This is a genomic window from Micromonospora sp. NPDC050417 (assembly GCF_044458865.1).
Lineage (GTDB): Bacteria > Actinomycetota > Actinomycetes > Mycobacteriales > Micromonosporaceae > Micromonospora_G.
Genome location: NZ_JBITIH010000019.1, coordinates 113,056 through 162,970 on the forward strand (window position 1 = coordinate 113,056; position 49,915 = coordinate 162,970).

The 49,915-nt window shown below is 70.6% G+C and carries 43 protein-coding genes and 1 pseudogene (1 of these 44 cut by a window edge); 18 read left to right on the plus strand and 26 right to left on the minus strand.

The features are described 5' to 3' along the window. Positions 1 to 1,441, plus strand: the 3' portion of a protein-coding gene (locus ACIBF5_RS23850; protein ID WP_396815074.1) for an FtsX-like permease family protein. It extends 926 nt beyond the left edge of the window; 1,441 of the gene's 2,367 nt are visible here — the last part of the coding sequence; its start codon lies off the left edge, out of view; it ends in the stop codon at positions 1,439 to 1,441. A gap of 76 nt (positions 1,442 to 1,517) precedes the next feature. Here ACIBF5_RS23850 and ACIBF5_RS23855 read toward each other — a convergent pair whose 3' ends face one another. The 3 genes from ACIBF5_RS23855 to ACIBF5_RS23865 form a co-directional block, all read right to left on the minus strand. Beyond that, complete coding sequence (locus tag ACIBF5_RS23855; RefSeq protein ID WP_396815075.1) at positions 1,518 to 2,462, minus strand: acyl-ACP desaturase; 945 nt, start codon at positions 2,460 to 2,462, stop codon at positions 1,518 to 1,520. A 170-nt stretch (positions 2,463 to 2,632) separates the two neighbouring features. After that, on the minus strand, positions 2,633 to 3,961 hold the full coding sequence (gene hisS, locus ACIBF5_RS23860; protein WP_396815076.1) for a histidine--tRNA ligase: 1,329 nt from the start codon (positions 3,959 to 3,961) through the stop codon (positions 2,633 to 2,635). 65 nt (positions 3,962 to 4,026) lie between these two features. Next, positions 4,027 to 4,746 carry an MBL fold metallo-hydrolase gene (locus tag ACIBF5_RS23865; RefSeq protein WP_396815077.1) on the minus strand — a complete coding sequence of 240 codons (720 nt, stop codon included), beginning with the start codon at positions 4,744 to 4,746 and terminating at the stop codon, positions 4,027 to 4,029. A 368-nt stretch (positions 4,747 to 5,114) separates the two neighbouring features. Between ACIBF5_RS23865 and ACIBF5_RS23870 the strand changes: the two genes are divergently transcribed. Beyond that, a complete protein-coding gene (locus ACIBF5_RS23870) occupies positions 5,115 to 6,008 on the plus strand; it encodes a peptidylprolyl isomerase (protein ID WP_396815078.1) in 894 nt (297 codons plus the stop codon). Positions 6,009 to 6,072: 64 nt separating this feature from the next. Beyond that, positions 6,073 to 6,912, plus strand: coding sequence for a peptidylprolyl isomerase (locus tag ACIBF5_RS23875; protein ID WP_396815079.1), 840 nt, complete (start codon positions 6,073 to 6,075; stop codon positions 6,910 to 6,912). 145 nt (positions 6,913 to 7,057) lie between these two features. On the opposite strand, the gene ACIBF5_RS23880 is transcribed toward ACIBF5_RS23875, so the two are convergent. The 8 genes from ACIBF5_RS23880 to ruvC form a co-directional block, all read right to left on the minus strand. Further along, the gene (locus tag ACIBF5_RS23880; protein ID WP_396815127.1) at positions 7,058 to 9,484 is read right to left on the minus strand and encodes a RelA/SpoT family protein; all 2,427 of its coding nucleotides are present in this window, start codon (positions 9,482 to 9,484) and stop codon (positions 7,058 to 7,060) included. 720 nt (positions 9,485 to 10,204) lie between these two features. Next, on the minus strand, positions 10,205 to 10,768 hold the full coding sequence (locus ACIBF5_RS23885) for an adenine phosphoribosyltransferase (protein WP_396815080.1): 564 nt from the start codon (positions 10,766 to 10,768) through the stop codon (positions 10,205 to 10,207). A 105-nt stretch (positions 10,769 to 10,873) separates the two neighbouring features. Further along, positions 10,874 to 12,085, minus strand: a complete 1,212-nt coding sequence (gene secF, locus ACIBF5_RS23890) for a protein translocase subunit SecF (RefSeq protein WP_396815081.1) — start codon at positions 12,083 to 12,085, stop codon at positions 10,874 to 10,876. Between the two features lie 72 nt (positions 12,086 to 12,157). Then, complete coding sequence (secD, locus tag ACIBF5_RS23895) at positions 12,158 to 14,047, minus strand: protein translocase subunit SecD (protein WP_396815082.1); 1,890 nt, start codon at positions 14,045 to 14,047, stop codon at positions 12,158 to 12,160. Between the two features lie 160 nt (positions 14,048 to 14,207). Further along, on the minus strand, positions 14,208 to 14,546 hold the full coding sequence (yajC, locus tag ACIBF5_RS23900; RefSeq protein ID WP_396815083.1) for a preprotein translocase subunit YajC: 339 nt from the start codon (positions 14,544 to 14,546) through the stop codon (positions 14,208 to 14,210). 146 nt (positions 14,547 to 14,692) lie between these two features. Then, positions 14,693 to 15,751, minus strand: a complete 1,059-nt coding sequence (gene ruvB / locus ACIBF5_RS23905; protein WP_396815084.1) for a Holliday junction branch migration DNA helicase RuvB — start codon at positions 15,749 to 15,751, stop codon at positions 14,693 to 14,695. After that, the gene (gene ruvA, locus ACIBF5_RS23910; RefSeq protein WP_396815085.1) at positions 15,748 to 16,350 is read right to left on the minus strand and encodes a Holliday junction branch migration protein RuvA; all 603 of its coding nucleotides are present in this window, start codon (positions 16,348 to 16,350) and stop codon (positions 15,748 to 15,750) included. Before ruvA ends, ruvB begins: the two co-directional genes overlap by 4 nt. Then, entirely contained in the window at positions 16,347 to 16,901 is a 555-nt protein-coding gene (gene ruvC, locus ACIBF5_RS23915; RefSeq protein WP_396815086.1) for a crossover junction endodeoxyribonuclease RuvC, read from the minus strand. The genes ruvA and ruvC overlap by 4 nt, the downstream gene beginning before the upstream one ends. 181 nt (positions 16,902 to 17,082) lie before the next feature. Here ruvC and ACIBF5_RS23920 point away from each other — a divergent pair, with 181 nt between their 5' ends. Then, positions 17,083 to 17,865: a 3-hydroxybutyrate dehydrogenase gene (locus ACIBF5_RS23920; protein WP_396815087.1), complete on the plus strand. Its 783-nt coding sequence runs from the start codon at positions 17,083 to 17,085 to the stop codon at positions 17,863 to 17,865. Positions 17,866 to 17,882: 17 nt separating this feature from the next. Beyond that, complete coding sequence (locus ACIBF5_RS23925) at positions 17,883 to 19,802, plus strand: helix-turn-helix domain-containing protein (protein ID WP_396815088.1); 1,920 nt, start codon at positions 17,883 to 17,885, stop codon at positions 19,800 to 19,802. A 44-nt stretch (positions 19,803 to 19,846) separates the two neighbouring features. Here the strand turns inward: ACIBF5_RS23925 and ACIBF5_RS23930 are convergent, their stop codons facing one another. From ACIBF5_RS23930 to ACIBF5_RS23940, 3 genes are all read right to left on the minus strand, one after another. Next, positions 19,847 to 20,419, minus strand: a complete 573-nt coding sequence (locus ACIBF5_RS23930) for a TetR/AcrR family transcriptional regulator (RefSeq protein WP_396815089.1) — start codon at positions 20,417 to 20,419, stop codon at positions 19,847 to 19,849. Positions 20,420 to 20,507: 88 nt separating this feature from the next. After that, positions 20,508 to 22,088: an MFS transporter gene (locus tag ACIBF5_RS23935; protein ID WP_396815090.1), complete on the minus strand. Its 1,581-nt coding sequence runs from the start codon at positions 22,086 to 22,088 to the stop codon at positions 20,508 to 20,510. Positions 22,089 to 22,232: 144 nt separating this feature from the next. Further along, positions 22,233 to 23,267 carry an aminotransferase class V-fold PLP-dependent enzyme gene (locus ACIBF5_RS23940; RefSeq protein ID WP_396815091.1) on the minus strand — a complete coding sequence of 345 codons (1,035 nt, stop codon included), beginning with the start codon at positions 23,265 to 23,267 and terminating at the stop codon, positions 22,233 to 22,235. Between ACIBF5_RS23940 and ACIBF5_RS23945 the strand changes: the two genes are divergently transcribed. From ACIBF5_RS23945 to ACIBF5_RS23965, 5 genes are all read left to right on the plus strand, one after another. Beyond that, on the plus strand, positions 23,266 to 23,484 hold the full coding sequence (locus tag ACIBF5_RS23945; protein WP_396815092.1) for a hypothetical protein: 219 nt from the start codon (positions 23,266 to 23,268) through the stop codon (positions 23,482 to 23,484). The two genes, ACIBF5_RS23940 and ACIBF5_RS23945, sit on opposite strands and share 2 nt — an antisense overlap. Positions 23,485 to 23,605: 121 nt before the next feature. Next, positions 23,606 to 24,370, plus strand: a complete 765-nt coding sequence (locus tag ACIBF5_RS23950) for a phosphatase PAP2 family protein (RefSeq protein ID WP_396815093.1) — start codon at positions 23,606 to 23,608, stop codon at positions 24,368 to 24,370. A gap of 51 nt (positions 24,371 to 24,421) precedes the next feature. Continuing rightward, on the plus strand, positions 24,422 to 25,117 hold the full coding sequence (locus ACIBF5_RS23955) for a response regulator (RefSeq protein ID WP_396815094.1): 696 nt from the start codon (positions 24,422 to 24,424) through the stop codon (positions 25,115 to 25,117). Beyond that, positions 25,114 to 26,580, plus strand: coding sequence for an ATP-binding protein (locus tag ACIBF5_RS23960; protein WP_396815095.1), 1,467 nt, complete (start codon positions 25,114 to 25,116; stop codon positions 26,578 to 26,580). The genes ACIBF5_RS23955 and ACIBF5_RS23960 overlap by 4 nt, the downstream gene beginning before the upstream one ends. After that, entirely contained in the window at positions 26,577 to 27,077 is a 501-nt protein-coding gene (locus ACIBF5_RS23965) for a hypothetical protein (protein ID WP_396815096.1), read from the plus strand. Before ACIBF5_RS23960 ends, ACIBF5_RS23965 begins: the two co-directional genes overlap by 4 nt. On the opposite strand, the gene ACIBF5_RS23970 is transcribed toward ACIBF5_RS23965, so the two are convergent. From ACIBF5_RS23970 to ACIBF5_RS23980, 3 genes are all read right to left on the minus strand, one after another. Beyond that, positions 27,074 to 28,201, minus strand: coding sequence for an acyltransferase family protein (locus ACIBF5_RS23970; protein WP_396815097.1), 1,128 nt, complete (start codon positions 28,199 to 28,201; stop codon positions 27,074 to 27,076). The genes ACIBF5_RS23965 and ACIBF5_RS23970 overlap by 4 nt on opposite strands. Positions 28,202 to 28,364: 163 nt before the next feature. Next, positions 28,365 to 29,552, minus strand: a complete 1,188-nt coding sequence (locus tag ACIBF5_RS23975; protein WP_396815098.1) for a YncE family protein — start codon at positions 29,550 to 29,552, stop codon at positions 28,365 to 28,367. Between the two features lie 105 nt (positions 29,553 to 29,657). Continuing rightward, a complete protein-coding gene (locus ACIBF5_RS23980; protein ID WP_396815099.1) occupies positions 29,658 to 31,070 on the minus strand; it encodes a cation:dicarboxylate symporter family transporter in 1,413 nt (470 codons plus the stop codon). Between the two features lie 140 nt (positions 31,071 to 31,210). Here ACIBF5_RS23980 and ACIBF5_RS23985 point away from each other — a divergent pair, with 140 nt between their 5' ends. The 5 genes from ACIBF5_RS23985 to ACIBF5_RS24005 all read left to right on the plus strand — a co-directional run bounded on the left by ACIBF5_RS23985 (position 31,211) and on the right by ACIBF5_RS24005 (position 37,885). Then, positions 31,211 to 32,818 carry an ATP-binding protein gene (locus ACIBF5_RS23985; RefSeq protein ID WP_396815100.1) on the plus strand — a complete coding sequence of 536 codons (1,608 nt, stop codon included), beginning with the start codon at positions 31,211 to 31,213 and terminating at the stop codon, positions 32,816 to 32,818. Continuing rightward, positions 32,815 to 33,498: a response regulator gene (locus ACIBF5_RS23990; protein WP_396815101.1), complete on the plus strand. Its 684-nt coding sequence runs from the start codon at positions 32,815 to 32,817 to the stop codon at positions 33,496 to 33,498. The genes ACIBF5_RS23985 and ACIBF5_RS23990 overlap by 4 nt, the downstream gene beginning before the upstream one ends. Positions 33,499 to 33,609: 111 nt before the next feature. Continuing rightward, on the plus strand, positions 33,610 to 34,452 hold the full coding sequence (locus tag ACIBF5_RS23995) for a TrmH family RNA methyltransferase (RefSeq protein WP_396815102.1): 843 nt from the start codon (positions 33,610 to 33,612) through the stop codon (positions 34,450 to 34,452). A 146-nt stretch (positions 34,453 to 34,598) separates the two neighbouring features. Then, entirely contained in the window at positions 34,599 to 36,491 is a 1,893-nt protein-coding gene (locus ACIBF5_RS24000) for a LamG-like jellyroll fold domain-containing protein (RefSeq protein ID WP_396815103.1), read from the plus strand. Between the two features lie 185 nt (positions 36,492 to 36,676). Then, positions 36,677 to 37,885, plus strand: a complete 1,209-nt coding sequence (locus ACIBF5_RS24005) for a low temperature requirement protein A (protein WP_396815104.1) — start codon at positions 36,677 to 36,679, stop codon at positions 37,883 to 37,885. A 111-nt stretch (positions 37,886 to 37,996) separates the two neighbouring features. On the opposite strand, the gene ACIBF5_RS24010 is transcribed toward ACIBF5_RS24005, so the two are convergent. The 7 genes from ACIBF5_RS24010 to pgsA form a co-directional block, all read right to left on the minus strand. Then, positions 37,997 to 38,746, minus strand: coding sequence for a YebC/PmpR family DNA-binding transcriptional regulator (locus tag ACIBF5_RS24010; protein WP_396815105.1), 750 nt, complete (start codon positions 38,744 to 38,746; stop codon positions 37,997 to 37,999). Positions 38,747 to 38,981: 235 nt separating this feature from the next. Beyond that, positions 38,982 to 39,584 carry a pyridoxal 5'-phosphate synthase glutaminase subunit PdxT gene (gene pdxT, locus ACIBF5_RS24015; protein ID WP_396815106.1) on the minus strand — a complete coding sequence of 201 codons (603 nt, stop codon included), beginning with the start codon at positions 39,582 to 39,584 and terminating at the stop codon, positions 38,982 to 38,984. Between the two features lie 25 nt (positions 39,585 to 39,609). Then, positions 39,610 to 40,527 (minus strand): pyridoxal 5'-phosphate synthase lyase subunit PdxS, encoded by a 918-nt coding sequence (pdxS, locus tag ACIBF5_RS24020; RefSeq protein ID WP_396815107.1) that lies wholly within the window; start codon positions 40,525 to 40,527, stop codon positions 39,610 to 39,612. A 120-nt stretch (positions 40,528 to 40,647) separates the two neighbouring features. Next, positions 40,648 to 41,208 carry a hypothetical protein gene (locus ACIBF5_RS24025; RefSeq protein WP_396815108.1) on the minus strand — a complete coding sequence of 187 codons (561 nt, stop codon included), beginning with the start codon at positions 41,206 to 41,208 and terminating at the stop codon, positions 40,648 to 40,650. An 81-nt stretch (positions 41,209 to 41,289) separates the two neighbouring features. Then, positions 41,290 to 42,450: a glycosyltransferase family 4 protein gene (locus tag ACIBF5_RS24030; protein ID WP_396815109.1), complete on the minus strand. Its 1,161-nt coding sequence runs from the start codon at positions 42,448 to 42,450 to the stop codon at positions 41,290 to 41,292. A 13-nt stretch (positions 42,451 to 42,463) separates the two neighbouring features. Continuing rightward, entirely contained in the window at positions 42,464 to 43,396 is a 933-nt protein-coding gene (locus ACIBF5_RS24035) for a phosphatidylinositol mannoside acyltransferase (protein ID WP_396815110.1), read from the minus strand. A gap of 79 nt (positions 43,397 to 43,475) precedes the next feature. After that, positions 43,476 to 44,105: a phosphatidylinositol phosphate synthase gene (gene pgsA, locus ACIBF5_RS24040; protein ID WP_396815111.1), complete on the minus strand. Its 630-nt coding sequence runs from the start codon at positions 44,103 to 44,105 to the stop codon at positions 43,476 to 43,478. 295 nt (positions 44,106 to 44,400) lie between these two features. Here pgsA and ACIBF5_RS24045 point away from each other — a divergent pair. Then, positions 44,401 to 45,654, plus strand: a pseudogene (locus tag ACIBF5_RS24045) (GTP-binding protein); the annotation flags it as partial. Positions 45,655 to 45,720: 66 nt separating this feature from the next. Here the strand turns inward: ACIBF5_RS24045 and ACIBF5_RS24050 are convergent. After that, positions 45,721 to 46,731 (minus strand): aldo/keto reductase, encoded by a 1,011-nt coding sequence (locus ACIBF5_RS24050; protein WP_396815112.1) that lies wholly within the window; start codon positions 46,729 to 46,731, stop codon positions 45,721 to 45,723. A 132-nt stretch (positions 46,732 to 46,863) separates the two neighbouring features. Between ACIBF5_RS24050 and ACIBF5_RS24055 the strand changes: the two genes are divergently transcribed. Both ACIBF5_RS24055 and ACIBF5_RS24060 read left to right on the plus strand, forming a co-directional pair. Continuing rightward, positions 46,864 to 48,408 (plus strand): MFS transporter, encoded by a 1,545-nt coding sequence (locus ACIBF5_RS24055; protein WP_396815113.1) that lies wholly within the window; start codon positions 46,864 to 46,866, stop codon positions 48,406 to 48,408. 8 nt (positions 48,409 to 48,416) lie between these two features. Then, complete coding sequence (locus tag ACIBF5_RS24060; protein WP_396815114.1) at positions 48,417 to 49,154, plus strand: TetR/AcrR family transcriptional regulator; 738 nt, start codon at positions 48,417 to 48,419, stop codon at positions 49,152 to 49,154. Between the two features lie 43 nt (positions 49,155 to 49,197). Here the strand turns inward: ACIBF5_RS24060 and ACIBF5_RS24065 are convergent, their stop codons facing one another. Then, positions 49,198 to 49,761: an HIT family protein gene (locus tag ACIBF5_RS24065; protein ID WP_396815115.1), complete on the minus strand. Its 564-nt coding sequence runs from the start codon at positions 49,759 to 49,761 to the stop codon at positions 49,198 to 49,200. Positions 49,762 to 49,915 lie beyond the last annotated feature (154 nt).

Here is a 49,915-nt window from a genome sequence, read left to right on the forward strand (position 1 = left end):
CGGGGTGCCGGTCACGGCGGTCGCCGTGGCACTGCTCGCCCTGCGGCGGGTGGTGATCGAGCCACTCGGGGTGGTCCGCCGGTCCGCCGGCGCACGGCGGCGGCTCTGGTGGCGGCTGATCCTGCCGGTCATCGGCGTCGCGCTGCTGCTGCCGCTCTTCGGCCAGGTGTACCAGAGCGGGAAGCCGGCCAACCAGGCACAGGTCACCGTCGGTGTGGTGCTCCTGCTCGCCGGGGTGACCGCCGTGCTGCCCTGGCTGGTCGAAACGGTGGTACGGCGGCTACGTGGCGGCGCCGTCTCCTGGCAGCTCGCCACCCGGCGACTACAGCTCGACAGTGCCGCGTCCGCCCGCATGGTCAACGGAGTCGCGGTCGCCATCGCCGGCGGCATCGCGCTCCAGATGCTCTTCTCCGGCGTCGCCCCCGACTATCAGCTTCGCACCGGACAGGACCCGGCCCGAGCCACCATGTACGGCGCCCTCCCCCTCGACAGCACCGGAGGCGCCAGCACCACGACGATCACCGAACGACTCCGCGCCACCAGCGGCGTGCGATCCGTGACCCACCTCGTACGCACCGGGGCGACCCTGGCCGAGGGGCCGGCCTTGCCGGATGGCGAACGCCCGAGCTGGCCGCTGCTGGTCGGTGACTGTGCCGCCCTGGCCGAACTGGCCACCCTGGACCACTGCGTTGACGGCGACAGCTTCGCCGTCAACGACAGCGAGTGGCTCGCCGCCCCACTGCCCTCCGCCGGGCAACGGCTCAAGATCGGCGCGCCGCACGACGACACGCCCGAACAGCCGTGGACCGTGCCCGCCGGAATACGACCCGCACCGCCTCGGACCGCTCCCGAGGGCGGCAGACACCCCGGCCTGTTGGTCACCCCTGGGGCGGTGGATCTGGACGCCGTCTCCGACCGGACCATGCTCGTCTACCTGACGCTCGACCCGACCGAGCCAGCCGCCGAGGAACAGGTACGCAACACCGTCGCCGACATCAGCCCACTGGTCGAGGTCTACTCGTTGGCCCCCTCCGAGGAGGACAGCACGTTCCGCGACATCCGCCGGGGGCTCTTCATCGGGGTGGTCGCGGTGATGCTGCTGCTCGGCGCCAGCCTGCTGGTCACCACCCTGGAACAGCTACGGGAGCGGCGCCGGCTGCTCGCCGTACTGGTGGCCTTCGGCACCCGGCGCAGCACCATGAGCTGGTCGGTGCTCTTCCAGACCGCCGTGCCGGTGCTGCTCGGAATGGCTCTGGCCACCGTTCTCGGCACCGCGCTGGGCGCGGTGCTGCAACGGGTGGTGCGGGAACCCGTACGCCTGGACTGGTCCAGCCTGGCCCAGCTCGCCGGGGTCGGCGGTGGCGTGGTGCTGCTGGTGACCGTACTCAGCCTGCCGGCGCTCTGGCGTCTGATGCGCCCGGACGGCCTCCGTAGCGAATGACCCTGCCGCCCCCGCCCGGGGCGTTAGGAAGGGCCCCTTCCTCTACCGAAAACGATAAGAAGGGGCCCTTCCTTCGTCAGCGGGCGAGGCGGGCGAGCCGGGCGTCGCGCTTCTCCTCGAAGCGGGAGGCGGCCTTGTCCAACTCGTCCAGGTGCGCGGCCAACTGCTCGCGGGCCGCCTCGCCGTCGGCGTCCAGGCCGGTGACGTTCCAGACGTCCCACTGGCGCAGCACCGGCACCAGCACCTCGTCCCGGTGCTGCCGCAGGTCGTAGATGCCGGCCAGGGCGATCGCCACCGACTTGCGGGCGAAACCGTCGATGCCGTTGCCCGGCATCTGGAAGTCCGCGGCCACGTCCGCCACCGCGCGCATCGCCTGGCTCGGGGCCAGCTCGAACGCGGCGGCGAGCAGGTTGCGATAGAAGATCATGTGCAGGTTCTCGTCGGCGGCGACCCGGGCCAACAACTGCTCGCAGAGCGGGTCACCGGTCACCCGGCCGGTGTTGCGGTGCGAGATCCGGGTGGCGAGTTCCTGGAAGGAGACGTACGCCAACGAGTGCAGCACCTCGTCGGAGTGCTCGTTGACGTACCCGGTGGACATGTGGACCATCCGCGCTCGCTCCAGCGCCACCGGGTCGACCGCCCGGGTGACGGTCAGGTAGTCACGGATCGCCGTCCCGTGCCGACCCTCCTCGGCGGTCCACCGGTGCACCCAGGTCCCCCAGGCGCCGTCCCGGCCGAACTGCGTCGCGATCTCGTGGTGGTACGACGGCAGGTTGTCCTCGGTGAGCAGGTTGACCACCAGGGCCGTCCGGGCCACCTCGGGGAGGGAGGTGTCCTCCGGCGACCATGCCTCGCCACCCAGCACCCCGTCGAACGTCCGCCCGTCGCTCCACGGCACGTACTCGTGCGGGAACCACTCCTTCGCGACCGCGAGGTGCCGGTCGAGGTTCTGGGCGACGATGGGGTCCAGCTCGGTCAGCAACTCGGTCTGGCTGAGCGGACGGGTGATGGCGGCGGTCACAGGCTCTCCCTACGGTGGCGTAAGTTACGCAACCGTAGGTCAAGTCCATCGCCAACGCCAGTCCGACCGCTCAGCCATTCCGGACGAGTCCCCCGTTCGGCTCAGCCGCGCACGCGACCTCGACTCAGCCGGGCACGCGACCTCGACTCAGCCGGGCACGCGACCTCGGCTCAGCTGACCAGGGGACGGAGGTCCTCGACGGGCGGCGTCCAGTCGTCCGGGGTGGCCGGCGTCTGCTCACCGGAACGGATGTCCTTGACCTCGTCCACCGCCCCGTCGGCACCTGGGAACCAGACGTACGGGATGCCGCGCCGCTCGGCGAAGCGGATCTGCCGGCCGTACTTCGCCGCCGACGGCGAGACCTCGGTGGCGATCCCGCGCCGCCGCAGCGCCGCCGCGATCCGGTCACTGGCCGGTCGGTGCTCCTCGTCGGCGAGCGCCACCAGCACGCAGGTCGGCACCGACCGGGAGACGTTCAGCTCACCGGCGCCGAAGAGCAGGCCGAGCAGCCGGGTCACACCGATCGAGATGCCGACGCCGGGGAAGGTGGCCGAGCCGGCGGTGGCGAGGTTGTCGTACCGGCCACCGGAGCAGATCGAGCCGAACCGCTCGTAGCCGCGCATCTGGGTCTCGTAGACCGTACCGGTGTAGTAGTCCAGGCCACGCGCGATGCGCAGGTCGGCGACGCAGAGCCCGGGCGAGTGCGCGGCGGCGGTCTCCACCACCGTGACCAACTCGGCCAGCCCCTCGTCGAGCAGCGGGTGCTCCACCCCGAGCGCCCGGACCGCGTCGGCGAACGAGCCGTCCGGCGCACTGATCTCGGCCAGGGCCAGACACGCCTTGGCCTGGGACTCGGTGGCCCCGGCGGTCTCGACCAACAGCGCCGCGACCCGTTCCGGCCCGATCTTGTCCAGCTTGTCCACCGCGCGCAGCGCGGCGTCCGGGTCGGTCAGCCCGATGCCCCGGTAGAAGCCCTCGCTGACCTTGCGGTTGTTCACCTGGATCACGATCGGCGGGATCGGCAGGCTGCTGAGGGCGTCGCCGATGACCAGCGGCAACTCGGCCTCGTAGTGCGCCGGAAGGGTGTCCCGGTCGACGATGTCGATGTCGGCCTGGAGGAACTCCCGGTAGCGCCCCTCCTGTGGCCGCTCACCCCGCCACACCTTCTGGATCTGGTAGCGCCGGAACGGGAACTGCAGCTTGCCGGCGTTCTCCAGCACGTACCGGGCGAACGGCACGGTCAGGTCGAAGTGCAGGCCGAGCGCGTCGTCGCCGGTCGGGCCGCCCGGATCCTCCTGCAACCGGCGTACGAGGTAGACCTCCTTGGAGGTCTCACCCTTGCGGAGTAGCTGGTCCAACGGCTCGACCGACCGGGTCTCCAGCGGCGCGAAGCCGTACAGCTCGAATGTCCGCTGGATCTGGCCGATCACGTACTGCTCGATCATCCGCTGCGGCGGGGCCCACTCGGGAAAGCCGGAGATGGGGGACGGCTTGCTCATCATGCTCCTTGGACTTCCGCGCGGACGCGCGGATTCGGTGACGCGAGGCGGCGCGAGTGGGCGGGCTACCAGTTGGGACGGGCAGCGGCGGGCCGCACGTCGTCCGGCATACCCGCCTGACGCAGGTACGGGTTGCTCGCGCGCTCTCGGCCGATGGTGGTGTCGGGGCCGTGGCCGGGCAGGACGACGGTGTCGTCGGCGAGCGGGAGGATCTTCTCCCGCAGGCTGCTCAGCATGGTGGGCATGCTGCCGCCCGGCAGGTCGGTGCGTCCGATCGAGCCGGCGAAGAGGACGTCCCCGGTGAGGCAGATCTGGTCCGCGTCCCAGGGAGAGCCGGCTGCCGGCAGACGGAAGAGCACCGACCCGCCGGTATGGCCCGGGGCGTGGTCGACGGTGATCTCCAGGCCGGCCAGGCTCATGGTCGCGCCGTCGGTCAGCTCGGCCACGTCCTCCGGCTCGGAGTACTCCAGCCTCCCGCCGAGCATCTGGGTGATGTCCACGGAGAACCCCTTGGACGGGTTGGCGAGCATCTCCCGGTCGCCCGGGTGCACGTAAGCCGTGATCCCCCGGGCGCCGCAGACCGGCGCGACCGAGAAGGTGTGGTCCAGATGGCCGTGGGTCAGCAGTACGGCGACAGGCTGTAAACGGTGCTCGGCGAGCAGATCGTCGAGCTGGTCGACGACCCCGATACCCGGGTCGACCACGACACACTGCTCTCCGGGCGCGGGCGCGACCACGTAGCAGTTGGTGCCGAAGGTGTCCGCGGGAAACCCGGCGACGAACACGGCTGCCCCCTCCCGTCGACGTCTGAAGTCATCCGCAGCCTAGCCCGCCGGTCAGGGCGAGCGGCGCGGCACACGTACGGTCCCATCCGTGGGGCCGACCACACCACCGGATGGGGGACTTCGTACGACGTACGTAACATTTGAGCCGAGTCGGGGTCGAACGACGTGGGGGAAATATCCGAAAGGCCGGTCTACCGCCTCGGGGTGAGACCGCCCGGGGCACCGGATTCTCCCACCGGCCACCTCGTACACCACATTCTCAGCGGATGGCCGTACACTCTGGCGGGCGTGTGGCGTGGCGCACTTGACGTCCGACGGCGAGTAGGTGGCCGTCCGCCACAACCAGGGTAGAGGGAAAAGGAGCGCGGGTGGCTTCCAGCAGGGACCGGCAGCGCAAGTTGGCGCGCGCCAAGCTCGACCGGCAGATGGCTCGGCGAGCCGCCTCCGTCCGGCGGCGGCGACAGATCCAGGCCGGGGTCGGCGCGGCTCTCGCGCTGGCGCTGATCGTGGTCGGCTCGGTCTGGGCGCTCGGCGGTTTCGACCGCGAGCCAAGCCCGGCGGCAGCACCGGAGATCTGCGCCTGGACCCCGCAGGAGGCGAGTTCGAACGCCAACCTCAAGGACGTCGGCGTACCGGCAACCACCGGGCTGGCGACCGCCGGAACCCGCCCGATGACCATCACCACGAACCAGGGCAACCCGGTCACGGTCGATCTCGACCTGACCAACGCGCCCTGCGCCGGGGCGAGCTTCGCCCACCTGGCCAGCCGGTCGTTCTACGACAACACCAACTGCCACGAGATCACCGCCGAAGGCGCACTGCGCTGCGGCGACCCGAGCGGCACCGGGCTGGGCGGCCCGACGTACACGTTCACCAGCGAGAACGTACCGACGGCGCCGGCACCCAGCCCGTCGGCGAGCCCCTCGCCCAGCACCTCGCCGCTCTACCCCGCCGGGACCGTCGCCCTGATCGGCAGCGCTCCCGGTGCCAACGGCAGCCAGTTCCTGATCTTCTACAAGGACTTCAGCCCGGCCACGCCGAGCTACCCGATCGTCGGCAAGGTCAACTCCGGCCTCGACGTGATCCAGAAGATCGGCACCATGGAACGGGTGGACAATGGCAGCGGTGAGCAGGTGAAACCGAAGACCGACGTGGTGATCCAGAGCCTCACCGTCGGCGAGGTCTCCCCTGACGCGCCGCCCGCCGCACCGCCGGCGGCGACCCCGACCGCCACCTCCACGGCGGCGGCCGGGCAGTCCTGAGCAGAGCCCCAGACACCAGCCGCGGACGCAGCACCGCAGCGTAGATAGCCCAGGAGGAGTCACCGTGACGTCCACGAGAGAGCGGCAGCGCGCCGCGGCGCGGGCACGGCTCGAACGGGAGATGGCCCAGCGGGCCACCGCCGCCCGCAAGCGCCGCCAGCTCCAGACGACCGTCGGCGCCGGACTGGCCCTGCTGCTGGTCATCGCCGGCACCGTCTGGCTGGTCGCCAGCCTCGGCGACGACGACAAGTCGACCGACACCGCCACCCCCGCCGCCGGCACCACCCAGTGCGTCTGGACCGACCTGCCGGCGGAACAGCGCTCGCCCACGACCAAGGACGTCGGACTGCCGCCGGCCACCGCGCCGAACGCCGGCTCGCAGACGATGACCATCGACACCGGGCTCGGGCCGATCACCGCGAAGCTGGACCTGAGCAAGGTGCCGTGCACCGCAGCGAGCTTCACCCACCTGGCGGAGAAGAACTTCTTCGACAACACCAAGTGCCACCGGCTTGTCACCGAGGGCCTCAAGGTGCTGCAGTGCGGCGACCCGAGCGCCACCGGAGCGGGCTGGCGCGACAGTGACGGCACCGGCGGTCCGAGCTACCGGATGGCCGAGGAGAACCTGCCGACCGAGCAGCGCCCGCCGTACCCGGCCGGGGTCATCGCGATGGCCAACTCCGGCCAGCCCGGCACCAGCGGAAGCCAGTTCTTCATCGTCTACGGCGACTCGGAGCTTGACGCGACCTACACGGTCCTGGGCACGGTCACCGGCGGAATGGACCTGGTCAACCAGGTCGGCGCGGCCGGCGACGACGGCGCTTTCGCCCAGCAGGCCGGCGGCGGCCACCCGAAGAAGGAAGTTCTGATCAACAAGATCACGATGAGCCCGGTGGCGAGCTGAGTTTCCGGACACCTTCCGCCACCACGGACGAAAAGGGGCGGCCCGCTTCGGCGGGCCGCCCCTTTGGTTCGTACGTCCTACGTTTCCTGCGCGCTTCCCGGCGCCCCCACCGGGGCGCCGGGCCGGGTCACACCGCCGACGCTGGTCAGGCGCCCGAGGTGACCCGGTAGGCGTCGAAGACACCGTCGACCTTGCGCACCGCCGCCAGCAGGTGACCCAGGTGCTTCGGGTCGGCCATCTCGAAGCTGAACCTGCTCACCGCCACCCGGTCCCGCGTGGTCGTGACGGTTGCGGAGAGGATGTTGACCCGCTCGTCGGAGAGCACCCGGGTGACGTCGGCGAGCAGCTTGTGCCGGTCCAGCGCCTCCACCTGGATCGCCACCAGGAAGGTCGAGGCGCTGGTGAGCTTCCAGCTCACCTCGACGATCCGCTCCCCCTGCACCCGCAGGTCCTCGGCGTTGGCGCAGTCGTCCCGGTGCACACTCACGCCACCGGAACGGGTCACAAAGCCGAACACCGAGTCCGGCGGCACCGGGGTACAGCACCGGGCGAGCTTGATCCAGACGTCACTGACGCCCCGGACCACCACGCCCGGATCGTGGCTGGAGGTGCGACTACGCGGTGGCCGGGTGGCGACCGCGGTCTCGGCGATGTCCTCGGCCGCGCCCTCCTCGCCGCCGTACCCGGCCATCAGGCGTTGTACGACGGACTGGGCGGAGACCTGACTGTCGCCGACCGCCGCGTAGAGCGACGCCACGTCGGCCAGGTGCAGGTCCCGGGCGATCGCCATCAGGTTGTCCGAGCTGAGCATCCGCTGCAACGGCATGCCCTGCTTGCGCATCTGCTTGACGATCGCGTCCTTGCCGGCCTCGATCGCCTCCTCGCGCCGCTCCTTGTTGAAGTACTGACGGATCTTCGTCCGCGCCCTCGGGCTCTTGACGAAGCCCAGCCAGTCCTGGGTCGGGCCGGCGGTGTCGGACTTCGACGTGAAGATCTCGATCACGTCGCCGTTGGAGAGCGTCGACTCCAGCGGCACCAGCTTGCCGTTGACCCGCGCGCCGATGCACTTGTGCCCGACCTCGGTGTGCACCGCGTACGCGAAGTCGACCGGGGTCGACCCGGTCGGCAGCGGGATCACGTCGCCCTTCGGCGTGAAGACGTACACCTCCTGGCTGGAGAGGTCGAAGCGGAGCGCGTCCAGGAACTCGCTCGGGTCGCTCGCCTCCCGCTGCCAGTCGAGCAACTGCCGCAGCCAGGTCATCTCGTCGATGTTGGCCGGTGGGCCGACGACCGTCGCGCCCTTCTGCTCCTTGTACTTCCAGTGCGCGGCGATGCCGAACTCCGCGGTGCGGTGCATCGCGTACGTCCGGATCTGCATCTCCACCGGCTTGCCGCTGGGCCCGATCACGGTGGTGTGCAGCGACTGGTACATGTTGAACTTCGGCATCGCGATGTAGTCCTTGAACCGGCCCGGTACGGGCTGCCAGTTCGCGTGGATCACACCGAGGGCCGCGTAGCAGTCGCGCACCGTCTCGACCAGGATGCGGACGCCGACCAGGTCGTAGATGTCGTTGAAGTCCCGACCCCGGACGATCATCTTCTGGTAGATCGAGTAGAGGTGCTTGGGGCGCCCGGTCGTCTCCGCCTTGATCTTGGCGGACTTGAGGTCGACCTGCACCTTCTGCGTCACCTGGCGCAGCAGCGCCTCACGCTGCGGCTGGTGCTCGCCGATCAGCCGGTTGATCTCCTCGAAGCGCTTGGGGAACAGGGTGCCGAAGGCGAGATCCTCCAGCTCCCACTTGATCGTGTTCATACCCAGGCGGTGCGCCAGCGGAGCCAGGATCTCCAGCGTCTCCTTGGCCTTCTGCTCCTGCTTGGCGCGGGGCAGGAAGGTCAGCGTACGCATGTTGTGCAGCCGGTCTGCGAGCTTGATCACCAGGACCCGGGGGTCCTTCGCCATCGCCACGACCATCTTGCGGATCGTCTCGGCCTTCGCCGCGTCGCCGAGCTTGACCTTGTCGAGCTTGGTGACGCCGTCGACCAGCAGGGCGACCTCGGCACCGAAGTCGATCCGCATCTGGTCGAGGCCGTAGTTCGTGTCCTCGATGGTGTCGTGCAGCAGCGCCGCCACCAGGGTGGTGGTGTCCATGCCGAGGTTGGCCAGGATGGTGGCGACCGCGAGCGGGTGGGTGATGTACGGGTCGCCGGACTTGCGGTACTGCCCGGAGTGCCAGCGGGCGGCCATGTCGAACGCGCGCTGGAGCAGCCGGGCGTCCATCTTCGGATGGGCCGCCCGGTGCGTGGCGATCAGCGGTTCCAGCACCTCGCTCACCTGCGGCGTCTGCCACGGGGCGTTGAACCGGGCCAGTCGGGCGCGGACCCGCCGGCCGGTCGGTGCACTGGCCAGACCGAAACTCGACGTCGGCGAACCGGGTTCGTCGGCGGCGACGAGTCGACCCGCCGCGCCGACCGGCACCACCACGCCGCCGGCCGGTCCGGGCAACGCCACACCGGCGGAGCCGCCCGGACCGTTCGCCGATCCGGTGGGCGGGGTGACGGCGACCGGGGCCACCGTCGCGAGACTGTCCCCGGACACCGCTGGTGACGCGGGGGCGTGCGGGGCGGAGCCGTTGGTCGTCTGAGGGGTACGGGTGGCGCCGGGCGCGGTCGCGTTGCCGGCACTGACAGAAGTCGATCTGCTGGAACCGGCCGCACCCGGCTTACCGGGACCGGCCGCAGTCGCCCTGCCGGGGCTGGCCGCGCTGGCCTTGCCGGAGCCGCTCGATGTGGTGGCGCCAGGTGGGTCTGTGTCCGCTTTGCTGGCTGCCGCGCCGTCTGCGCCACCGGAGGGGGCGGCGACTCTGGCACCACTGGCACCATTGGTGGTGGTGCCGGTCGGGGCCGGGCGGGAATCGCCGCCACGGGCGGCGGAACCACCGTCCTGGGCGGCCTGACCGGCTACGGGTTCAGCCTCGTCGGCCGGACCGTTCGCCACTGAGCTGGCACCGGCGGTTGTCGGGACCGGCCCGCTGGCGGACGTCGTCACCGGCTTGGTGACATCGTCGGCCTCGCTGGTCGATTGCACCGTGCCCTCCGCCGGAGGGGCGACATCGTGGGACACCGGCCTCCTCACACCTCGCTTGGGACGAGCCGACCGTAACCGGTCGACCAGGTCCGACGCCAGCCCGGTAGAACGGCCTCCACCTGGTCAGCGAAAGGCAATGCTACCCGTCCCGACGGCCGGATGCCGCTCCCCCGCACGCACCGGATCGGTCCTGAACGACAAGACCCGCTAAACGGTTAGAAGGGCATGAACGGGACGCGGAGCCAGTCGATCGCGGCCCCCGAGGAAGGAGAGTTCGAGCAGTACGGAGAAGCCCGCGACCGTCCCGCCTGCCTGCTCCACCAGCCCCAGCGTCGCCTCCGCCGTCCCCCCGGTGGCGAGCACGTCGTCCACGACGAGCACCCGGTGACCAGCGGTGAAGGCATCCTGGTGCACCTCCAGGGTGGCCTCGCCGTACTCCAGGGCGTAGGAGGCGGCGTACGCCGCGCGGGGCAGCTTGCCGGCCTTGCGTACGGGCACCACACCGACCCCGGTCGCGTACGCGATCGCGGCGGCGAGCACGAAGCCACGGGCCTCGATCCCGGCCACCACGTCGAAGGAGTCCCGCCCGTGGTGCGCGATGATCCCGTCGATCACCTGCCGGAAGACCTCACCGTCGCCGAAGAGCGGCATCAGGTCCTTGAACACCACCCCGGGCTGGGGAAAGTCCGGTACGTCCAGCACCCGACTGGCCACGAGTTCCGCGGTGGCCGGGCCGCTGTCGCCCCGTACCCCGGTCTGGGTCTCCGTCACGCTGCTCCTCTCACCGGAGGTGGGCCGGTCGCGCCACAACAAAGGGCGCCCGGCACGCCGTGTGACTCAGCATGCCGGACGCCCTTGTCGCCTCTTCCGCCAGGGTCAGCGGCGCTTGGCCCCACTTGGCCGGTTTCCGCTGCCGCCCGCGGGGCGGCCACCGCGTGCCCCGGCGGAGCGCTTGCCCGCCGGGCGGGCGCCGACCTTCGGTGCCGCACCGGAGAGCGCGGCGGCCTCGTCGACGTCCTGGCCGTCCGTCGTCTCGTCGGCCGGTTCGCTGCCGCTCTGCGCGACCGGACGGGCCGGCCGGGCGGTGGCACCGCTGGAGCGCCGGGCCAGGACCCGCTTGGTGTGGGTCTGGATCCGCGGCTCGTAGTCCTTGAGCAGGGTCAGCACCGGGGTCGCGAAGAAGATCGAGGAGTAGACCGCGATCCCCATGCCGACGAAGAGCACCAGGCCCAGGTCCTCCAGGGTGCCCGCGCCGAGCAGGCCGGCACCGATGAAGAGCAGACCACCGACGGGCAGGAGCGCCACCAGACCGGTGTTGATCGACCGCATCAGGGTCTGGTTGATCGCGAGGTTGGACGCCTCGCCATAGGTCTGGGTGCTGCTCGCGGTGATGCCCCGGGTGTTCTCCTGGACCTTGTCGAACACCACCACGACGTCGTAGAGCGCGAAGCCGAGGATGGTGAGGAAGCCGACGATGGTCGACGGGGTCACCTCGAAGCCGACCAGGGCGTAGATGCCCGCGGTCAGCACCAGGTTGAGGAAGAGCGAGGAGACGGCGGCGACCGCCATCCGCCACTCGAACCGCAGGACCAGGTAGATCATGACCAGGACGACGAAGACCACCAGACCGAGCAGTGCCCGCTCGGTGACCTGGTCGCCCCAGGCAGCACTCACCTGGTTGACGCTGATCTGGTCCTCGGCGATGCCGAACTTGCCGGCCATGTCGGCCTGGACCTCGTTGGACTGCTCGGTGTCCAGTTCCGTGGTGCGGAACTCGTAGAACGAGCCGCCGACGCCGTTGACCGTCTGGCTGGAGACGACGTGCGCCGGCTCGGCGCCGCCGAGGTCGCCCAGCGCCGCGTCGACCTGCTCCTCGGCGTGGGCGATCGTGCCGACGCTGGCCGGCACCTGGAACGAGTTGCCGCCGGAGAACTCGATGCCGAGCTTGAACCCGGGGATCGAGATGCCCAGGATCGCGATCAGCACCAGGCCGGCGGCGATGCCGAACCAGACCCGGCGGCGTCCGATGATGTTGAGACCGGCCTCACCCTGGTAGAGCCGGGTGGCCAGACCGCTACGGCCGCTCATGCCGCTACCTCGCTTTGCTCGGCGCCGGCCGGGGAGGCCGTGGCGCTGCCCTGGATGACTGGCTCGCTCATGCTAGGCCTCCTTGGCCCGCGGGTTGCGCGGGTCGGTCGGCGCGGCCTCGTTCTTGTGCTGCAACACCCGGCCGAGACCACTGACCCGCGGCGACAGGAACGCCCTGGTGTTGGCGAACATCGTCATGATCGGGTGCCGGAAGAGGAAGACGACGACCAGGTCGAGGATCGTGGCCAGACCCAGCGCGAACGCGAAGCCCTTCACCGTGCCGACCGAGACCACGTAGAGCACGACCGCGGCCAGGATGGAGATGGCGTTGGCCGAGATGATCGTCCGCCGGGCTCGGGCCCAGGCACGCGGCACCGCGCTACGCGGGCTGCGACCCTCCCGGATCTCGTCCTTGAGCCGTTCGAAATAGATCACGAACGAGTCGGCGGCGACACCCAGGGAGACGATGAATCCGGCGATGCCGGCGAGGGTCAGCGTGAAGCCGATCTGCCGGCCGAGCACGATCAGCGCGCCGAAGACCAGCAGCGCGGAGAGCCCCAGGCTGAGGATGATGACCGTGCCGAGCAGGCGGTAGTAGAAGAACGAGTAGATGGCGACCAGCAGCAGGCCCACACCGGCGGCCAGCAGACCGGCCTTCAGGTGGCTGGAGCCGAGCGTCGCGGAGACGCTCTCCTGCTCCTGCGGCTCGAACGTCACCGGCAGCGCGCCGAAACGGAGCTGACCGGCGAGGGTGTTCGCGTCCTTGCTGGTGAAGTTACCGGTGATCTGCGAGTCACCGGTGAGCACGCCCTGGATCTCCGGCGAGGAGACGACCGTGTTGTCGAGCACCACGGCGACCCGGCACTTGCCGTCCGGGCCGACCGCGCTCTGGTCGCAGGCGCCGCCCTCGTTGTTGAACGCCTCGCGGGTCAGGTTGGTCCAGTTCTTCTGCCCGGGGCCGGTGAAGTTGAGGCTCACCACCCACTGGCTGTTCTGGTCCAGCACGGCGCTGGCGTCACTGACGTCGGTGCCCTGCACCTTGGCCACGTCGAGCAGGTACTTCACCGGGCCCTCACAGGCCACGACCTGCTGGTCCTTGGCGCTGATCGAGGCCGGCGGGCGCTGCTCCAGCAACTCGCAGGTGATCGTCGGTACGTTGAACTGCATCGCCGCCGGCAGCGAGGCGACCTCCCGACCGGTCAGCTCACCGAACGGCTTGAGCTTGTCGAGCAGGGTCGGGTCGGTGCTCAGGTCGGCCGGCGCCTGCAACGCGCTCGCCGCCGCCCATGCCTCCGGGCCCACCTTCTGCTGGACCTCGGCACGTTGCTGCTCGACGCTCTGCGGCACCGGGGCCGACGAGGTCGAGGCGCTCGGCGTCGGCGTGGCCGGCGGGGCGCTGGTGGCCGCCGCGCTCGGCGTCGGCGTCGGCGCCATCCCGCCCTGACCACCGGCGGACGGCGTGCCGCTCGGCGCACCGGCCGACGCGCTCGGGTTCGGCGTGCCGGACGGGTCCGGCGTCGCGGCAGCAGCCGGAGGGGTCGGCGCGACCGCGCTCGGCGCCCCGCCGTCGGCGGTCTTGAGCACCTTGCGGAAACGCAGCTCGGCCGCGTTGCCGACCTCGCTCAGGTCCCGGCTCTGACCGGGGAGCGAGATGACGATGTTGCGGTTGCCCTCGGTCACCACCTCGGCCTCGGAGACACCCTGGGCGTTCACCCGGTTCTCGATGATCTGCCGAGCGCGCTCCAGGTTCTCCTGTGTCGGAGGCTGGTTGTTCAGGCTGGTGGCCTCAAGCGTCATCCGGGTGCCGCCGACCAGGTCGAGACCGAGCTTCGGCTCCAACCGGTCACGGAAGCTCCCGCTAGCACCGCCGGCGAAGAAGACTAAGAGGTAGAGGACGACGAAGATGCCCCCGAGTACGGCGAGTTGCCGCCCGGGGTGCATCTGTCCCTGAGGTGGTGCCACGGCTGTCCTGTCTCCCTGCACGGTTCGGCCGCTGGTGATGGGCGGCGGTGGGGCGCCGGCATGCCCGGCGACATGCGTACCTCTCCGACGTGTGTCACACGTCGGTACCGCTATTTACTATCTTCGATCGAAGATCGATCCCGGTGTCACCGAGGATCGGTCACTCTTTCGCTTCGATCTCATCCGGGATCGACTCGAGCTTCGGCGCCGAATTGACCACGCGAGCGATGGCCGGGCGGGCGTACTTGGTGTGCACGCCGGGGGCAACCTCAAGGGTCACCGTCTCGGTGTCGACGGAGGCGACGGTCCCGTACAGCCCACCAATGGTGACGACCTCGTCGCCAGGGCCAATCGAGGACTGCATCTGCTCAGCCTCGCGGCGCCGCTTCTGCTGGGGCCGAATCATGATGAAGTACAGGACACCGAAGAACAGCACCATCACGAGGATCGGCGTGAAGCTACCGGCTCCACCGCCGCTGCTTGCCGCTAGGTGATACACGCTATGACCTTCCCATTGGCCCCGTCGCGACGTGAACGTCACGGCGAAAGCGAAATCTCCTGTCTGTACAGACAGATCGCGGCGAAGTCTAGTCGGTGAGTCTGTGTACGCCGAATGCGGCACGGATCACAAACAGATCACGACAGTTACGACTCAGCAGTGAACAGATCGGGCGTTGGGCCTGAACCACTACTAAAGGTACCATTCGGGGGCGTACGGTCGAGATGATGCCAGGCGGCTTCGGTCGCCACCCGCCCGCGCGGCGTACGCGCCAGCAACCCGGCCCGGACCAGGAACGGCTCACAGACCTCCTCCACCGTGTCCGGCTGCTCCCCGACCGCCACCGCGAGCGTGGAGAGGCCGACCGGCCCGCCCCGGAACGAATCGATCAAGGCGGTGAGCACGGCCCGGTCCAGCCGGTCCAGCCCGAGCGCGTCGACGTCGTACACCTTCAGCGCCGCCTGGGCCGTCTCCAGGGTGACCACACCCTCGGCCCGGACCTCGGCGAAGTCCCGCACCCGGCGCAGCAGCCGGTTGGCGATCCGGGGCGTGCCACGCGAGCGGCGGGCCACCTCCACCGCCCCCTCCTCGGTGATCGGTACGCCGAGGATCCGCGCCGAGCGGTGCAGCAGCGCCTCCAGATCCGCCGGACTGTAGAAGTCGAGATGCGCCACGAACCCGAACCGGTCCCGCATCGGACCGGTCAGCAGCCCCGACCGGGTGGTCGCGCCGACCAGCGTGAACGGCTCGACCTCGATCGGGATCGCGGTCGCACCCGGCCCCTTGCCGACCACCACGTCGACCCGGAAGTCCTCCATCGCGCTGTAGAGCAGCTCCTCGGCCGGCTTCGCGATCCGGTGGATCTCGTCGATGAAGAAGACGTCACCGGGGGCGAGGCTGGTCAGGATCGCGGCCAGATCGCCGGAACGCTCGATCGCCGGCCCGCTGGTGACCCGGATCCCGGTGCCGAGTTCCGCCGCGACGATGTTGGCCAGAGTGGTCTTGCCCAGCCCCGGAGGGCCGGAGAGCAGGATGTGGTCGGGCGCCGCACCCCGACGCATCGCACCCTTGAGCAGCAGGTCGAGCTGGTCGCGTACACGATGCTGGGCGATGAAGTCGGAGAGCCGCTTCGGTCGGACACTGACCTCGGCGTCCCGCTCGGCGTCGTCCGCGAACGCCGACACCAGGTCCTCGTGATCGGTCATCGAGTCTTACCGAGCAGCCGGATCGCCTGCTTGAGCAGAACCGGAACCGGTGGCGTCGGACCGTCGATCGTCTCCGCCACGGTGGCCACCGCCTGGTCGGCCTGGGCGACCGTCCAGCCGAGCCCGACCAGCGCCTGCCGGATCTGCTCCGGCCACGCCCCGCCGACCACGCCAGCGGCGCCGTCCGGACCGATGGCGACCGGACCGATCTTGTCCCGCAACTCCAGCACCAGCCGCTCGGCGCCCTTCTTGCCGATCCCGGGCACCCGGGTCAGGGCGGCCAGGTCGGCGTTGGCGATCGCCTTGCGGATCGCGTCCGGCGAGTGCACCGCCAGCACCGCCTGGGCCAGCCGGGGGCCGACCCCGCTGGCCGTCTGGAGCAACTCGAAAAGGTGCTTCTCGTCGTCGGCGGCGAACCCATAGAGGGTCAACGAATCCTCCCGGACCACCAGCGTGGTGGCCAACCGGGCCTCGCTGCCGAGTCGCAGCCCGGCCAGGGTGCCCGGCGCGCAGTGCACCGCCAGCCCGACCCCGCCCACCTCGATCACAGCGGTGTCCGGACCCAGCCCGGCCACCACGCCCCGCACACTGGCGATCATCGTCTTCCTCCACCTCGGGCGGCGTCCGCCGCTGTGCGCCGTGCGACGGCGTCCGCCGCGGCGGCGAGCCGGGCGCGGGTCCCGCCCCGCCAGACATGACAGATCGCCAGCGCCAGCGCGTCCGCCGCGTCCGCCGGCTTCGGCGGCGCGGCCAACCGCAGCAGTCGGGTCACCATCGCGGTGACCTGATCCTTGTCGGCCCGGCCCGAACCGGTCACCGCCGCCTTCACCTCGCTCGGCGTGTACGTCTGCACCGGCAGTCCGGCCCGCGCCCCGGCCAGTACGGCGATCGCGCTGGCCTGGGCGGTGCCCATCACGGTCCGGGTGTTGGACTGGCTGAACACCCGCTCGACGGCCACACTCTCCGGCCGGTGCTCGGCGACCAGTTCGGTCAACGCCCGGTCCAGGTGCAGCAGCCGCAGCGACAGGTCGGCGGACGGGTCGGTCCGTACCACGGTGTAGGCGATCAGGGTGCACGGTCGACCGGGCACGCCCTCGACCACACCCACCCCGCACCGGGTCAGCCCAGGGTCGACGCCGAGAACCCGCACGCCGCCCCCTCCCCTACGCACCGGCAGTACACGTGTTCGACACCCTACTGGCGCCTCCGGAACGGGCGTACGCCGACACGCCCGCACCCACTCTCGTCGCCGCCAGCCACATAGCCTCGCCTTGGAGTATGTGTTCGTTGCCCATGTGCGCCCGCCCGTACGGGTCGTAGCTTCTTGCGCCATGACGGCAGAAAGCGTGGCTGATCCCCACGTCGTACAGCTCGACCTGTCGGGGCGCACCGCGCTGGTCACCGGTGGTGGCAGCGGCATCGGCCGGGCCTGCGCGGTCCGGCTCGCCGCAGCCGGTGCGGTGGTGACCGTGGTCGACCGGAACACCGAGGCGGCCCAGACGGTGGCGGCGGAGATCGGTGGCAGTGCGCTCGCGGTCGACCTGGCCGATTCGGCGGCGACCTCGGCGATCGACGCCCGGGTCGACATCGTCGTCAACAACGCCGGCCTGCAGCACGTCGCGCCGGTCGAGGAGTTTCCGGTCGAGCGCTTCGCGTACCTGCACCGGGTGATGGTCGAGGCGCCGTTCCTGTTGATCCAGCGCGCGCTGCCCCGGATGTACGAGCGGGGCTGGGGTCGTGTGATCAACATTTCCTCGGTGCACGGGCTGCGCGCCTCGCCGTACAAGTCCGCCTACGTCTCGGCGAAGCACGCCCTGGAGGGACTCTCCAAGGTGGTCGCGCTGGAGGGCGCCGCGCACGGGGTCACCGCCAACTGCATCAACCCGGCGTACGTGCGTACCGCGCTGGTCGAGGGGCAGATCACGGCCCAGGCCGCCACCCACGGCATCGCCGAGGAGGAGGTGGTCGAGAAGATCATGCTGGCCCGCGCCGCGATCAAGCGGCTGATCGAGCCGGCGGAGGTGGCCGAGCTGATGGCGTACCTCTGCTCGCCGGCCGCCTCGTTCATCACCGGCACCGCGATCGCGGTCGACGGGGGCTGGACGGCAAACTGAAGATCCCCACCCGCACAATGGGTCCCATGTCGTCGCCGATCGAATTCCTGGAGCTGCTGGCCCGCGAGGCCGCCGCGGTGGAGTTCGAGGGGCCGCTGCTCGCCGCCCGTGCCGCCGGTCTACCGGCCGAGCGGCTGGCCGAGCTGGAACAGGCCAAGGTGGTCGCGCTGCGGGTGCGGGCGCTGCTGGAACGGCGGCGGCAACGCGAGGTCGAACTCTCCGGCCTGTACGACACCGCCAGCGACCTGGCCGGGCTGCGTGACCTGGACGCGGTGCTCCGGGCGATCGTGCACCGGGCCCGGCACCTGCTCGGCACCGACGTGGCGTACATGACGCTCAACGACGACGAGCACGGCGACACGTACATGCGGGTCACCGACGGTTCCGTCTCGGCCCGCTTCCAGCGGCTGCGGCTGCCGATGGGGGCCGGACTGGGTGGCCTGGTCGCGCAGACCGACACCCCGTACGCAACCGCGAACTACCCCGAGGACGCCCGCTTCCACCACACCGGCGAGATCGACGCCGGGGTCGGTGAGGAGGGCCTGGTCGCGATCCTGGGGGTTCCGCTGCGGCTCGGGCCGAGCGTGATCGGGGTGCTCTACGCGGCGAACCGGTCGGCCAGACCGTTCGCCCGGGAGGAGGTCGCGCTCCTGGTCTCCCTGGCCGCGCACGCCGCGGTGGCGATCGACACCGCCCGGCTGCTGCTGGAGACCCGGGTCGCGCTCGCTGAGCTTTCCGCGGCCAACGCCACCATCCAGGCACACAGCGCGTCGGTCGAGCGGGCCGCCGCCGCGCACGACCGGATGACCGCGCTGGTGTTGCGCGGCGGTGGGGTCGAGGACGTGGCGGCGGCGGTGACCGACGTGCTCGGCGGGGCGCTGTTGGCGTTGGACGCCGAGGGCCGACTGCTGGCCCGGGTCGGCAGCATCGGTGAGCCGGACCGGGCGGCGCTGGTCGAGGCCGTGGTCGCCTCCCGGGCCGAGGGGCGCAGTGTCCGACGGGGACCGCTCTGGTACGCCGCCGTTGTCGCCGGTACGGAGAACCTCGGCGCCCTGGTGCTGCACCCCGACGACGAACTGGTCAACGCCGACCAGCGAATCCTGGAGCGGGCGGCACTGGTCACCGCGTTGCTGCTGCTGTTCCGCCGGACCGTGGCCGAGGCCGAGGGACGGGTTCGGGGCGACCTGCTCGACGACCTGATCGCCCGCCCGGTACGCGACGCGGAGGCGCTGCGCAGCCGGGCCCGGCGGCTCGGGGTGGAGTTGGACGCGCCGCACGTCCTGGTGGCGGTCGGCGACGACGTGATCGCCACGACCGGTTCGGCCCGGCAGCGGGTCGTCTCCTGGGCGACGACGTACGCCTCCAACCGGGGTGGGCTGGCCGCCGCCCGGGACGGTCGGGTGGTGCTGATGCTGCCCGGCCAGGATGCGGGTGCGGCGGCACGGGCGGTGGTCCGGGACCTGTCCCGGGTGACCGGTCGCCCGGTGACCGCCGGGTCGAGCGGCCCGTCCACCGGGCCCGCCTCGCTCGGTACCGCGTTCCGCGAGGCGGACCGCTGCCTGACCGCGCTCTGGGCGCTGGGCCGGGCCGGTGAGGGGGCGAGCACCGCCGAACTCGGCTTTGTCGGGCTCCTGCTCGGTTCGGTCACCGAGGACGGTGACCGGGACGTGGCGCGGTTCCTCGCCGACACGGTGGGGCCGGTGGTCGACTACGACGCCCGACGGGGCACCGCCCTGGTGAAGACGCTGGAGGCGTACTTCGGGGTGGGGGGCAGCCTGGCCCGCGCGGCCGAGCAGTTGCACGTACACGTGAACACGGTGACCCAGCGGCTGGAGCGGGTCGGGCAGTTGCTCGGTCCGGACTGGCAGAAGCCGGAGCGGGCGTTGGAGGTCCAGCTCGCGCTCCGGCTGCACCGCCTCCGTACGCCCACCACCTGAGCCTGACCGGCGGTGGGGCGTACGGATCGATTCGACCGTGCCGGTCAGTCGGAGCTGACGGTGACGCCCTGGTTGGTGGCGACGGCCGGCTCGGCGGCGATGCCGGTGAAGAAGGCGTCGACCACCCGTTCGGACAGGTTCTCGTCGCCGAGCCTCGGGTGCCAGTTCAGCAGGCGCTGCAACAGCACCGGAGCGGTGAGCATGGCGAGGGCCAGCTCGATGTCGAGGTCGGGGCGGAGTTCGCCGCGCTCGATTCCCCGGCGCAGCACGTCCCGCATCACCTGCCGGCGCGGTTCGAGTATCTCCTGGTAGAGCCGGTGCATCGAGGTGTCGCGTTGGATCGTCGGCATCATGCACGGGAAGATCGACGCGGCGCGGGCGTCCGGGTTGTGGCCCACCGCGCTGAGCAGGATCACCAGGTCCTCGCGGACGTCCTTGCCGTCCGGCATGGCCGGTGGGCCCTTGAGCGTGCGAAGCGTGTCGATGATCAGCGCTTCCTTGCCCGGCCATCGGCGGTAGATGGTCGCCTTGCCGACGCCCGCACGGGCCGCGATCGCCTCGATGGAGAGCGCCTCGATGCTGCTGCCCTCGGCAAGCAGGTCCAGGGTCGCTTCCATGATCGCCTCGTCGACGCGGGTGCTCCGCGGTCGCCCGGGCGACCGCGGAGCATCAGCGTTTGTGGTCATGTCGGCCATTGTTTCCGACTTATGACGCGCTAGCCAGTTCCGGCGTGGCCGCCGGCTCGGGCTGGACGTGCGACTGGGTCGCCGCCCGTCCCGGCATCCAGCGGAGCACCACCAGGATGCCGAGGACCACGATGACGGTCGAGATCCCCGAGGCCCAGTGCATGGCGGAGACGTACGCGTCGTTGGCCGCGCCGATCACGCCCTGTCCCGCCGGGCCGAGCTGGGCGGCGGCGCCGTACGCACCGGAGATCGACTCGTTCACCGCGTCCCGGGCCGGAGCGGGCAGCGCTCCGGTGGCCCCGGCGATCTGGTCCCGGTAGACGCCGGCGAGCACCGACCCGATCACCGCGACCCCGAGTGCGCCACCGACCTGGCGGATGGTGTTGCTGACCGCCGAGCCCACACCGGCCTTCTCCCGGGGCAGCGAGGACATCACCGACTCGGTGGCGGGCGCGACGATGTTCGCCATCCCGACGCCCTGGACGAAGAAGGAGACCAGGAGAACCCAGATCGGGGTCTCGGCGCCGATGAAGGCGAACACGAAGAGCGCGAGCGCGGTCAGGGTCAGGCCGACCGCCGAGACGGCCTTGCCTCCGTACCGCTTGACCATGGCCGCGCTACGCGGGGCGAAGATCAGCTGCGCCGCGGCGAACGGCAGGTAGAGCAGGCCGGTGTGGAGCGGCTCGTAGCCCCGGACCAGTTGCAGGTAGAAGGAGCTGAAGAACATCACGCCCATGGTGGCGAAGAAGGTCAGCCCGACCACCGCGACCGGAGCGGCGAACCGCGGCATCTTGAAGAGCCGGACGTCCAGCGACGGGAACTCGACCCGCCGCTCGTAGAGCACGAACGCTCCCAGCACCGCCAGGCCACCGATGATCGCGACCCAGACCAGTGGCCGGCCGAAGCCGTGCTCGCCGCCGTCGATGATGCCGTAGCTCAGGGCGACCAGACCGATAACGGAGAGCAGGACACCAACCACGTCGATCTTGTTGGGGCGCGGGTCCCGCGACTCCGGCACCAGGATGGCGGCGGCCACCAGGCCGACCAGTACCACCGGCACGTTGATCAGGAAGACCGATCCCCACCAGAAGTGCTCCAGCAGCAGCCCGCCGAGGACCGGACCGATCGCGACCGCGAGGCCGACGGACCCGGACCAGACACCGATCGCACGGGCCCGCTCGCGGGGGTCGAAGACATTGGAGATGATCGACAGCGTGGCCGGCATGATCGCGGCACCGCCGAGGCCCATCAGTGCCCGCGCGCCGACCAGTTGACCCGGGCTCTGGGCGTACGCGGAGAGCAGCGAGGAGAGCCCGAACATGGCAAGCCCGAAGAGCAGGAACCGCTTGCGGCCGAGCCGGTCGCCGAGCACTCCGAAGGTGAAGAGCAGGCCGGCGAAGACCAGCGTGTAGGAGTTGATCGCCCATTCCAGCTCACCCTGGCTCGCGCCGAGCCCGTGCACCGGGTCGGACAACGTACGCAGGGCGACGTTGAGGATCGTGTTGTCGAGGACCACCACCAGCAGGCTGATCACCAGCACGCCAAGGATGGCCCAGCGCCGGGGATGCCCGGTGTTCTCGAATGGTTGTGGGTTCTGCATCGACGCCTCTACCCCCGATACCCGTATCGCCAATGCGATACGGAACAGACTCGTAACGAAAGGAGCCTAGTCCTCGGCAATGCGATACGAAACCGTATCGTATTGTATTGTGATCGGGCTCACCCCGCGTCCCGCCGCGACACCTCAGTTCAGCGCGGACAGGGCGAGGTCGACGTCCTCGGTGGTCGAGTAGAGGTGGAACGAGGCCCGTACCCGACCGGCCCGGACCGCGGCCCGAACACCCGCCGCCGCCAGCCGCTCCTGCGCCCCGGGCACGTCGACCGTGACGATCGCGCTGTCGCCCGGCGGGCGCCCCAGACCGGCGAGGAACCGGTTGGCCAGGGAGACGTTGTGCTCCCGGATCGCCGGCAGACCGACCTCGGCGAGCAGTTCCAGCGCCGGAGCCGCGCCGACAAAACAGAACCAGGCCGGCGACAGGTCGAACCGGCGGGCGTCGGCGGCGAGCCGCAGCGGAGGCCCGTAATAGGAGGCGTGCGGGTCCTCACCCGCGTACCAGTTCGCGGCCAACGGGGTGAGCCGGTCACGCAGCCCTGGGGCGAGGTAACCGAACGCGGCACCACGCGGTGCCATCAACCACTTGTACGCACTCACCACCACCGCGTCCGCCAGGTGCGCGTCGAACGGTAGCCACCCGCAGCCCTGGGAGGCGTCGACCACCACCAGGGCGCCGTGCTCGCGGGCCGCCGCCACCACCGCGTCGTACTCCGCGACCGCCCCGGTGGCGGACTGGACCAGGCTGAACGCGACCAGGTCCGTATCCCCGTCGACCGACTCGGCCAGCCGGTCGGCCGGCACCGTCCGCACCCGTACGCCCCGCTCGCCCTGCACCAGCCAGGGGAAGAGGTTCGAGGTGAACTCCTCGGTCGGGGCCAGGACGTTCGTCCCCGCCGGCAACGCCGCCGCGACCGGCGCCAGCAACTGGGAGACCGTGCTGCCGATCGTGACGTCACCGACCGGCACCCCGACCAGCCCGGCGAAGGCCCGCCGGGACCGCTCGGTCTGCTCGCCCCACCCCTCCCACGAGGTACTCCCGACCTGCCACTGCCCGAGCGCCGTCTGCAACGCCTCCCAGGCCGGTCGAGGCGGCAGCCCGTAGCTGGCGGTGTTGAGCCAGCCCGGCTCGGGACTCCACAACTCCTGCGCACGGACCAGCTCCATGAGGGGCAGGATAGGCCGCCCCGGCGACTTTCCACGGACCCGCGATCCCCGGATCACCTGCCCCTGGATATCCACCGGGACCGGTGTGACCGTGGGAGCCGAACCACAGGGAAACACCGCTCAGTCCCAGTCGCTGCTGGTCTACACCGCCACCCCGGGCAGCGAGAGCTACGAGAAACTGCGACTGCTCTCGGTCGTCGCCAGCCAGGGCATCTGATCGATGCCCTGGCGGAGCTGTGACAAAACCATGACACGGTACGGGCAGGATCTTCATATCCTCGGCCGACCATTGGCGGATGCGCTCGGGAACGTTGTACTCCTCGACTCCCCACCGCCCTTTGCCACGTCCGCCCGCCGAACGATCCGTGCCGGTCGGCTCCGGCTCGGGTCCGTCACCCGCCCGTCGGCTGCCCGAGGGAGCGGTCGGCTATCTCGCAGCCGCGCTCGCGTGCCTGATCGCCTTCGCCTTGACCTGCCGGGTGTTCCTCGGAACGCCCCGTGGCCAGGAATTCGACGGTCTCCTTCTGCCCCGGGCCGAGCAGGGCGGCGGGTACGAACAGCAGGGCGTCCTGACCGCGCCGGCGAAGGCCCTGCTGGCCTTCTTCGGCGACTACACCGTGTTGACGATCCTGGTCGCCTCGGTGTTGCTGGTGGGCGCGCTCAGTCGGCGCCTGTACGCGGGAGTGGCCGGGGTGTTCATGGTGCTCTGCGCCGTTGGTGTGGCGAGTGTGGCGAAGTCGGCGATACCTCGGCCGGAACTCGGGGTGGTGAACTCGACCACACACAACAGCTTCCCCAGTGGTCACGTCACCGCCGCGATGGCCCTGCTGCTCGCGTTCATGCTCGTGCTGCCGAACCGGGCCCGTTGGTGGTTCGCCCTTCCGGGCGCCGCCGGGGTCTCGGCGGTCGCCTCGGCCACGATGATCGCCGGTTGGCACCGGTTCAGCGACGTCATCGGGGGCGTACTCCTCGCCGAGGTGCTGTTCTTCCTGGCCGCCGCCGCGCTGACGGTACGGCGGGCCATTCCCGGTACCGGGATCAGACTGATCCAGGACCAAAAATTCCGGACATCAGTAGGTACAGGAGTCGTTTCAGGTATGTAGGCGGAAATGCAGGAACTGCCACCTTCAGCCCGTGATGCGATAGTTGGCGACATGTCCCGAGTGCTCTTGATCGAAGACCACCAGACCGTGCGTGACGGGCTGCAACTCGCGTTGACCAGGCAGGGGCACACCGTGGAGGCGGTGCCGACCGGGGAACAGGGCCTGGCCCGGTTACAGGCGGCCCGCTCCGACGTCGTGGTGCTGGACCTCATGTTGCCCGGGATCGATGGATTCGAGGTCTGCCGACGAATCCGTGCCGGCGGCGACCTGCCCATCATCATGCTCACCGCCCGAAACGACGACATGGACGTGGTCGCGGGTCTGGAAGCGGGCGCCGACGACTACGTGGTCAAGCCGGTGCAGGCCCGGGTACTTGAGGCACGGATCCGCGCGGTGCTGCGGCGGGCCGGGGACAACCAGCGCCGAACCGGCGGGGATCGGATCGGGATCGAGCAGCACCGTACGCTGACCATCGACCGGGCCGCGCTCGTCGTACGCAAGGACGGGGCGCCGGTCGGTCTCGCCCCCACCGAACTGCGCCTGCTGCTCGAACTGTCCGGCACACCGGGTCGCGTACTGAGCCGTCAGCAACTGCTGGAGGCGGTCTGGGAACACGGCTACCTCGGCGATTCGCGGCTCGTCGACGCCTGTGTCCAGCGACTGCGCGCGAAGATCGAGGACGATCCGGCGCGCCCGGTGTACGTGCAGACGGTGCGCGGGTTCGGCTACCGGTTCGGACCACTGTGAGCCGATGGCGGTGGATCGGTGGCAGGGCATGGGGACTGCGGGTCCGGCTTCTGGTCGCCTTCGTGCTGCTCGGCCTGACGACGACGGCCGCCGTCGCCGGCAGCGGCTACGTCCAGGCACGCGACGTCATCCTGCGCAAAGCCCAGGACGCGGCGGTCGACGCACTGGTGGACCAGGCGGGCAAACTCTTCCCGGTACGGGACCTGCCGCCGACCCAGAACGAACTCGACGGGCTCGCCGAGACACTCTCCACCCGTGACGACAGCACGGTCGTGCTGTACCAGGAACGACGATCGGCGCTCGGCCCCCCACCCGAACTCCTCTCCCCGGACCTGCGCCAGGCGGTACGCGGCGGCCGGGTCGTCTGGCAACGCGTCTCCTACCAGGGGACACCGAGTCTCGTCATCGGGACCGAACTGATGCGCACCGGACCGGACGGCACGCCGGCCGCGTCCGGGCTGGAGATCTACCGGGTGCACAGCCTGCTGGCGGAGGAGCGGAGCATCGACCAACTCGCCGTCTGGGCGTGGCTCACCGGCGGGCTGTCCCTGGTGTTCGCGGTGCTGCTGGCGTCGCTCGCCGCCCGGGGCGTGCTGCGGCCGGTGCGTGAACTCGGGCGGGCGGCACGACGGCTGGGCGACGGCAACCTGTCGAGCCGACTCACCATCGGCGGCTCCGACGAACTCGCCGACCTGGCGCGTACCTTCAACCACACCGCCGCGACCCTGGAACGGTACGTCGGTGAGCTGCGCCGGATGGAATCCGACGCGCGACGTTTCGTGGCCGACGTGTCCCACGAGCTACGTACCCCGTTGGCCGCCATGACCGCGGTCACCGACGTGCTCGACGAGGAGGCCGCCGCACTCCCCGGAGACGCCGGCAGGGCCGCCCGCCTGGTGAGCCAGGAGACGCAGAACCTCACCAGGCTGGTGGACGACCTCATCGAGGTCAGCAGGTTCGATTCGGGCACGGCGGCGCTCGCGCTCGACCCCGTCGACGTGGCCACGGCGGTGACCGCGACCCTGCGCGCCCGAGGCTGGTCCGACCAGGTGGAGGCGGAACTGCCCACGGGGGTGACGGCCCGCCTGGATCCGCGCCGGTTGGACGTGATCGTCGCGAACCTGGTCGGCAACGCGCTGCGGCACGGCGCCCCACCGGTCTCCGTACGGCTGCGCACCGAGCCGGACTGGATCGTCCTGGAGGTCGCCGACCGTGGACCGGGCCTCGACGCCGAGGTGCTGCCGCACGTCTTCGACCGGTTCTACAAGGCGGACACCGCCCGGACGCGTTCCACGGGCAGCGGCCTCGGCCTCGCGATCGCCTGGGAGAACGCCCGGCTGCATCGCGACGCGGAGCGCCACGGCAGCCTGGTGGCCGCCAACCAGCCGGCCGGCGGCGCGGTGTTCACCCTTCGCCTGCCGCGCTGGTCAGCCGATCCGACGGACGAGGAAGGAGACAGGTGACTCGGAACAGGACCGTACGCGGGTTGCTCGCCGGTCTGGCGCTCACCGCGACCCTCGCCGGCTGTGGGGTCCGACCCAGCGGGGTGATCGTCGGCGGCGGTGCCCCGGCCGGACCGGTCCAGGAGGTGCCCGCCGGAACCAGGCTCTATCTGGTGTCGAACATCAACCTCACCCTCGTGGTACGCGACACCGGTCGAGAGCTGTCGCTCCCGGAGACACTCGCGCTGTTGACAGACGGGCCGGACGCCCGGGAGCGAGCGCAGGGGCTGACCAGTGAGGTCCCGCCGGAGGCCAGGGTGGTCGAGGTCGCCTCCGGTCCGACGGGGCCGACGGTGACGTACTCCAGTGACGTGACCGCGCTCTCGGCGACGGCGGTGGCACAGATCGTCTGCACCGTGGACGGCGCCCTGACGGCCGACGGTCAGGGCGCCGGCCCCGCCCCGGTCACCCTCGTCGGGCGGGGGCGGAGCCGGGGGCCGCAGTCCTGTCCGGTCTAGCCGGAGTGCGGCACTGCCTCGACCCGGCCGGTACGCCACCTGGGCAGCTCGAAGAGCCATCTCGCCGAGATGGCGACGAGCCCACGGTGGATGGTCAGACAGAGTGCGACCACCACCGAGGTCAACAGGATCGGATCACCGAGCGCCACCAGGAACTGCCCGGCGTCGCCCAGTTCGGAGAGCGGCCCCACCAGCAGCCGGTGCAGCAGGGCCAGCACCGGCATGTGGATGACGTAGACCGGAAGGGTGCGGCGCCCGAGGCTGGCGAGCGCCCCGCCGACCACCCGCCACTGGCCGACCCGAACGGCTGCGGTGATGCCGAAGAGCACCGCCGTGACGGACACCAGTAGCCAGACGCCGGGCCAGGTCTCGGCTCCGGCCACGGCCATGGCGACCAGCGCCACGGCGTACACGGCGAAGGTCAGCCCGAGCCGCCGCCTGGTCGCGGTCGCGGCCCAGCGTTCGACGTACGGCCGCAGGTGCAGCCCGGCGAGGAAGAAGACCAGGTTCTGGTAGACGCCGCCACGGTTGCCCGGCGTGGCGAGCAGGCCGGCGGCGGTGATGACGGAGAGCGCCGCGGCGGCGGTGAGGAGAACTGCGGGTGGTAGCCGATACGCCACCTTGGCGAAGGTGAAGTAGAGGGCCAGCGCGTAGAGGTACCAGAGGTTGGACGGGGTGATGGTGAGCTGCTCCAGGAGACCGGAGACGGAGTTCGCCCGGTCGGTCGGGAGCTGTGGGGCCAGGGCGAGGATCGCGGTGTGGATCAGCAGCCAGATCGCGTACAGGTAGAGGAACTGCGCGATCCGGGAGCGGGCCGTCGCCCGCCATGGCCGTGTGACGGCGTTCGCCGCGAACACACCGGAGATGGTGAAGAACAGCGGCATCCGCAGCGGCAGGAGCTGCTCACCCAGCTTGCCCCACAGCCCGGGCAGGGGCACGCCGAGGTGCCACGTTATCTGTAGGTAGTGCTTGATGACGACGTGCCATGACACCACCAGGATGATGCACACGCCCTTGGCGACGTCCGCCCACCGTACGCGTGGGGTCGGCACCGGGTCGGTCGTGGTCGCGACGGGGGCGGCGGCGAGCGGGCGGTAGTCCTGGTTTCCTGCTGTCTCGGTCATCGGGGCGTCCCGGGGACGACAACCAGTTGGTAGGTCATCTGCCCGAAGGTGCCAGGCCCGTGTCCGCACCCGGTCCGGGAATTGTCACCACTCGGTAATGCCCCGCCGAGGTGTTAAGGAAGGGCCCCTTGTTATACAAAAAACGATAACAAGGGGCCCTTCCTTAACGGATGTTGGCGGTGTGGCCGAGGGAGTAGCGGCCGGGTTGCGGCCAGACGGTGAGTCCGTGCGGGCCGGAGCCGACCGGGATCCGGGCCAGGAGCCGGCCGTCGGCGGTGCTCATGGCGTAGACCTCGTCGTGGTAGCGACCGGAGAGCCAGAGCACCCGGCCGTCGGCGGAGAGGCCACCCATGTCCGGGCTGCCGCCGCCGGGGATCCGCCAGAGGCCGGCGGTGGTGAGGGTGGCCAGGTCGATCAGGCTCACGCTGCCCTCGTCCCGGTTGGTGACGTACGCGAGTGTGCCGTCGCGGCTGAAGTAGATGCCGTGCGCGCCCTTGCCGGTCGGGATGAAGCCGGTCCGGTTGGTGGCCGTCCCGTCGAAGACGTACACCCCGCCGGCCATCATGTCGGCGACCAGGAAGTGCCGCCCGTCGGGGGTGAGCCGGGTGTCCTGGGGCATCCCGTCGGCGACCACGTCCAGGTCGAACTGGCGCAGCTTGCGGTGGGTGACCGCGTCGACGACCAGCATCCGGTTGGCGAACTCGCAGCTCACCAGCAGGGTTCTGCCGTCGACGGAGTAGTCCATGTGGTTGATCCCGGCGCACTCGGGGAAGGTCACCGACCGGATACGCCGCCAGCTCGTGGCGTCGTAGAAGTCGAGCCGCTGGTAGTACTCGGCGACCACGATCCCCTGTTTGCCGTCGGGGGTGAAGTAGAGGTTGTAGACGTCCTCGACGTCGATCGGGGCGCCCGGCCGGCCGGTACGCGGGTCGATCGGGACCAGGCCGCCGGAGGGCACCCGGCTGGAGGCGACGTAGAGCGTACGGAGGTCGTAGGAGGGGACGACGTGCTGGGGTTCCGCGCCGCCGGGGAACTTGTCCACCACCTGGTACGTGTCCGGGTCGATCACCCAGACGTCGTCACTGCCGGTGTTCGGCACGTAGACCAGGGGCTTGTCTCCGCGTACCGCCTCGCTGAGCTGGTCGGGACCGGCCGCGCCGTACACGTTGGTGGTGGAGACGTAGGGCGGCATGCCGGCGATCAGTTCCAGGCCCGGGGAGGTCACCGGTTCGACCTGCTGCCCGGGGGCACCCGACGCCGGCCCCGATCGTCGTGGCTGCTGCTCGGTGCAGGCGGCGAGTGCGATCAGCAGGGCCACCGACCCGGCGAGGATTCTCCGCCCTCTCGTCACCACCTTACTTTAGCGACGATTCTCCGTATTAATCTCATTACAGACTTTTCGGGCCACTCACCCCGGCACCTGGGTGAGTGGCCCGAAAAGCGGCTTGGCCGCGGGTCAGCCTCGGGCGCCAGCCGTCGCCGGCTCGGCACGGTTGGCTGCCGCGCCCGCAGCGGAGGTGGGGGCGTCCTGCGACGAACCGGCAGACGGGTCGTCGTCGGCCGGGCCGTGCTCGTCGACCATGGTCGACTCGTCGAACGGCCGATTTCCGGCGAGCACCTGCCGCGCCTGCTCCCGATCGAACTCCCCGGTCCAGGTGCCGATCAGCACGGTGGCCACCGCGTTGCCGGCGAAGTTGGTCAGCGCGCGAGCCTCGGACATGAAGCGGTCGATGCCGACGATCAGGCCGACGCCGTCGACCAGGTCCGGCCGGTGGCTCTGCAACCCGCCGGCCAGGGTGGCCAGCCCGGCACCGGTGATGCCGGCCGCCCCCTTGGAGGCGATGACCATGAAGACCAGCAGGGAGATCTGCTCACCGATGGCGAGCGGCTTGCCCAGCGCCTCGGCCACGAAGAGCGAGGCCATGGTCAGGTAGATCGCGGTGCCGTCGAGGTTGAACGAGTAGCCGGTCGGGACGGTGATGCCGACGACCGGCTTGCTCACCCCGAAGTGCTCCATCTTCGCGATCAGACGGGGCAGCGCCGACTCGGAGGAGGAGGTGGAGAGGATCAGCAGGAACTCCCGGCCCAGGTAGCGCAGGAGGGCGAAGATCGAGATCTTGGCGATGAAGCGGAGCAGCAGGCCGAGGATGACGACCACGAAGATCACGCAGGTGGCGTAGAACCCGATCATGATCTGGGCCAGGCTCTTCAGCGCGTCCACGCCCGTCGCGCCGACCACCGCGGCGATCGCGCCGAACGCACCGATCGGCGCCAGCCACATGACCATCGTCAGGATCTTGAAAACCAGCCGCTGGATCAGGCCGACCGCGCGCAGCACCGACTCACCCCGGCGCCCCATGCCCTGCACCGCGAAACCGACCAGGAGCGCGACCAGCAGGGTCTGCAGCACCTCGCCCTCGGTCAACGCGGAGAGCAGCGAGGTGGGGATGATGCCGAGCAGGAAGTCGACCGTACCCTCGCTCGCGCCGCTGACCTGGGCCTGGCCGGCTGCGGCCTGGGCGGCGCCGAGGTGCAGCCCCGAGCCGGGGTGCACGATGTTGCCGACGACCAGGCCGATGGCGAGCGCCACGGTCGACATGACCAGGAAGTAGCCGAGCGCGAGGCCGCCGACCTTGCCGACCTTCGCGGCCTGCCGTACCGAGCCGACGCCGAGCACGATGGTGCAGAAGATGATCGGGCTGATCATCATCTTGATCAGCGCCACGAAGCCGGTGCCGATCGGCTTCAGCTCCTTGGCCGCCTCCGGTGCGGCGAAGCCGAGGACGATGCCGGCGACGACGGCGACGATGACGGCGAGATAGAGGAAGTGGGTGCGGTCCCGTCGTGGCCGGGCGGTAGGGGTGTCCATGCCGAGACAGTGGCCTGGATCTCACCGGAACACAGCCTTGCGTTCATTGTGTTCACCGGGCCGACCCCGAATCGAAACAAGCCGCTGATCCAGGGGCGCCGTCGCGCCGATCACCGACGGTACAGGGAACACTGGAGCGCATGTCCAGACGACGGTGGAGCATCGCAGGCCAACTTTTCGCCCTGCAGGTCCTGGTCGTCAGCCTGCTCGTGGTGGCCGGAATGACCGGCGCGGTGCTGCTGGCCCGCTCCGACGTACGCAGCGCCGCCCAGGAAGAGGTGCTCGCGGTGGCCGAGGCCGTCGCCCGCTCCCCCGACGTGGCGACCGCGTTGCGCTCGCCCGACCCGGCCGCCACGCTCCAGCCGTACGCGGAGTCGACCCGCCAGGCCACCGGCACCACCTTCATCGTCGTGATGGCCCCGGACCGCACCCGCTACTCACACCCCAACCCGGCACTGATCGGTCAACCGTTCGTCGGCGAGATCGAACCGGCGCTGACCGGCCGGGCGTTCACCACGATCAACATCGGTACGCTCGGCGAGTCCGTCCGAGCGGTGGTGCCGGTACGCGCCGAGGGCGGCACCGTGATCGGCCTGGTCTCGGTCGGCATCACCACCGAGGCGATCAACCGGAAACTGCTCGCCCAGGCACCCGCGCTGCTCGCCGCCACCGCCGCCGCACTGGCCCTCGCCGCCGCCGGCTCCTGGCTGCTCAGCCGCCGCCTGCGCCGCCAGACCCACGGACTCGGACCGGCCCAGATCACCCGGATGTACGAGTACTACGACGCGGTCCTGCACTCCGTCCGCGAAGGGCTGCTCGTCCTCACCCCGGACCGGCGGGTCGCACTGATCAACGACGAGGCACGGCGCCTGCTCGGGCTGACCGGCACCGACCCGGTGCAGGAGCACCTCGTCGCCGACCTCGGCCTCCCACCCGCCGTGGCCGACCTGCTCCTCTCCGGCCGCCCCGCACACGACGAACCCATGCTCGCCGGTGACCGGGTGCTCGTCGCCAACCAGCGGCCCACCAGTTTCGGCGGCCGGGCGGTCGGCACCGTACTGACCCTGCGCGACCACACCGAACTGCGCACCCTCGCCAGCGAACTCGACTCGGTACGCGGACTCAGCGAGGCGCTCCAGGCCCAGGCGCACGAGTCGGCGAACCGGCTGCACACCGTACTGACCCTGGTCGAACTCGGGCGCACCGACGAGGCGGTGCAACTGGCCACCGCCGAGCTGACCCTGGCCCAGCAACTCACCGACCGGGTCGTCGGCGCGGTCACCGAACCGGCACTCGCCGCCCTGCTGCTCGGCAAGTCCGCCCAGGCCGGCGAGCGGGGCGTGGAACTGCTGGTCGATCCCGAGTCCCGCCTCGACGGCCACCCGCTCCCCATCAGCGACCTGCTCACCGTCGTCGGCAACCTGGTCGACAACGCGCTGGAGGCGGTCGGCGGCACCGAACCGCCCCGCCAGGTCCAGGTCTACGTCGGCGCCACCGAACAGGAGGTGCAGGTCCGGGTCCGCGACAGCGGACCAGGGCTGGACCCGGCCCAGGTCACGGACGCGTTCCGCCGGGGCTGGTCAACCAAGAGCGCCGGCCGGGGGCTCGGCCTGGCCCTCGTCGGCCAGGTGGTCTCCCGGTACGACGGGAAGGTCGATGTGACCCGTCCCGCCGCAGGTGGCACCCTGTTCAGCGTCCGGTTGCCGATCCCGGCCCGGCTGCCGACCCCCCGGGAGTCTCCGACGTGACCACCATCCGGGTGCTGGTCGTCGAGGACGAGCCACTACTCGCCGACGCGCACCGTGCCTACACCGAGCGGGTGCCGGGCTTCAGCGTCGTCGGGGTCGTACACACCGCCCGGGACGCGATGGCCGCGCTGCGTGCCGAGGGCGGCGCCGGGGTGGACCTCGTACTGCTCGACTTCCGCCTGCCCGACCTGCACGGCCTGGACGTCTGCCGGGCACTGCGAGCCGCCGGCAGCACCACCGACGTACTCGCCGTGACCTCGGCCCGGGACCTCACCATGGTCCGTGCCGCGGTCGCCCTCGGCGTCACCCACTACCTGCTCAAGCCATTCACCTTCGCCGCGTTCCGGGACAAGCTGGAGCGGTACGCCGAATACCGCCGGCAGGCGCTCGCCGAAGGCGCTGTGGTGGCCCAACACGAGGTGGACCGGATGTTCGCCACCCTGCGCGGCGCGGACGCCGACACCCTGCCGAAGGGGCTCGGCGCGGAGACCCTGGAAATGGTGCTCGCCACCCTGCGCTCCGAGCCGGGGCTCTCCGCGACCGAGGTGTCGGCCCGGACCGGCACCTCCCGGGTGACCGCCCGTCGCTACCTCGAACATCTGGTCAGCACCGGTCGGGTGAGCCGCAGCCCCCGGTACGGCACCCCCGGCCGACCCGAGGTCGAATACCGCCCGACCTAGCTTGTTTCTCATCATGTCTGGCGCCCCTGACCGCTGCCACCTGCGCCGCTGACCTCGTACCGGTCCCTGTAGGGTCGGGTTCGATCCCGGACCAGGAAGGCCAGTTCCCACGTGGCGAAGACCTTGAAGATCACCACCCGGAACGCGAGCTTCCAGCAGTGGCAGGCGCTGCTGAGCAACCGCACCAAACGGCAGCGGGCGGGTGAGTTCCTGGTCCAGGGGGTACGACCGATCAGCCTCGCGGTCGAGCACGGCTGGGAGATCCGCGCCCTGCTCCACCCGTACGGGCAGGGGTTGTCGAGGTGGGCACGGGATCTGCTCGACCAGGTCGACAGTGTGCGGGTGGTGATGACTCCCGACCTGATGGCCGAGCTCGGCGGCAAGGACGAGGAGTCGCCGGAGCTGCTCGCCGTGGTGGGGTTGCCGGAGGACCGGCTCGATCGCCTACCCACCGGCCCGGACAGCCTCGTGCTGGTCTTCGACCGGCCGACCACGCCGGGCAACATCGGCACGCTGGTCCGCTCCGCGGACGCGTTCGGCGCCACCGGTGTGGTCATCACCGGTCACGCCGCCGACCCGTACGACCCGAAGGCGGTCAGGGCGAGCACGGGTTCGCTCTTCGCCGTCCCGGTCGTACGCGCGGCCAGCCATCGGGAGGTCGTCGACTGGGTCACCGAGCTGCGCGGGCACGGCCTGCCGATGGAGATCGTCGGTACCGACGAGGACGGTGACGTGGACGTGGCCGACTACGACCTGACCGGGCCGAGACTGGTCCTGGTCGGAAACGAGACGCACGGGCTCAGCACCGGCTGGCGGGAGGTGAGCGACCGGACCGTCCGGATCCCGATCACCGGTGCGGCCAGTTCCCTCAACGCGGCGACCGCCGGCACCGTCGTGCTCTACGAGGCGGCCCGCCAACGGGCACGGGGGTCCGACCGGTCACCGGTCAGGTAACGGGCCGGGCAGCAGTCGATCGGGGCGAGGCGCCCGTGGGCATTTCACCCGGCGTTCCGCTGGCGTTGCCCGCGCTGGTGATCATCGTTCGAGGCGGTCGCTCCTAATGTTGCCGGTCCCCTTCCGGCAGATCAGGAGCCCTGAGCATGCAACAACCCGTCGACAACTCCCCTTCGCCCGTACCGGGTGCCGCGAGCCGCCGCACCTTCCTGCGCGGTGCCGGCCTGGTCGGGGCGGGCGCGGCAGCAGCCGGCGTACTCGGCGCCGGCGCGCACCCCGCCCTCGCCGCCGAGACGACCGCCGCCGGCAACGGCAACGGCGACCCGGAGAGCCCTCGCTTCACCATCGCCGTCATCCCGGACACGCAGTACCTCTTCGACGGCGACCGGGGCGACTCGGCCCCGCTCACCGCGTCGCTGCGCTACATCGTGGACCAGCGCGCGGAACAGAACATCGTCTTCGCCGCGCACCTCGGCGACGTGGTGGAGAACGCCGCCGCCGCCGAACTGGCCGCCGCTGGCAAGGTCTTCGACATCTTCGACAAGCGCAAGATGCCGTACAGCGTGCTCGCCGGGAACCACGACATCGACTCGCGTACGGACGACCAGCGCGGGCCGAGCGCGTACCTCGACGTCTTCCCGCCGTCCCGGTTCGCGCCGCTGTCGACCTTCGGTGGAGCCACACCGGACGGTTACAACACCTACCACCTGGTACGCGCCGCCGGCCAGGAGTGGCTGATCTTCGCGTTGGACTGGCGCGCCTCGGCCGGCACCATCGCCTGGGCGAAGCAGGTCCTGGCCGCGCACCCGCGTACCCCGGCGATCCTGACCACCCACGAGGTCGCGTCGGCCGACGCGGCCGGCAAGGCCACGCTCTCCTCCTACGGGCAGTCGCTCTGGAACAACCTGATCAAGGACAGCGACCAGATCTTCCTGACCCTGAACGGGCACTACTGGCCGCCGGGGCGGACCGTGCTCACCAACGCCGCCGGCCACGACGTGCACGTGCACGTCACCGACTACCAGGACCGCTACTACGGCGGCAGCGCCATGATCCGGCTGTACCACTTCGACCTGGCCCGCAACACCATCGACGTGGAGACGTTGTCGCCGTGGATCCTCGGCAAGGTCGCCGAGCGGCGCAACCCGCTGGAGCAGGCGGAGATCGAGCGAACCGGTCCGATCGACCGGTTCAGCCTTGAGATCGACTTCCCGGCCCGCTTCGCCGGCTTCGCCCCGGTGCCGCCGCCGGCCCCGCGCCCGGTCAAGGAACTGCTGGTGAAGGGGACCATCGGCTACTGGCGGTTCGACCAGTCGGCGACCGACGGGGCCACCGTCCCGGACGGCTACCAGGTCAACGACCTGTCGGGCAACGGCAACCACCTGACCCGGGTCACCCTCGCCGGCAGCGACGCCACCGCCCTGCGCTGGTCCGCCGAACACCACCCGGCCCAGCCGACCCGCGCCAGCCTGCGGTTCAACGGCGGCAAGAAGCCGGCCCGGGGCGCCTACCTGCGTACGGTCGACACCGCGCCGATCAACGACCTGACCCTCACCGGCGGCTACACCATCGAGGCGTTCGTCAAGCTGCCCGAGGACGTACGCGCCAGCAACCACGCCTGGATGAGCGTGGTCAGCCGGTTCGGCGCCGGACGTGACGGCGGCAAAACCGGTGGTGACCCGTCGGAACCGCTGGCGACGCTCTCGCTGTCGGACGGCATGGCGTTGCAGTGGGCGGTCTTCCCGACCAACCAGAACGACATCTCCAGCAACTGGGGCCACGAGATGCGGGCCGGTGAGTGGTTCCACGTCGCGGTGGTGAACGACGGGCAGCACACCACGCTCTACGTCGACGGGGCGCCGCTGCTGCGCAACCCGAGCACCCCGGCGGTCGGCCTGGCCACCTCCGGCGAGTCGTGGTTCTTCGGCGCGTACCACTACGACCGCCTGATCGAGCAGGGCTTCTACGGCTGGATCGGCGACGTACGGATCGTCGACCACGCGCTGCCGGTGGCCCGCTTCATGAACGCCACCGCCTGACCTCGGGGTAAGGAAGGGCCCCCTGTTATCGCTTTTGGTAGAGGAAGGGGCCCTTCCTAACCCGCGTCGGGTAGACGGCATGGGGCCGACACCGGCAGGGGCCCGGCGCCGCCACCGGTGGCGGCGCCGGGCTCAGCCGGCCCGAACTGGGTATCCCCTGGTCGCAGCCTCGGTACGCTGTGCCGGTGGCGCGCCAGCCGGCGGAGAAGTGGGTGACCTGGGAGGAGCTTTTCTTCGACCTGGCGTTCGTCTTCGCGCTCACCCAGTTCTCCCACCTGCTGCATGAGGAACACACGTGGGCCGGGCTCGGCAAGGTCCTGATCCTCTTCGTCATCGTCTACTGGCTCTGGGGCGGGGTCGTCCTCTACACCGACCAGCAGAACGTCGGCGTGGCACCGGGCCGGGTGGTGATCCTCTCGCTCGGCTTCGACAGCCTGGTGCTCTCCATGACCATCCCCGAGGCGTACGGCGAACGGGGTCTCTCCTTCGTCTGCGCCGCCCTGTCCGGCCGGATCCTGCTCGGCCTCGTGACGCTGCGAAAGCGCCCGCTCTGGCGCTCCTTCGTCCTCGGTCCGCACGGGGTGGTCCTGGCGATCGCGCCGCTGCTGGTGACCGGTGCCCTGCTGGACGGCACGCCCCGGATCGTGCTCTGGGCGGTCGCCGCCGCCATCGACGTGTTCAGTCCCTGGTTGGCCCGGGGAACGGTGCGGAAGGTCCGGGTGCAGCCCCGGCACTACACCCACCGCTACGGACTGCTGATCATGCTGGTGATCGGCGAGTCCGTGATCCGGCTCGGTGCCACGGCCGTCCAGGAACCGCTGACGAACATCCGGCTGATCAGCCTGGCCGCCGCGTACGGCTTGGTTTGTGCCCTCTGGTGGGTGTACTTCGGCTACGGCGTACGGACCTTCCGGTGGGCGCTGGAGCACGCCGAGGACCAGTCGAGCGTGCGACGCGCGGTGCTGGTCTACGGGCACGTGCCGTTCAGCCTGGGGATCATCGCGGTCGCCGACGGTCTGGGCGACGTGGTGGCGTCGCCGCTCGACTCGTTGGAGATCGGCGTGGCGGGCTTCCTCTTCGCGGGCAGCGCCCTCTTCCTGGTCACCTGCGTCTACACCGACTGGCGGATCTACCGGAAAATCGTCTGGCAGCGGCTCGGCGCGAGCGCGCTCTGCCTGGCCCTGCTGCCGCTGACCCCGGTGCTGCCGGCCCTGGTCGCACTCGCGCTGCTGGCGGGGGTGGTGGCCGGGCTCGGTGTCCTGGAGGAGAGAATTCGCCACCACCGGGCGGGTGGCTCGGAGAACGACCCGCAAGAACCCGGTCCCACCACGGGCGCCACCGTGGACCGGGACGACGACCTGGACCTGGACCAGGGCCCGGTGCAGGCTGAGTGACCAGCCAGGATGGGGGCACGCGGCCCGGCGGCACCGCAAGGGACGTTCGGAAGCACCGGGCCCGGGTCGCCAGGCCGAACCACGCGGGCTCGACCTGGCGACGGTACGGAACTAGTCGACGGCCGCCATGACCTCGTCGGAGATGTCGAAGTTGCCGTAGACGTTCTGCACGTCGTCGGAGTCCTCCAGCGCGTCGATCAGCTTGAAGATCTTCCGCGCGCCCTCCTCGTCCAGCGGCACGGTGACGCTCGGGACCAGCGAGGACTCGGCCGACTCGTACTCCATGCCGGCTTCCTGGAGGGCGGTACGGACCGGAATCAGGTCGGTCGGCTCGCTGATCACCTCGAATGCCTCGCCGAGGTCGTTGACTTCCTCGGCACCGGCGTCGAGGACGGCGAGCAGCACGTCGTCCTCACTGAGCCCCGCCTTCGGCACGATCACCACGCCCTTGCGGGTGAACATGTACGACACCGAGCCGGCGTCCGCGAGCGACCCGCCGTTGCGGGTGAGCGCGGTACGCACCTCGGTCGCGGCCCGGTTGCGGTTGTCGGTGAGGCACTCGATCAGGAGTGCGACGCCGTTGGGGCCGTAGCCCTCGTACATCACCGTCTGCCAGTCGGCGCCGCCGGCCTCCAGGCCGGAGCCGCGCTTGACCGCACGGTCGATGTTGTCGTTCGGGACCGAGCTCTTCTTCGCCTTCTGGATGGCGTCGTAGAGGGTGGGGTTGCCGGTCGGGTCACCGCCACCGGTTCGCGCCGCCACCTCGACGTTCTTGATCAGCTTGGCGAACATCTTGCCGCGCTTGGCGTCGATGACCGCCTTCTTGTGCTTGGTCGTCGCCCACTTAGAGTGGCCGGACATCTGTTACCTCCGTCGCTAACCCACGCGTCAACAGTCGACTGCCCGCTCATCTTCCCGGCGATGTCGCCGGTGTCGCGACAATCAGACCGGGTGAAGATCCGCTGTCGGCTCTGGGCGGAAGGCGAAATGAGCAGACTGCCCGGCCGAACCCGGCAATCCTACCGGCGCGACCCCTCGGGCCGTCACACCCCGTCAGGCCACGGCGTTCCGCCCCCACCGCAACCGGCGACCCGGATCAGGCGGGGGCGTCCCGGACCATGTCGACGAAGTACTGGTGCACCCGCAGGTCACCGGTGAGTTCCGGGTGGAAGGCGGTAGCGAGCAGGTTGCCCTGCCGTACCGCCACGATCCGGTCTGCGGCCGGCCCCTCGGTCACCCGCCCCAGCACCTGCACCCCGTCGCCGACCCGCTCCACCCACGGAGCGCGGATGAAGACCGCGTCGAAGCGGGGGCCGGGCACACCGACGATCTCCACCGGCGCCTCGAACGAGTCGACCTGGCGGCCGAACGCGTTGCGCCGGACGGTCATCTCGATGCCGTCGAACCCCCGCTGGTCGGGGCGACCGTCGAGGACCTCGGTGGCCAGCATGATCATCCCGGCGCAGGAGCCGTAGACCGGCATCCCGTCGACGATGCGCTTGCGGATCGGCTCGTACAGCTCGAACTCGCCGACCAGCTTGCTCATCGTGGTGGACTCGCCACCCGGGATGACCAGGGCGTCGACGTCGTCCAGCTCGCCCGGCCGACGGATCGGCCGGGCCAGGGCGTCGGTGCTGGCCAGGGCGAGCAGGTGCTCGCGTACGTCACCCTGCAGCGCGAGTACGCCGATCGTGGTCATCGTGCGCTCCGGTCGTCGACCGTGTTCACCAGCCACGCTCGGCGAGACGGTGCGGCACCGGGATGTCGTCGACGTTGATCCCGACCATCGCCTCGCCGAGTCCGCGCGAGACCTTGGCCAGCACGTCCGGGTCGTCGTGGAAGGTCGTCGCCTTGACGATCGCCGCGGCCCGCTGTTCCGGGTTGCCGGACTTGAAGATGCCCGAGCCGACGAAGACACCCTCGGCGCCGAGCTGCATCATCATCGCGGCGTCGGCCGGGGTCGCGATGCCGCCGGCGGTGAAGAGTACGACCGGCAGCTTGCCCGTCTCGGCGACCTCGCGGACCAGCTCGTACGGGGCCTGGAGTTCCTTCGCGGCGACGTACAGCTCGTCCTCCGGCAGGGAGCTGAGCCGACGGATCTCGCCCCGGATCTTGCGCATGTGGGTGGTCGCGTTGGAGACGTCCCCGGTGCCCGCCTCGCCCTTGGAGCGGATCATCGCCGCCCCCTCGGTGATCCGACGCAGCGCCTCACCGAGGTTCGTCGCACCGCAGACGAAGGGCACGGTGAAGGCCCACTTGTCGATGTGGTTGGCGTAGTCGGCCGGGGTCAGCACCTCGGACTCGTCGACGTAGTCGACACCGAGCGCCTGGAGCACCTGGGCCTCGACGAAGTGGCCGATCCGCGCCTTCGCCATGACCGGGATCGAGACCGCGTCGATGATGCTGTCGATCATGTCCGGGTCACTCATCCGGGAGACGCCGCCCTGGGCCCGAATGTCGGCCGGCACCCGCTCCAGCGCCATCACCGCGACCGCGCCGGCGTCCTCGGCGATCTTCGCCTGCTCGGCGGTGACCACGTCCATGATCACGCCGCCCTTGAGCATCTCGGCCATCCCGCGCTTGACTCGGGCACTGCCGACGACGGGGGTGGCGGATTCGGGCTGCACGACGGAATCGGACACGGCGTAGTCACTCCTCGGGGGGTGGATTTCACGGAACCGAGACCGATGTTACGCGCGGTGCGGAGCCCTTCCGACAGCCAATCAACCCTGCTGTGGCCTGCCCTGTGGTCAGCCTCACGCCTACGGGGCGCCGGACAACCCCTCGTTCCCGTAGAGCGTGGTGATCTTCGGCGTTGCCGGCGGCTCCGGAGACTCCGGCTGCGGGTGCAGGGTGGGGTCGTCCACGTCGAAGTAGGTGGGCCGCTCGTGCTTACGGGCCATCCGGAGCAGTCGTACGACCGGGCGGCGACGGGCGGTCAACGCGTCGCGTACGAGATCGGTGTGCACCTGGCGGGCCAGGCCGAGCCGGCGGCTGGCCGCGACCACGGCCTCGACGGCCGGGTCGTCCCCGGTCAACGGGATGGCACGTAGCTGGCGGGTGAGGTCGTTCTCGGCCGCCTCCCGTTCCTGCGGTCCGGCGTCGAGGGCGATCCGCGCGGCGGCGTAGAGCTCCACCGAGTAGTTCTCCTCGGCCAGCACCGCTGCGGCGGCGGCCCGGCGGAGCAGGTGCGCGTCGAGCGACCGGGCGGCGGCGGCCACCCTCAGGTGCAGCCGGTCGACCCGGCCGGCCGTCCAGGACAGGTAGATCGTGACCAGGGCGATCACGACGACTCCACCCACCACCCACCACATGTGCGGCATCGTCGTGCGGCTCCTCATCCCGTCCGGCCGGGGCGAACTGGTGCCGCCGGCATCTCCTGCGAGCCAATCGCGGGAGGCGGGTCAGCGTGGGCCGACCCACTCCTGGTCGATCACGCGGCCATCGGTGGCCTCGATCGCGGCTGCGTATACCTCCAGAACCCGACGGGCAACCGTCGGCCAGTCGAAGGTCGCCGCGACCTCCCGGGCGCAGGCGGACAGGGCCACCCGACGGTCCGGGTCGTCGAGCAGTTCGACGAGCGTACGACGGAGCGCGCCGGCGTCCCCGGTGGGGAAGAGTTGACCTGCCCGGCCGCCGTCGAGTACCCGGCGGAACGCGTCGAGGTCGCTGGCGACGATCGCCGCCCCGGCGGCCATCGCCTCGGTGAGGATCATCCCGAAGGACTCCCCGCCGAGGTTCGGTGCGACGTAGACGTGCACGCTGCGCAGCATGCGTGCTTTGTCGGCTTCGGAGACCAGGCCGAGAAACGTGATCCGCTCCCGCAACTCGGGCGGCAAACCCTCGAACAACTCCTCCGGCTCCCCCGGCCCCGCGACCAGCAGCCGCAGGCCCGGACGCTCGGCGGCGAGCGACACGAACGCCTCCCGGAGCACCGCGAACCCCTTGCGCGGCTCGGTGAACCGGCCCAGGAAGCCGATGGTGCCACCGGTGCCCCGCGCGATCTCCCCCGGCCAGCCCGGCAGTGGTTCGGCGTCGGCGAACTTCACCACCGCCACCCCGTTCGGGATCTCCACCGCGCCGCCGTCGAGGTGTTCCACCTGCACCTTGCGCGCCAACGCGCTGACCGCGATCCGGGCGGTGATCCGCTCCAGCACGATCTGGAGCATGCCCTGCGCGGCGGCGAGCGCCCGGGACCTGGTCATCGCGGTGTGGAAGGTCGCGACCACCGGCCCGCGCGCGGAGAGGACGGCGAGCAGGGACAGGCTCAGCACGAACGGCTCGTGCACGTGCAGTACGTCGAAGTCGCCCCGGGCCAGCCAGCGGCGTACCCGGGCGGTGGAGACCGGGCCGAAGGTGATCCGGGCCACCGACCCGTTGTACGGAAACGGCACCGAACGACCGGCCGGCACCACGTACGGCGGCAGCGGGGAGTCCTCGTCCGCCGGCGCCAGCACGCTCACCTCATGTCCGAGACCGATCAGTGCCTCGGCCAGATCCATGATGTGGTTCTGCACCCCGCCCGGCACGTCGAAGGAGTACGGGCACACGATGCCGATCCGCACTGCGCCCTCCCCCTCAGGCCGGCCCGGGGGCGGCCGGGGCCACTGCATCCGTCGCGTTCTGATCCTTCTCGGCCAACCACATCCGCTGCAACATGTGCCAGTCTTCCGGATGCTCGGCGATACCGGTCGCCAGTTGGTCGGCAACCCGCTGGGTGAGCAGCCGGACCCGGTCGGCGAGGGTGCCGCTCGCCGGGTCGGGGACCTCCAGCGGGCCGATCAACTCGGCACAGGCAATGTCCGATTCGTACCACATCGATGCGACGTACAGGGGTGCCCCGGTACGGATCGCGAGCAGCGCGGGACCGCCGGGCATCCGGGTACGAGCACCGAAGAACCGCACCTCGATGCCGCGACGGGTGAGATCCCGGTCTGCCAGCAGTGGCACCACGTGGCCCTTGGCGAGCCGCTCCGCGAGTACGTCGAACGGCGGCTGTTCCCCGCCGGTCAGCGGAATGATCTCCATGCCGAGCCGTTGCCGGAACGCGAGGAAACGGCGGTAGACCGCCTCTGGCTTCAGTCGCTCGGCGACGGTGGTGATCGGCCAACCGTTCGCGGCCACCCACGCCCCGGCCGCGTCCCAGTTGCCACCGTGTGGCAGGGCGATCACCACACCCCGGCCGGCGGCCACCGCCTCGGCCAGCTTCTCCGCGCCGACCAGCCGGAACGTGCTCAGCCGCTGGGCGTGCGAGAGCGACGGCAGCCGGAACATCTCCAACCAGTAGCGGGCGTACGACCGCAGCCCGCGCCGCAGCAGCCGGTCGAAGTCGGCCTCCGACACCTGCGGGCCGACCACTTGGCGCAGGTTGACGGCGAGCCGCTTGACCCCTGGACCACCTCGCCGGTGGGCTCGGTCGGCACCGAGTCGGAACACGGCGGCGGCCACCGACTTCGGCACCGCGCGGGTGATCCGCCAGCCGGCCAGATAGCCCAGCTCGACCAGATTCACCCGACCACGCCGTTCCAGGCCGGTTGGGACGACCCGGTCAGCGGTCGGGGTCGCCCCGTCACCGGCTGGTGGGGCCGGGTCACCGGCTCACGCCCGGCTCGATCCGCTGGGCCTGGCGGTAGACGTGGGTCATCCGCTGCCCGACGGTGAAGACCGAGACCGCGGCGAGCAGCCAGAGCGCGACGGTCAGCGCGTGCGGGACGCCGGCTCCCTGGAGGATGCCGCCGATCCCGACGATGATCAGCCGCTCGGTACGCTCCGCGATACCCACGTTGGCGGTCATACCGAGCCCTTCGGCCCGCGCCTTGACGTAGGAGACGACGCCGCCCGCGACGAGGCAGACCAGCGCGCCCGCAACCCCCCAGCGATCGTTTTCGGTGGCGAGCCAGTAGGCCACCGCCCCGAAGACCGCCCCGTCGGCGACCCGGTCCATGCTGGAGTCGAGGAAGGCGCCGAACTTGGTGGAGCCGCCGGACATTCGCGCCATCGTCCCGTCGAGCAGGTCGGTGAGCGCGAAGAAGGTGACGATGATGGCACCGGTGACCAGTTCACCGCGAGCACCGAAGCCGAGGGCGCCCACCAGCACGCCGACGGTTCCGGTCACGGTGACCGCGTTGGGGGTCACGCCGCGGCGCAGCAGCGCGCGGGCGACCGGTTCGATGACGCGGGCCAAACCCGCTCGGGCTGATACTTGGAAGATCTTCGCCATGGCGGTCTCACGATAACGGTCGCCCGACCGGTCGCGGTACGCCCGGTGTGCTTACTTCGCGCTGTGTGGTTGTGTACCGTCCGGCGCCGGCAGGATCAAGCACGGGAGTGTGACCCAGGTCACGCTACGAAACGGCACCTTCCCGGCACACCACGCGCCAGCCGAGGATATCGCCGCACGGGTGACCGGAGCCGCCTCCCGTCGAACCCGACGGTCACCCACCAGACTTCGACATGCCAGGGCTGGCCAACAGCGTGTCGCGACGATCGACCACCGGCAGAGGGAGGAGCGCCCGATGGCGCAGCACAGTCAGGACGAGGACGGAACCGATCTGGCACCGGTGACGGGCGAGCCCTCCGAGATCCGCAACGTGGTTCTCGTCGGCCACCCCGGAGCCGGCAAGACCGCGCTGGTCGGGGCGCTGTCGGCGGCGACCGGTGCCGGCGGTACCGCCCCCGACCGGGGAGCGGCCCCGCAGCGCTCGGTCGAGCTGACCTGCACCACGCTGCGGTACGACGGGATCAAGCTCAACCTGCTCGACACCCCCGGGTCCGCCGAGTTCGCCGACGAACTGCGCGCCGGGCTGCGCGCCGCAGACGCCGCCCTCTTCGTCGTCTCGGCCGCCGGAGGCATGGACGCGGCGACGGTCGACCTCTGGGAGGAGTGTGCCGCGCTCGGCATGCCCCGGGCCGTCGCCATCTCCCGGCTCGACCACCCCAAGGCCGACTTCGACGAGGCCGTGGCGCTCAGCCAGCGGCTCTTCGACGACAACGTGCTGCCGTTGCACCTGACGATGCTCGGCGACGACGGCGTCTCGGTCGCGGGCCTGCTCGAACTGATCACCCGGCGGGTCCTCGACTACACCGGAGGGCTCCCCGCGGTGGTACGCGAACCCGAACCGGAACACCTGCCGGCCATCGGCGAGGCCCGCGACGAGCTGGTCGAGACCATCCTCGCCGAGAGCGAGGACGACACCCTGATGGACCGGTACCTCGACGGTGAGGAGATCCCGGCCGACGTCCTCATCGACGACCTGGAGACCGCGGTCACCGGCGGGCACTTCTACCCGGTCGTGCCGGTCTGCGCGGAGACCGGGGTCGGCGTCGACGCGCTGCTGGAGGTCCTGACCGGCAGCTTCCCCTCCCCGCTGGAACGCGACCTGCCGGTGATCACGGGGGTGGACGGCTCCCCCCGGCCTCCGCTGCCCTGCGACCCCGACGGCCCGCTGGTCGCCGAGGTGGTCAAGACCACCGTCGACCCGCAGGTGGGCAAGATCTCCCTGGTACGGATCTACTCCGGCACGCTCCGCCCCGACCAGGCCCTGCACGTCAGCGGACCGGCCGAAGGTGGTCAACCGGGCCACGGAACCGAAGCTCACCTCGATCGGCTCCACCTCCCGCTGGGCGAGAGCCTGGGTGCGGGCGAGACCCGGCGCGCGGTTCCGGCCTGCGTCGCGGGCGACATCTGTGTCATCACCGGCGTGGCCGCTGCCGAGGCCGGCGACACCATCTCCGCCTCCGGGGATCCGCTGCTCGTCGAGGCGGGGGAAACCGACGACCAGCCGTGAGTCCACCGGCCGGCGCGTGCCCCGCGCCGGCCGGTCGATCCACCACCGTCAGCGCTGTTCCGGCGCCGTACGCAGGGCGGCCAGCAGGCGCTCCACCTCGGCCAACTGGGCGGACGTGAGCGGCCCGTACGCCAACGCGCCTGCGTTCTCCTCCACCTGGGCCACGGTCCGGCAGCCCGGGATCGGCACCGTACGGCCGCTGCGCGCCCAGAGGTAGCCGAGCGCCCCCTGGGCCAGGGTGCGGCCGTCGACGGTGAGCGCCTCCCGGACCGCTTCGACCCGTGCCAGCCACTCCGGTGCCGGACGACCGTCCCGGAACCAGTCCAGCCACTGCGGGGCGATGCCGCGTACGTCGTCCGCGCCGAGGGTGGTCGTGGCCGTGTACTTGCCGGTCAGCAGCCCCATCCCGAGCGGCCCTCGGTTGATGCTCGCGAGGTTGTGCTTCTCACACACCGCGAGAACCTCGGCCGAGTCCTGGAGCACCGAGAAGGAGTGCTGGATGGCGGCGGTGTGGGTGCCGCCGAGCGCCCACGACTCGGCCCGGTCGGCGAAGTCGGTGCTCCACCCGTACCACCGGACCTTGCCCTCGGCGACCAGGTCGTTCAGGGTGTCGAGCAGCGGCTCGGCGAGGTTGACGTCGAGGTCGTTGAGGTGGAGTTGGTAGAGGTCGATCCGGTCGGTGCCGAGCCGGCGTAGTGATGCCTCGGCCGCCCGCCGGAGGTACGTCGGGGACCAGTCCGGCCCGGTGGCCTGCCGGGTCTGCTCGTTGAAGGTGCTGCCCCACTTGGTGGCGATCACCACCTCGTCACGCCGTCCCGCCAGGGCCCGGCCGAGCACCCGCTCGCTGTGTCCGGCGCCGTAGACGTCGGCGGTGTCGAAGAAGGTCACGCCGAGTTCCAGCGCGCGGTGGATCGCCCGGGTCGACTCGTCGTCGTCCACCTGTCCCCAGCCCAGCGGCTGGTCACCGGCGAACCATGGCCCGCCGATGGCCCAGCATCCCATGCCGAGGGCACTGACTTCGATCCCGCTGCGTCCCCACACCCGTGTGCTCACCGTCATGCCGCCGAGCGTGCCATCTCCCCCGCCGAGGATCCAGATGAAGATCTTGGCACCTCATAACTTAACGCTTGTTAGTTAACGGATGTTAGTCTAGCTTCTAGCCTTACAGCCGTTAACTTAAGGAGCGGGACCGTGACAGCCGTGACCGAAGACAACCTGAGCGGCCATCCGCGCCGCTGGGCGGCGCTGGGCGTACTGAGTCTGACCCTGGTCGCCGTGACGCTGGACAACTCCGTGCTCAACACGGCGCTGCCCTCGCTCGCACGCGACCTGCACGCCAGCACCGCCGACCTGCAATGGATCACCGACGCGTACACCTTGATCTTCGCCTCGGCGTTGATCCTCGCCGGAGCAATCGGAACGCGACTCGGCATGCGGCGTGCCCTGATCGGTGGCCTCGTCGTCTTCGGCGGCGGCTCGGTGGCCGCGGCCCTCTCCGACACACCCACGCAGCTCATCGCCTGGCGCGCCGTGATGGGACTCGGGGCGGCGTTCGTCATGCCCGCGACCCTGGCGATCGTCACCCGGATGTTCCCGCCGCACGAACGGGCGAAGGCGTTCGGCGCCTGGTCGGCCGCCGCCGGGGTCGGCGTACTCGTAGGACCGGTCACCGGCGGCGCCCTGCTGCTGCACTTCTCCTGGAGCAGCACGTTCTGGATCAACGTACCGATCGTGGCGCTCGCCCTCGCCGGAATCCTCGCCGTCGTCCCCCGCATCCCGGCGCAGTCGAGCGGGCGGCTCGACCTCCTCGGCGCGCTGCTCTCGACACTCGCGATCGCGGCACTGGTCGACGCCATCATCGAGGCGCCGCAACGCGGCTGGACCGACACCACCACCCTCGGCGAGACCGGCGCGGCAATCCTGCTCGCCGCCGTGTTCGTCTGGTGGGAACTGCGGGTGCCCCACCCGCTGGTACGCCTGGACCTGTTCGCCAACCGCCGGTTCGGGCTGGCCTCGCTGGCGCTGGCGGTGACCTTCTTCGCGCTCTTCGGCACGCTCTTCGAACTGTCGCAGTACCTGCAACTGGTGCACGGCTACTCGCCCCTGCTGGCCGGGCTCGGGGCGGTACCGTTCGCGGTCGCCATGTCGGTCGCGTCCGCCACGTCGTCGCTGACCACGGCTCGGCTCGGCACCGCCAGAGCGCTCACGATCGGCCTGCTGCTGGTCGCCGCCGGGCTGGGCGCACTCGCCACCGCCACGACAGACACGGCGTTCCCGGTCATCGCCGGCTTCACCGCCATCGTCGGACTGGGCATGGGCATGCTGATGGCGCCGGCCAGCCTGGAGATCAACGGATCGGTGCCGGCGAGGTACGCCTCGATGGCGAGCTCGCTCCAGAGCGTGATCCGTGAGCTGGGAGGGGTGCTCGGAATCGCCGTGGTCGGGGCGATCGTCTCGACCCACTACCGCTCCACCATGGCCGACGCGCCGTCCGTCGCCGGTCACGACCTGCCCTCGGCGCACGCGGTCGCCGCCGCCACACCCCCGCCCGGGGCGGGCGAACTCCTGGCCACGGCCGACCACGCCTTCACCGTCGCGATGGGCCGAGGGCTGCTCGTCGCCGCCGGGGTGGCCCTGGTGGCCGCCATCGCGGTCGGCGTCGGACTCCGGCGCCGCCCGACACCCGAGTCGGTGCCGTCCGACGTCGCCGAGCCCGAAGTGGTCGTCGCGGGATAATAACCGGCATGAGCCCGACGACCGGACGTGTCCGCAACCGCCGCGGCGAGGGCGATCTCCTCCGTAACGAGATCGTCTCCGCCGCGGAGCGGCTCGTCGCGCAGGCGGGCGGCGACGAGACGTTGACGCTGCGGGCCATCGCCCGGGAGGCGGGTATCTCCGCGCCGTCGATCTACGCGCACTTCGACGACCTGGCGGCGGTACGCGACGCGCTGCTGGACGCCGGATTCGACCGGCTGAGCCAATCGATCGACGACTCCATGCGTACGCTCGGCGCCACCACCGACCCGGTGCGGCGGCTGCTGGCGGGCTGTCGCGCGTACGTCGACTTCGCCATGCGCGAGCCGGCCGCCTACCGGCTGCTCTTCAACCGGGGACGCCCCTCGGGCGAGGTTCCGCCGCCGGACCAGGTGCCACCAGCTCCGCTGCCGGACCAGGTGCCACCAGCTCCGCTACCGGCTCAGGCTCCACCGCCCTCGGACCCCAGCTCGCCGGGCCTGGACCAGATCCCGCCGACCGAGCGGCACCACCTCGACGCTTTCCGGATGCTGATCGACGGTGTCAGCAACTGCGTCACCGCCGGCCGCTCGACCAGCACCGATCCGGTCGCCGACGCCACCGCCCTCTGGACCGCGCTACACGGTGCGGTGTCCCTGCGCCAGCACCTGCCGAAGTTCCCGTGGCCGCCGCTGCACGACGCGGCGGACCGGTTCGCCGTCGAACTGGCCCACCTCACCCCCGCCTGACCCGCACCCGGGTCAGACCCAGGCCGCCGGACCTCTGCTCGGGTCAGACCCAGGCGGCGGCGAGCAGGTCGCGGGTGTCGGTGAGAAGCTGCGGCAGAACTTTGGTACGCCCGATCACCGGCATGAAGTTGGCGTCGCCGCCCCAGCGGGGCACCACGTGCTGGTGCAGGTGGGCGGCGATGCCGGCACCGGCGACCCCACCCTGGTTCATCCCGATGTTGAACCCGTGCGCGCTGCTGACCCGCCGGACCACCCGCATCGCGGTCTGCGTCTGCGCGGCCAGTTCGGCGGTCTCCGCCGCGTCGAGTTCGCTGTAGTCGGCCACGTGCCGGTACGGGCAGACCAGCAGGTGCCCCGGGTTGTACGGGTACAGGTTCAGCACCACGTACACCGTCTCGCCCCGGGCCACCACCAGGCTGTCGGCGCCCTGGCGGGAGGGGGCCAGGCAGAACGGACAGCCGGACGGTTTCTCGTACCCCTCGTCCGGCTTGTCCTGCCCGGAGATGTAGGTCATCCGGTGCGGGGTCCAGAGCCGGTCCAACCCGTCCGGTGTCCCGGTCTCGTCGGCTGGAACGTCGGTTTCCGTGTGCTGCGCCGCCCCTGTCACACCGGTGATCCTACGGTCAGCGCAAGCGGGTCCCACCCCCGCCCGCACCCGCCGGAAACGTTAGGAAGGGCCCCTTCCTCTACCGAAAGCGGGCGGATTCCAGGGGTCGTTGCAACACGGTGGTTAGTCGGTGACGGTTAGGAGCTTAGCGAGG

Bases quoted from the DNA above. Each gene is read 5' to 3' on its own strand.
- hisS (WP_396815076.1), bottom strand. From the start codon at position 3,961: ATGAGCAAGCCGTCCCCCATCTCCGGCTTTCCCGAGTGGGCCCCGCCG.
- secF (WP_396815081.1), bottom strand. From the start codon at position 12,085: ATGAGCGGCCGTAGCGGTCTGGCCACCCGGCTCTACCAGGGTGAGGCC.
- ruvB (WP_396815084.1), bottom strand. From the start codon at position 15,751: ATGACCGATCACGAGGACCTGGTGTCGGCGTTCGCGGACGACGCCGAG.
- ruvA (WP_396815085.1), bottom strand. From the start codon at position 16,350: ATGATCGCCAGTGTGCGGGGCGTGGTGGCCGGGCTGGGTCCGGACACC.
- ACIBF5_RS23920 (WP_396815087.1), top strand. From the start codon at position 17,083: ATGACGGCAGAAAGCGTGGCTGATCCCCACGTCGTACAGCTCGACCTG.
- ACIBF5_RS23925 (WP_396815088.1), top strand. From the start codon at position 17,883: ATGGGTCCCATGTCGTCGCCGATCGAATTCCTGGAGCTGCTGGCCCGC.
- ACIBF5_RS23930 (WP_396815089.1), bottom strand. From the start codon at position 20,419: ATGGAAGCGACCCTGGACCTGCTTGCCGAGGGCAGCAGCATCGAGGCG.
- ACIBF5_RS23935 (WP_396815090.1), bottom strand. From the start codon at position 22,088: ATGCAGAACCCACAACCATTCGAGAACACCGGGCATCCCCGGCGCTGG.
- ACIBF5_RS23945 (WP_396815092.1), top strand. From the start codon at position 23,266: ATGAGGGGCAGGATAGGCCGCCCCGGCGACTTTCCACGGACCCGCGAT.
- ACIBF5_RS23940 (WP_396815091.1), bottom strand. From the start codon at position 23,267: ATGGAGCTGGTCCGTGCGCAGGAGTTGTGGAGTCCCGAGCCGGGCTGG.
- ACIBF5_RS23955 (WP_396815094.1), top strand. From the start codon at position 24,422: ATGTCCCGAGTGCTCTTGATCGAAGACCACCAGACCGTGCGTGACGGG.
- ACIBF5_RS23970 (WP_396815097.1), bottom strand. From the start codon at position 28,201: ATGACCGAGACAGCAGGAAACCAGGACTACCGCCCGCTCGCCGCCGCC.
- ACIBF5_RS23980 (WP_396815099.1), bottom strand. From the start codon at position 31,070: ATGGACACCCCTACCGCCCGGCCACGACGGGACCGCACCCACTTCCTC.
- ACIBF5_RS23985 (WP_396815100.1), top strand. From the start codon at position 31,211: ATGTCCAGACGACGGTGGAGCATCGCAGGCCAACTTTTCGCCCTGCAG.
- ACIBF5_RS24000 (WP_396815103.1), top strand. From the start codon at position 34,599: ATGCAACAACCCGTCGACAACTCCCCTTCGCCCGTACCGGGTGCCGCG.
- ACIBF5_RS24010 (WP_396815105.1), bottom strand. From the start codon at position 38,746: ATGTCCGGCCACTCTAAGTGGGCGACGACCAAGCACAAGAAGGCGGTC.
- pdxT (WP_396815106.1), bottom strand. From the start codon at position 39,584: ATGACCACGATCGGCGTACTCGCGCTGCAGGGTGACGTACGCGAGCAC.
- ACIBF5_RS24025 (WP_396815108.1), bottom strand. From the start codon at position 41,208: ATGCCGCACATGTGGTGGGTGGTGGGTGGAGTCGTCGTGATCGCCCTG.
- pgsA (WP_396815111.1), bottom strand. From the start codon at position 44,105: ATGGCGAAGATCTTCCAAGTATCAGCCCGAGCGGGTTTGGCCCGCGTC.
- ACIBF5_RS24050 (WP_396815112.1), bottom strand. From the start codon at position 46,731: ATGACGGTGAGCACACGGGTGTGGGGACGCAGCGGGATCGAAGTCAGT.
- ACIBF5_RS24060 (WP_396815114.1), top strand. From the start codon at position 48,417: ATGAGCCCGACGACCGGACGTGTCCGCAACCGCCGCGGCGAGGGCGAT.